The sequence below is a fragment of the Oceanicaulis sp. genome (genome assembly GCF_051859625.1).
Lineage (GTDB): Bacteria > Pseudomonadota > Alphaproteobacteria > Caulobacterales > Maricaulaceae > Oceanicaulis.
In genome coordinates this window covers 1-57,671 of sequence record NZ_JBHYFH010000001.1, presented here as the reverse complement: position 1 = coordinate 57,671, position 57,671 = coordinate 1, and the positions used below count along the sequence as shown (strand labels likewise).

43 protein-coding genes and 2 tRNA genes (1 of these 45 running past the window's edge) are annotated in these 57,671 nt (G+C 60.2%); 36 read left to right on the top strand and 9 right to left on the bottom strand.

The genetic code is table 11. From position 1 onward, the window contains the following. Nucleotides 1–9, top strand: the end of a protein-coding gene (locus ACTIGF_RS00225) for a phage tail assembly chaperone (protein WP_439636628.1). 246 nt of this gene lie to the left of the window's left edge; only the last 9 of its 255 coding nucleotides appear in the window; its start codon lies off the left edge, out of view; it ends in the stop codon at nucleotides 7–9. Here ACTIGF_RS00225 and ACTIGF_RS00220 read toward each other — a convergent pair. After that, nucleotides 6–230 (bottom strand): hypothetical protein, encoded by a 225-nt coding sequence (locus ACTIGF_RS00220; protein WP_439634956.1) that lies wholly within the window; start codon nucleotides 228–230, stop codon nucleotides 6–8. The two genes, ACTIGF_RS00225 and ACTIGF_RS00220, sit on opposite strands and share 4 nt — an antisense overlap. A gap of 91 nt (nucleotides 231–321) precedes the next feature. Here ACTIGF_RS00220 and ACTIGF_RS00215 point away from each other — a divergent pair, with 91 nt between their 5' ends. The 8 genes from ACTIGF_RS00215 to ACTIGF_RS00180 all read left to right on the top strand — a co-directional run bounded on the left by ACTIGF_RS00215 (nucleotide 322) and on the right by ACTIGF_RS00180 (nucleotide 11,314). Further along, nucleotides 322–5,448 carry a tape measure protein gene (locus ACTIGF_RS00215; protein WP_439634955.1) on the top strand — a complete coding sequence of 1,709 codons (5,127 nt, stop codon included), beginning with the start codon at nucleotides 322–324 and terminating at the stop codon, nucleotides 5,446–5,448. Nucleotides 5,449–5,774: 326 nt separating this feature from the next. Continuing rightward, nucleotides 5,775–7,472 carry a hypothetical protein gene (locus ACTIGF_RS00210; protein ID WP_439634954.1) on the top strand — a complete coding sequence of 566 codons (1,698 nt, stop codon included), beginning with the start codon at nucleotides 5,775–5,777 and terminating at the stop codon, nucleotides 7,470–7,472. After that, nucleotides 7,469–8,317: a hypothetical protein gene (locus ACTIGF_RS00205; RefSeq protein WP_439634953.1), complete on the top strand. Its 849-nt coding sequence runs from the start codon at nucleotides 7,469–7,471 to the stop codon at nucleotides 8,315–8,317. The genes ACTIGF_RS00210 and ACTIGF_RS00205 overlap by 4 nt, the downstream gene beginning before the upstream one ends. Next, nucleotides 8,317–9,357, top strand: a complete 1,041-nt coding sequence (locus ACTIGF_RS00200; RefSeq protein WP_439634952.1) for a LamG-like jellyroll fold domain-containing protein — start codon at nucleotides 8,317–8,319, stop codon at nucleotides 9,355–9,357. The genes ACTIGF_RS00205 and ACTIGF_RS00200 overlap by 1 nt, the downstream gene beginning before the upstream one ends. Before the next feature lie 9 nt (nucleotides 9,358–9,366). Further along, the gene (locus ACTIGF_RS00195; RefSeq protein WP_439634951.1) at nucleotides 9,367–9,729 is read left to right on the top strand and encodes a hypothetical protein; all 363 of its coding nucleotides are present in this window, start codon (nucleotides 9,367–9,369) and stop codon (nucleotides 9,727–9,729) included. After that, nucleotides 9,714–10,058, top strand: coding sequence for a hypothetical protein (locus tag ACTIGF_RS00190; protein WP_439634950.1), 345 nt, complete (start codon nucleotides 9,714–9,716; stop codon nucleotides 10,056–10,058). The genes ACTIGF_RS00195 and ACTIGF_RS00190 overlap by 16 nt, the downstream gene beginning before the upstream one ends. A 9-nt stretch (nucleotides 10,059–10,067) precedes the next feature. Continuing rightward, nucleotides 10,068–10,916, top strand: coding sequence for a hypothetical protein (locus ACTIGF_RS00185; protein WP_439634949.1), 849 nt, complete (start codon nucleotides 10,068–10,070; stop codon nucleotides 10,914–10,916). A gap of 8 nt (nucleotides 10,917–10,924) precedes the next feature. Continuing rightward, on the top strand, nucleotides 10,925–11,314 hold the full coding sequence (locus ACTIGF_RS00180) for a hypothetical protein (protein WP_439634948.1): 390 nt from the start codon (nucleotides 10,925–10,927) through the stop codon (nucleotides 11,312–11,314). Nucleotides 11,315–11,327: 13 nt separating this feature from the next. Here ACTIGF_RS00180 and ACTIGF_RS00175 read toward each other — a convergent pair whose 3' ends face one another. Together ACTIGF_RS00175 and ACTIGF_RS00170 are read right to left on the bottom strand one after the other, a co-directional pair. After that, nucleotides 11,328–11,564, bottom strand: coding sequence for a hypothetical protein (locus tag ACTIGF_RS00175; RefSeq protein WP_439634947.1), 237 nt, complete (start codon nucleotides 11,562–11,564; stop codon nucleotides 11,328–11,330). A gap of 79 nt (nucleotides 11,565–11,643) precedes the next feature. Then, on the bottom strand, nucleotides 11,644–11,913 hold the full coding sequence (locus ACTIGF_RS00170; protein ID WP_439634946.1) for a hypothetical protein: 270 nt from the start codon (nucleotides 11,911–11,913) through the stop codon (nucleotides 11,644–11,646). A gap of 99 nt (nucleotides 11,914–12,012) precedes the next feature. Between ACTIGF_RS00170 and ACTIGF_RS00165 the strand changes: the two genes are divergently transcribed. Genes ACTIGF_RS00165 through ACTIGF_RS00150 form a run of 4 tightly spaced genes read left to right on the top strand, consistent with a single transcriptional unit; the run spans nucleotide 12,013 to nucleotide 13,806 of the window. After that, nucleotides 12,013–12,342: a hypothetical protein gene (locus ACTIGF_RS00165; protein WP_439634945.1), complete on the top strand. Its 330-nt coding sequence runs from the start codon at nucleotides 12,013–12,015 to the stop codon at nucleotides 12,340–12,342. Continuing rightward, complete coding sequence (locus ACTIGF_RS00160) at nucleotides 12,339–12,845, top strand: glycoside hydrolase family 108 protein (RefSeq protein WP_439634944.1); 507 nt, start codon at nucleotides 12,339–12,341, stop codon at nucleotides 12,843–12,845. Before ACTIGF_RS00165 ends, ACTIGF_RS00160 begins: the two co-directional genes overlap by 4 nt. 29 nt (nucleotides 12,846–12,874) lie before the next feature. Beyond that, on the top strand, nucleotides 12,875–13,426 hold the full coding sequence (locus ACTIGF_RS00155; RefSeq protein WP_439634943.1) for a hypothetical protein: 552 nt from the start codon (nucleotides 12,875–12,877) through the stop codon (nucleotides 13,424–13,426). Then, complete coding sequence (locus tag ACTIGF_RS00150) at nucleotides 13,423–13,806, top strand: DUF1353 domain-containing protein (RefSeq protein ID WP_439634942.1); 384 nt, start codon at nucleotides 13,423–13,425, stop codon at nucleotides 13,804–13,806. The genes ACTIGF_RS00155 and ACTIGF_RS00150 overlap by 4 nt, the downstream gene beginning before the upstream one ends. A gap of 429 nt (nucleotides 13,807–14,235) precedes the next feature. Here the strand turns inward: ACTIGF_RS00150 and ACTIGF_RS00145 are convergent, their stop codons facing one another. Continuing rightward, nucleotides 14,236–14,532 (bottom strand): hypothetical protein, encoded by a 297-nt coding sequence (locus ACTIGF_RS00145; RefSeq protein WP_439634941.1) that lies wholly within the window; start codon nucleotides 14,530–14,532, stop codon nucleotides 14,236–14,238. A gap of 712 nt (nucleotides 14,533–15,244) precedes the next feature. On the opposite strand from ACTIGF_RS00145, the gene ACTIGF_RS00140 reads away from it, so the two are divergent. Then, nucleotides 15,245–16,396, top strand: coding sequence for a hypothetical protein (locus tag ACTIGF_RS00140; protein WP_439634940.1), 1,152 nt, complete (start codon nucleotides 15,245–15,247; stop codon nucleotides 16,394–16,396). Nucleotides 16,397–16,463: 67 nt separating this feature from the next. Here ACTIGF_RS00140 and ACTIGF_RS00135 read toward each other — a convergent pair whose 3' ends face one another. From ACTIGF_RS00135 to ACTIGF_RS00125, 3 genes are all read right to left on the bottom strand, one after another. Further along, nucleotides 16,464–17,444 carry a hypothetical protein gene (locus ACTIGF_RS00135; RefSeq protein ID WP_439634939.1) on the bottom strand — a complete coding sequence of 327 codons (981 nt, stop codon included), beginning with the start codon at nucleotides 17,442–17,444 and terminating at the stop codon, nucleotides 16,464–16,466. A gap of 645 nt (nucleotides 17,445–18,089) precedes the next feature. Beyond that, a complete protein-coding gene (locus tag ACTIGF_RS00130; RefSeq protein WP_439634938.1) occupies nucleotides 18,090–20,192 on the bottom strand; it encodes a S9 family peptidase in 2,103 nt (700 codons plus the stop codon). An 85-nt stretch (nucleotides 20,193–20,277) separates the two neighbouring features. Further along, the gene (locus ACTIGF_RS00125) at nucleotides 20,278–23,244 is read right to left on the bottom strand and encodes a TonB-dependent receptor plug domain-containing protein (RefSeq protein WP_439634937.1); all 2,967 of its coding nucleotides are present in this window, start codon (nucleotides 23,242–23,244) and stop codon (nucleotides 20,278–20,280) included. A gap of 241 nt (nucleotides 23,245–23,485) precedes the next feature. On the opposite strand from ACTIGF_RS00125, the gene ACTIGF_RS00120 reads away from it, so the two are divergent. The 4 genes from ACTIGF_RS00120 (at nucleotide 23,486) to ACTIGF_RS00105 (ending at nucleotide 27,241) form a co-directional block, all read left to right on the top strand. Continuing rightward, nucleotides 23,486–24,394: a LysR family transcriptional regulator gene (locus ACTIGF_RS00120; RefSeq protein WP_439634936.1), complete on the top strand. Its 909-nt coding sequence runs from the start codon at nucleotides 23,486–23,488 to the stop codon at nucleotides 24,392–24,394. Nucleotides 24,395–24,471: 77 nt separating this feature from the next. Continuing rightward, nucleotides 24,472–24,545 (top strand) — tRNA-Gly (locus ACTIGF_RS00115). A 129-nt stretch (nucleotides 24,546–24,674) separates the two neighbouring features. After that, entirely contained in the window at nucleotides 24,675–25,295 is a 621-nt protein-coding gene (locus ACTIGF_RS00110; protein WP_439634935.1) for an NAD(P)H-dependent oxidoreductase, read from the top strand. Then, nucleotides 25,295–27,241 (top strand): monovalent cation:proton antiporter-2 (CPA2) family protein, encoded by a 1,947-nt coding sequence (locus ACTIGF_RS00105; protein ID WP_439634934.1) that lies wholly within the window; start codon nucleotides 25,295–25,297, stop codon nucleotides 27,239–27,241. The genes ACTIGF_RS00110 and ACTIGF_RS00105 overlap by 1 nt, the downstream gene beginning before the upstream one ends. Nucleotides 27,242–27,243: 2 nt before the next feature. Here ACTIGF_RS00105 and ACTIGF_RS00100 read toward each other — a convergent pair whose 3' ends face one another. Next, nucleotides 27,244–27,888: an SDR family oxidoreductase gene (locus tag ACTIGF_RS00100; protein WP_439634933.1), complete on the bottom strand. Its 645-nt coding sequence runs from the start codon at nucleotides 27,886–27,888 to the stop codon at nucleotides 27,244–27,246. A 280-nt stretch (nucleotides 27,889–28,168) separates the two neighbouring features. On the opposite strand from ACTIGF_RS00100, the gene tuf reads away from it, so the two are divergent. From tuf to rpoC, 14 genes are all read left to right on the top strand, one after another. After that, on the top strand, nucleotides 28,169–29,344 hold the full coding sequence (tuf, locus tag ACTIGF_RS00095) for an elongation factor Tu (RefSeq protein WP_439634932.1): 1,176 nt from the start codon (nucleotides 28,169–28,171) through the stop codon (nucleotides 29,342–29,344). A 538-nt stretch (nucleotides 29,345–29,882) separates the two neighbouring features. Then, on the top strand, nucleotides 29,883–32,789 hold the full coding sequence (locus tag ACTIGF_RS00090; RefSeq protein WP_439634931.1) for a TonB-dependent receptor plug domain-containing protein: 2,907 nt from the start codon (nucleotides 29,883–29,885) through the stop codon (nucleotides 32,787–32,789). A gap of 133 nt (nucleotides 32,790–32,922) precedes the next feature. Beyond that, a complete protein-coding gene (locus tag ACTIGF_RS00085; protein WP_439634930.1) occupies nucleotides 32,923–34,710 on the top strand; it encodes a tetratricopeptide repeat protein in 1,788 nt (595 codons plus the stop codon). Beyond that, nucleotides 34,711–35,643: a methyltransferase domain-containing protein gene (locus ACTIGF_RS00080; RefSeq protein ID WP_439634929.1), complete on the top strand. Its 933-nt coding sequence runs from the start codon at nucleotides 34,711–34,713 to the stop codon at nucleotides 35,641–35,643. A gap of 585 nt (nucleotides 35,644–36,228) precedes the next feature. Further along, nucleotides 36,229–39,303 carry a TonB-dependent receptor domain-containing protein gene (locus ACTIGF_RS00075; protein ID WP_439634928.1) on the top strand — a complete coding sequence of 1,025 codons (3,075 nt, stop codon included), beginning with the start codon at nucleotides 36,229–36,231 and terminating at the stop codon, nucleotides 39,301–39,303. 190 nt (nucleotides 39,304–39,493) lie between these two features. Further along, a tRNA-Trp gene (locus ACTIGF_RS00070) sits at nucleotides 39,494–39,569 on the top strand. Nucleotides 39,570–39,619: 50 nt separating this feature from the next. Then, the gene (secE, locus tag ACTIGF_RS00065) at nucleotides 39,620–39,901 is read left to right on the top strand and encodes a preprotein translocase subunit SecE (RefSeq protein WP_439634927.1); all 282 of its coding nucleotides are present in this window, start codon (nucleotides 39,620–39,622) and stop codon (nucleotides 39,899–39,901) included. Nucleotides 39,902–39,906: 5 nt separating this feature from the next. Then, complete coding sequence (nusG, locus tag ACTIGF_RS00060; protein ID WP_022702243.1) at nucleotides 39,907–40,440, top strand: transcription termination/antitermination protein NusG; 534 nt, start codon at nucleotides 39,907–39,909, stop codon at nucleotides 40,438–40,440. 143 nt (nucleotides 40,441–40,583) lie between these two features. Then, nucleotides 40,584–41,015: a 50S ribosomal protein L11 gene (gene rplK / locus ACTIGF_RS00055; protein WP_439634926.1), complete on the top strand. Its 432-nt coding sequence runs from the start codon at nucleotides 40,584–40,586 to the stop codon at nucleotides 41,013–41,015. Between the two features lie 2 nt (nucleotides 41,016–41,017). Then, nucleotides 41,018–41,728: a 50S ribosomal protein L1 gene (rplA, locus tag ACTIGF_RS00050; RefSeq protein WP_133723077.1), complete on the top strand. Its 711-nt coding sequence runs from the start codon at nucleotides 41,018–41,020 to the stop codon at nucleotides 41,726–41,728. Between the two features lie 306 nt (nucleotides 41,729–42,034). Then, complete coding sequence (rplJ, locus tag ACTIGF_RS00045; RefSeq protein WP_439634925.1) at nucleotides 42,035–42,550, top strand: 50S ribosomal protein L10; 516 nt, start codon at nucleotides 42,035–42,037, stop codon at nucleotides 42,548–42,550. 50 nt (nucleotides 42,551–42,600) lie between these two features. Then, on the top strand, nucleotides 42,601–42,972 hold the full coding sequence (rplL, locus tag ACTIGF_RS00040) for a 50S ribosomal protein L7/L12 (RefSeq protein ID WP_022702238.1): 372 nt from the start codon (nucleotides 42,601–42,603) through the stop codon (nucleotides 42,970–42,972). Nucleotides 42,973–43,215: 243 nt separating this feature from the next. Then, complete coding sequence (gene rpoB, locus ACTIGF_RS00035; RefSeq protein WP_439634924.1) at nucleotides 43,216–47,298, top strand: DNA-directed RNA polymerase subunit beta; 4,083 nt, start codon at nucleotides 43,216–43,218, stop codon at nucleotides 47,296–47,298. 110 nt (nucleotides 47,299–47,408) lie between these two features. Then, on the top strand, nucleotides 47,409–51,623 hold the full coding sequence (gene rpoC, locus ACTIGF_RS00030; RefSeq protein WP_439634923.1) for a DNA-directed RNA polymerase subunit beta': 4,215 nt from the start codon (nucleotides 47,409–47,411) through the stop codon (nucleotides 51,621–51,623). A 57-nt stretch (nucleotides 51,624–51,680) separates the two neighbouring features. On the opposite strand, the gene ACTIGF_RS00025 is transcribed toward rpoC, so the two are convergent. Further along, complete coding sequence (locus tag ACTIGF_RS00025) at nucleotides 51,681–53,621, bottom strand: DUF3422 family protein (protein WP_439634922.1); 1,941 nt, start codon at nucleotides 53,619–53,621, stop codon at nucleotides 51,681–51,683. Nucleotides 53,622–53,986: 365 nt separating this feature from the next. Between ACTIGF_RS00025 and rpsL the strand changes: the two genes are divergently transcribed. The 4 genes from rpsL to ACTIGF_RS00005 all read left to right on the top strand — a co-directional run. After that, nucleotides 53,987–54,358, top strand: a complete 372-nt coding sequence (gene rpsL / locus ACTIGF_RS00020) for a 30S ribosomal protein S12 (RefSeq protein ID WP_009801142.1) — start codon at nucleotides 53,987–53,989, stop codon at nucleotides 54,356–54,358. A 12-nt stretch (nucleotides 54,359–54,370) separates the two neighbouring features. Then, nucleotides 54,371–54,841, top strand: a complete 471-nt coding sequence (gene rpsG, locus ACTIGF_RS00015; RefSeq protein WP_022702235.1) for a 30S ribosomal protein S7 — start codon at nucleotides 54,371–54,373, stop codon at nucleotides 54,839–54,841. A 42-nt stretch (nucleotides 54,842–54,883) separates the two neighbouring features. Further along, nucleotides 54,884–56,959 (top strand): elongation factor G, encoded by a 2,076-nt coding sequence (gene fusA / locus ACTIGF_RS00010; protein ID WP_439634921.1) that lies wholly within the window; start codon nucleotides 54,884–54,886, stop codon nucleotides 56,957–56,959. Between the two features lie 56 nt (nucleotides 56,960–57,015). Beyond that, nucleotides 57,016–57,671: GTP-binding protein (locus tag ACTIGF_RS00005; protein WP_439634920.1), on the top strand; the 656-nt coding region annotated here is incomplete at its 3' end.

Sequence of the window (57,671 nt, the reverse complement as noted above, 5' to 3'; positions counted from 1 at the left end):
TTCGCCTAGCTGTCGCCTCGGTCCCAGGGGCCGGGGCGAATGCTGGGTTTTGATGTGAGCTTGTCCATACGCATGAGCACGCCTCGCATAGCCAGAAGCATGAAGCCTCCGATAGCCATGAGAAAACCGAAGCCGAGCTGAATATCAGTTCCTCCGGTCAGGCCGATGAAGACCATGAACACGCTCAGAATGAACGTGAATATCGCAGCGATCCGCAGGGCCTTTTCCATCTGATTCTCCTTTTCAGACAGACGCGAGCCTATCGCGTCCCGCCTCGCGTGCAACGCGGATTCCTCAACCAAATGTCCGGAGGCCCATGTCATGACTGAGCTGGTCAAAGCTGGCATCCAATTCACGTCCAACGCCGTTGAGACGACGACGAGCCTCCGCCAGATGGGTGAGCAGAGCAAGCAGACCCAGAAGGCCACCGACGATTTGGGCGAGTCCGCCAAGCGTGCGGCCGAGAAGCAGCGTGAACAGGCGCGGGCTGCGCTGGAAGCTGAGCGCGCCGCTCGAAGTGAGGCTGAGGCAAAAGCGCGCGCGGAATCCGCTGACCGCGCTTTCGTCGCTCAACTCGGACAGAACACGCTCAGGCAGCGCGAACTCGTCGCCGCTCTTAATCAGGGTGGGGATGCTGTCGCGCGCTATGAGCGCCGCTGGCGTGTGATCGACGCCCAGATGGGGCTTTCCGAGCGCGCGACGGCTGAGCAGCGCCGAGAAGTTGAGCGCCTGACGCTGGAGATGTACGAGGCTGAACGTGCGGCCGACGCCTTCAATGACGAACAGCAACGCACCCAACGCCAGAGCCAGCTGCTGGCGACGGGCATGCGCTATGCGGCTGCAGCGGCCACAGGCTTCATTGTCGCGCTCGGTGGGCGGGAAGTCCTGCAGACTGCCGACAATATAGAGCGCCTTCGCGGTCGCATTGACCTCTACACCTCCTCGGCCATGGAAACGGTCATGGTCATGTCGGAGCTGTTTGACCGCTCCGTGGAGCTTGGGGCCGTGGTCACGGCTCTGGGCGAGACCTATGCGAGGCTGGCACCGGCTCAAGAAGCGCTGAATCTCTCAAACGAGAAAATGCTCGACGTCACCGAAGCTGTGGCGACTGCCTTCCTCGTTTCCGGGGCGAGCGCGCAAGAAGCCGAGAACGCGACCATCCAGCTTAGCCAGGGCCTCGCCTCTGGCGTCCTGCGTGGTGAGGAATACAATGCCGTCTCTGAACAAGGCGCGCGCCTGACGCAGGCTCTTGCTCGACAGCTGGGAGTGGCTACGGGCGAGCTGCGCGAAATGGCGGCTGCCGGCGAGCTGACCTCTGATGTGGTGGCGAACGCACTGCTCGCTGAGCTGCCGCGTCTGCGCGAAGAGGCCGAACGGCTTCCTGTGACAATCGGTCGTGGCTTCACCAGCCTGCGGTCTGCGATCTCCGAGAGCATTTCAATCGTCAACCAGATGACGGATGCGACCTCCACCATTGGAGAGAACTTTCAAATCTGGGCTGAAGCGATTTCTGAGTTCAATGACAGGCTCAATGAGACCCCGCTTGAGCGCCTTGAAAGGATCGGAGAAGAAGCGGGGCGTCGTCCTGTGTTTGAGTGGGATGGTCCACTTCAGGCTGCGGGAGACGCCTTCATGGGCTTTGCCGGAGGCGTCATCACGGGGGCGAACGATGTTGAGGACGCATTCCGCCAACTCCAGGTGCGTGCATCTGGTGGCGCGACCTTCTTCATGGCTCAGGAGCTGGTCGATTGGGAGGCGACAGCGGAAAGCGTTTCATTCGCTGCATCACAAGCCGCTATCGCAACTGAAGAATACGCTAGAGCTGCCCGGAATGCGGAAGCATACACCGCACGTTTCGGTGGTGAGGAAGCAGATGACCTCCTTAACGCCACTTCAGCTGTTCAAGACCTAGTCGACGCGCTCAATGAGGAGATTGAGGCGACGGGCCTTTCAGCCGAGGCGTTGGCGGTTCTACGAGCTGAGCGTGAACTCGGCCGGGATCTGACGGAGGCTGAAGCCGAAGCGATCCGTGACCGGGCGCGTGCTCTGGAAGAAGCCCGCCAGGCGGAACGCCGTCAGGCTGAAGCAGAGCGGCTTGCCGAGCGCAGCCGTGAGCGCAGTGAGGTGACCCTTCAGGAGATTGCTGACACTGAGCGCCTTCTGGATGCGGCCTATGATTCCGTGGCCGCTTACGACGCAGTTGCCGCCGCGATCGCGCGTGAAAATCAGGTGCGGCGCGAGGGTCTGGATCTGAACTCAGCAGCGGGTCTCGCTCGTCTGCAGGAGTTGGAAGACCTCGACCTCCTTGAGGACAAGCTCGAAGCTGTCAACGAGGAACGGGAGCGCGAGAGCGCCATTCTCCGCGAGACCAAGCAGGAACGTGAGCGCGCAGCGGAGGAGGCGCGGCGTGATCTTCAGCAGCTGGCCAGGGAAGTGGAGAAGACCTCCGATCAAATCGCGGGTCTGATCGGTGAGGGAATGATCAACGGGTTTGACGACGTGCTCCCGAAGATCGAACGCATGCTCATCCAATGGGCGGCGCGTCTGGTTCTCTCACCTGTCATCCAGCCGATAGTCAGCGGCTTCATGGGCGGTGGCGGGCTTGGCAGTGTCGCTCAGCTCGGCGGCTCCGGGTTCGGTCCTGGCGGTCTTGCAGGTGGCTTCTCCGGTGTGGGGAACGCCTGGCAAGGCTTCCTCGGGCTGGGTGGCGGCCTCGGTGAAACCGGAACAGTCCTCGGCAAAGGGCTTGGCGGCTTTCTCGGCTTTGGTGAGCAGTCTTTCGCCGGCATCGGTGGAGCTATTGGCCAAGCCTCCCCCTACGCCCTGATCGGCTCCGTACTCGGCGGCGCTCTGGGCCTCCAGGGTTCGGGGAATGCGCTTCTTGATGGCGGGCTCAACCTGGGCGGGGCTGTTGCTGGTCAAGCACTGGGCGGCTCTCTCAGCTTCCTCGGCGCCGCTGGCGGTCCTCTGGGGGCTGTGATCGGTTCTGTTCTCGGCCAGGCGCTTAGTGGTGTGTTTGCCGACAAGGACTATCCCTACGCCCGCTCTGACATCGCGATCCGCAATGGTCGTGCGGTCAGAACGGGTGGAGAAAGCCTTGACGGCGGATCTCTGAGTGGCGCCGAGAAAGCGGTGATTGAAGCGATCAATGCGGCCCTCGGCGCGTTGGGCGTGGCATCTGACTTCAGCGGCGGCGGCACTACCTTCGGGGTAGCGTCCGGGCGCTCTGGCGCCTTGGGTGACGGGTTCTTCGCGGGATCTGGCGGCGGCTTCGCAGGCGGCGCCACATTCACCGGCATTGATGACCCTGAAGAGGCGGCGAAACGCGCAGTGGCCTTCGCCATTTCGCAAGCCGTCGAGAACGGGGCGCTCGGCTTTGAGGCCTTCGGCTCCAATCCGTTCGACCGGGCGATGGGCGTTTTCGAACAGAACGACTTCGATATTGACGCCTCGGTTGCCGACCTGAACTTCATGAAGGACTTCGAGGCCACGCTGTTGAGCCTTGAAGGATCGACGGAAGCGTTCGGGGATAGCATCCGGGCGAATGTCAAAGCCCAGATCGACTCCACCCTGGGCCCGCTGCGCGAGTTCCGGGACCGGGCGGAAGAGCTGGGCCTGTCGTCTGAGCGTTCAGACGCGGCCATCCAGAGCTTTGTCGAGGGCCTGCTGGGCTTGCGGGAGACCGAGAGCCTGAACAGTGCCGAGGCGGCGATTGAAGCGCTCAACGCCAAGTTCGACGAACTGGCGGAAGTAGCGACCGAGTTCGGCATCACGCTCGATCAGGTCGAAGAGGGGCGCGCTGCTGAATTGCAGGCGCTTCGCGACAGCTTCACAGGCGGAATTGAAGACCAGATCCGCGCCTTGACCGCGAGCCCGATCGAGACGCAGATCAACGAGATCATCAGCCAGTTCACCGAGGGGCTTGAGCTATCCGATAGCCTCGATGTTGAGCCACTGATGGTCTACAGGCGCGGCCTCGTGCAGCTGCAAAAGGCTGTCGAAGCCGCCACGCCTGAAGACTTCGATGATCTGGCCGCTGCACTGGACCAGCTCCCTGAAGAGCTGGCGCCTGCAGCGGATGCTGTTCGCGCATGGATGGCGGAAGTCCAGGAGGCGACGGCCGACCAACAAGCGGCGGTCGCCATCCTCGGAAGTCTGCGGGACCAGATCGCCGCAGATCGTGAAGCCGAACGCCTTCAGGCCGAACTCCTGGAGGCCAACGCCAACCTGATTGATGCGGTTTACAGCGCGGAGGCATCCCGGCTCCGCGATATCGCGTCTCTTCAGGAGGACGCCGACCGCCAGCGCATCGCCCAGCTCAACACCGAGGCGCGTCTTTTCAAGAGCGCCGCGGCCGAGCTGGATCGCATGCTCAGCGGCTTGTCGTTCTCGTCGGTCTCGCCCCTGTCAGTGATGGAGCAGTTCGATGAGGCTCAGGCCTCATATGACGACACATTGGCGGCGGCGCGCGGCGGTGACGCCGAAGCGGCGGCGCGCCTGGCGTCGGAGGCACAACGGCTCCTGGAGCTGAACGCACAGGTGAACCGGTCGGGAGTGGCCGGGTCTGATCTATTCGACCAGATCCGCTCTGACCTTGAGGGCGTCCAGGCTTCCGCTGAAACGCGGGGCCAATCCCTCGGAGCTTATGAGGCGCGCACCGCGTCAGCGGTTGAGCGTCAGCTGGACGAGCTGCGAGACCTTCTCGGTGTCAATGATGACGGGTTCGAGAACGTCCGGTCATCATTGGAGGATGCGGCCCGCGCCGCTGCCGCTCAGGGACAGACACTTCAGGAGTTCCTGTCGTCCAATTCGGCGGCCCTGGACGTGCTCGCCAGTGGTGGGTTCGCTGACGCCGGCGAGTTCGCACGCAACGCCTTCGAGGCGGCGCTTGAACAGCTCAACCTCGAAGAGGAACGGCGGGCGGCTCTTGAAGAGGCCGAAAGGCTCGCTGAGGCCGCCACTGACGCGCTCGAGCAGCTGCTTGAGGGTGAAGGGTTGTCCAGCCGCTTTGAAGCCATTCTCGGCAGCATGGACGACTTCCGAAGTGGATTTGATGACGAGGTCGGGGAGATCGTTGGCGCGCTCGGCAATGCCGCTGATCGTATCGACGCTGCGATCTCTGAAGGGGTCACCCGCGTCGGTCGTGAGGCAGAGGAGGTCATCTCCAGCTTTGACGATCAGGTGGGCGACATAATACGCGGCCTGGATGCCCGGATCGCGGATCTGGTCAGGCCGCTTCCATCTACGACACCGGTCATAACCACGGGGCCAGGGACAGGTGGAAACGATCGCGAACTCGTCGAAGAGGTCCGGCGTCTGCGTGAGGATTTGGTGAGCAGCACCGAGACGGGGAACCGGCTCAGTGCTGCGCAGCTTGATCAGCTCGCAGAGCTTGGCGTCACCCAGCCTCAATTCCTGCAATCGAACCTATCGAGGATCAGCGCATGACCCGCTTTCATACTGAGCCCCAATATCTCATCGAGCTGGAAGCGCACGATGGGGTGACATACGGCTTCGCAACCGGACGGGGGTTCGCCCCCACGGATCCGGCTGCGGCGCTGTATCGGGGCCAGTATGACGGGCGCGTCAGCTCTGAGGCCCGGCTTACCGTTCGTCGTCAGACGGATGGGGCCGGGTCTTCCTCGGGAGCGGCGGGGCAGGATTTCGGGGCGATCATACTCGATAACTCTGATGGCGCGCTCGACGCCCTCGGTGAGAAGGGCTTCGACGGGCGGGCTCTCCGCATCCTCTTCGCGCCAGCAGGCGCGCGGGCGATGACGGAATGCGAGCCCGTTTATCGAGGCACCGTCACCGAGCTTCAGGTTCAGCGCTTGAAGGTCACGATCACGCTCAGGGACCGGCTCGAAGAGCTGAACACGCCAATCGGCTCGACCGTCGATGCGGCGGAGTGGCCGGAGGCGGACGGCGAACGCATGCCGGTGATCGCCGGGGCGGCTGTCTCGGTTCCCCTGTTCTGGCTTGACCGGGTTCTGCTGATCGCCGCGGTTCATGATGGGGCGGCGACGGTCAGCGGCGTGTTCGATCTCGGCGTGGCCCTGACGGCGGGCTCAGATTATGCCGACATGGCGGCGATGAAATCCACGGCGCCGGCCAGTGGGCAGTACCGGGTTCTCTCGACCGCTTCCGGCACCTTCGTCCGCCTCGGCTCTCGTCCTCAGGATCACGACAAGATGGCGGCTGACGTGGCGACCGCCACCAGTGCCGGATCATCACAGCTCCGGCAGATTGCACAACGCGCTCAAACGATGACGCCGATCATCCGTCAGAACCTGATTGACTACAGTGACGATCTCTCGATGACGAGCGCCTCATCGACCATCGGGACATATGGCGGAGGCGCGTCAGTAATCGACAGTAAAACCATACAGCTGAACTCGAACAGTGGCGTTTTCAGAGCCATGCTTTCCGGTTTCGACGCTCAGAGTGATTACGCGTTCCAATGTGAGGTCAAAGCAGCGCGGTCTGAAGACGTAGGCAAGGTTCTACAATTCTTCGCAAATTGGAATGGAAACCCCGGAGCAACGCCAGTCGTAACCGTCACACTCACAGAGACATGGCAGGCTTTGGTAAGTGCCGGAACCTCCATCGCGTCTTTCAACTCTGTTCGATTGACCTTTACCGGGCCTGTCGAACAGGGCGCCTTTCAGATCAATGTTCGAGGCTTGCAGGGTGAGCCAGGACTTACAGCATCGCCTTTGATCAAAACGTTCGGCCAATCGGCCTCTATAGACGATCAGATCGGCTATACAGACTATGAACTTCCTACAAGGCGAACTGATCTTGAAGCGCTTGAACGTGATTGGCCCATAGGCGGCTGGTGGCCAGGTGAAGCAACCATCCTTGATGCTGTTTCAGAGGTCGCACGGAGCCTCGGCGCCGTGATCTTCTTCGACCGGCTCGGAAAGCTCTCCGCCGCACGCCTGACGCCAGAAGTCGGCGCTGGTGTCATCGGCGTCTACGGGCCGCAGGTGCGGTCGCCAGGGGGCGGCGCTCGCCGGGCGACGGAGCTTGACCGGGTTCGCCTCGGAAAACCCGCGAAAGAGATCAGCGTCGGCTATGCGAAGTCTCATGCAGTCTTCTCTGATCTAGGCGCTCTCTGGGACACGGCCCCTGCGCGGGCAGAGCGGATCAGCCGTGATTTTGCGCGCTCAGTCGTCGAGGGCGCGGGCGTCGCATCAAAGCACCTTCTTGCGTCCTCGATGCGTCTCGACACGATCCTGAACGACAAAACGCAAGCTGAAACTGTGGCGGAAGAGCTTCGAGCCGCACAAGGCGCTTGGTTTCATAGCGTGATCATCCCTGCTGATGAGGCGGCGTTTGAAGCGCTCGATCTCGGCGCGCGGGTCGATATTCATGAAAGTCGCTGGTCCGGCGCAGTGATCAGCACGGTGGTGCGCGAGATCGCCCACGACCTGACGGCCGGAACCATCACGCTCGGAGTTCGAGAATGACCCAGAAGAACGTCACCATCGGCTTTCCGCTCCATAACGCCACGCTCAGCGGGGGTGACTGGTCAACGGCCCGTCCTCTGGATCGAGCGCTGAGCCCGGTCCTCTCCGATCCGGCCCGTTCGGCGGGGTTGGCGACCGCGGACACGCAATTCGTCGCCACCTTCGACAGCACGCTTCCGACCGGCTGCGTGGCGCTCTGCGACCACAATCTCAGCCTTCAGGCTCAGGTTCGCGTCGAGCTTTTGAACTCGGCTGACGGGGTGCTGGCCGATAGCGGTTGGAAAGACGCCTGGCCGGAGGTCTATGGCGCGTTTTCCCTCGCGTGGGGGGACCCATCATTTATGAGCCTTCGACCTGACGCTCGCGAGCTAGAGCAGGAGATCGGGACGTTCGTTCAACTCTTCGATCAGAACCGGCTCGCCTCAAAGGTTCGGGTCAGCATCGACGACACCGCCAACCCTGACGGGTTCGTGGATCTTGGTTTCGTCGCCTTCGCGACCGCTAACGAGCTGACGGTCAATCCTCAGTATGGCGCGACGGAGGGCTTCGAGGCCCGTTCGAAGCGCCAGACGAGCGCGGGCGGCGTCGACACCTATGAGCGGCGGAACAAGCCTCGCATCTTTCAGGGCGAGTTGATCATGCCCCGGACAGAGCGCCGAAGTCTTGTCGATCGCATGCATCGAGAGCTGGATTTAGATGGGGTCTTCATCTTCGTCCAAGAGCCCTCTGAGGCGCTTTTCAAGCCTCTGACCCAATGGGCGGCGCGGCTCGCTGAGCTGACCCCGAGCCAGCGCGCCATGCCTGATCATGACCGCGTTCCGATCCGCTTCAAACAGGTGCTTTGATGAGCCGATATAATACTATTGTTCGAAATCTAGCGCCGCGCTTCCGCTGTTTGTTTGATGGCGATATCGCTGAGGAAATTCATTCGCTACCGACTTATACTGAAGCTGGCGATCAGATTTCCTTCGCGTCATCAATAATCCCGACGATGACCTCACAATCAATAGCCCTGGCTACTGCGGGTGCGGGGGTTAGGCTTGGCAATAGTTGGTATGTGAACGACGGCGCTGCTCCAGATAAGCCTGAAGATGAAGTCTACTCTTTCATTCGGCGCTCTGTGTCGCTGTGGTTCATCATCGACCAAATGAACGCCTTGCAGTGTCTATGGGAAGAGGGCGGCGGCACGAACTCTTGGGCGGCCTTCGTTGAAGGTGGTGAGGTCAAGATCGTTATGGCCGAAGGGGGCGCCGTAACAAGTGTCGCTTCATCTTCCGGGTTCGGGATATCTGAAGGTCAGCTCTGCCACCTCCTTATGACTTGCAATACGTCAAATGACATTCAGACGCTCTACCTCAACGGAAGACTTGCTGCGTCAAGCTCCTGCGGTGTAGGTGAGCAACTTTCTGGACATGGCGGAGATTGGGTCGTTGGTGGAAACAGTGATGCACGCAACCCAGATGATAGCGTGGCAAACGGCGGTTTCATTGGCCGGGCCCAAGACTATCTGTACTGGCATGAAGTCGAGCTAGGCCAGGCTGATGCACTCGCCCTCTATCGTGCGGGAATAGGCGATGATGAGGGCTTGCTCTCTAGCGTGAACCTCTACCCCTTCGACGTCTCCTCGAACCCCGGTGGCCTCGCCGCTGGCGGGTATCTCGTCGAAGAGGGTGGGGTCTCGCTCGTTGGGCGCACGGTTAGAGCGATGGCTGGCGCAACAGCCTCTATACAGACCTTGCCCACTCTCGATGTTAGCGCCGTAGAAAATGACGCTGACGCGATAACGGCCCTGGTCGCGCCGGCATCCGCCCACGCCACCGCAGTCGCCTCCGCCGCAAGCTCTGCGCGCGCTGCTGTCCCGCCCTTCGATTTCACCCTGCTCTAAGGGGCTCTCATGACCTATCCAACGGATGCGGTCTCGCGCCTTCAGGCGTGGGACACGACAGGTTTTGACCTGCTCACACAGACCGCGATCATCGAGCAGTTCAGCGTCGTCTCGCAGGATTACTCGGCGGTGATCACCTTTGCGCTCGATGCGGTCGCACAGGCTCAGGCCGACACGTCAGCGATCAGCGAAGCCCGGACGCAAGCTGAGACGGATGCTCAAGCTGTCGAGGACGCGCGCACCTCCGCCGAGGCCTCAGAGCTTTCAGCGACACAATCAGCGGCGCTCGCCGCATCCCGCGCCGCCGCGCTGAAGCCCGCGGCCCGCGCCTTCCTCTTTGCAAATGGAGACGACCAATGGCCGGTTCTTTGAAAACAAACATCGCCCTGACATCGGCTGGAAGCTGGTTGAAGGTCATGGGGCAGGGCGTCCGGAGCCTGACGGCGAATGACGAATACACCGCCTCGATCCAGCTTCAGAACCGAGGATCATCGAAGGCGACGGCGCTGATCGCTCTCGTTCACGGTGACGCTGAGCCAGCCTCCGATGACGTTGCCGGCGTCATGCGCCCCGTCGAGATCGACAAGGACGCCATCCAGCCGATTGACCGGATCGCCTGCGAGGCGGGCGTCACTGTCTGGGTGAAGGCCGACCAGATCATGAACGTCTGGGCCTTCGCCCACTTCGACGCGACGCAATAGGAGGCTCACATGGGGTTTCAATCTCAATATCCGGGCGGTGGCGCGGCTGATGTAACGATTGGCGAGCTTGCTATCGTTCAGGCGATCAATGCGAATTCCATCCAGTATGGCTGGAAGCTTATCAATCAGGCAGCGGCCTTGGCCGGGTCTCTGGATCGTCTCTTTGGGCTCACAGTCTCTAGCGGAACCGTGGACGAGCTAGTCGCGTCAGGTGCGGACTTTCAGGCAGTTCTCAGCGATGAAAACGCCTTAGTGTCACTGAGCACTGACCCTTTTTTCAGGGCTGAGGTTGTTGGGTCGAGCGCAGCTATGGCCCTGATAGCCGGGTCAGAAGCGAACCTCCGCGCCGTGTTCGAGGCCCCACTTCTGTTCGGTTCCATTATGGCTGATGCGACCGCGCGCGGAACCTTCACGGCGTCAACGGAACTCACGGCGGCAACGATCCCAAACCACAGCACTGGCGCGGATACAAGCGGGGTCGGTGAGATCATGGCCTCTTCCAGTCAATCAGGTGCAGCAGGGCCGTCATATGCAGTAAATGCCTCAACGGCGGATTGGTGGATACCGGATACTCAACCGGCATGGCTTGAATATGAGTTCGATGACGAATGCGTAATCCATACGGCTCAATGGAACCGAGGGACGTTCGCTTCGAACAAGCCAGAGACAGGTCGGTTTCAGGCTTTTGTTGGCGGTGTGTGGGTTGATGTGGTGGACATGCCGGTTTCCGGGTCAGGCAACGAAACGGTTTATTGTCCGGCACCTTATTCAAGCACGCGATGGCGTATCAACAATATCTCGACCAGCGGCTCCAGCCCGCTCGTTTCCGATTTCCGCCTGTTCGGCTTTTACGTCTAGGAGCGACCATGAGCACCCTCGAAGATAAAATTACGGCTCTGGAAACCCGGATCGCCGCACTCGAAACGCCCGGCATTGACCAGGGCCAGTTCCGTCTCCTCTTCACCTTCGAAGAGCGGCAGGCCGAAGAGGTTTTCCGCCAGAAGGCACAGGATACGGTGAAGGGGGAGACGCCAGAGCCGGTCGATCCACTGGCGCCGACGCCGACAGAGACGGAAGAGCTGAATGCTTGGCTCTCGGCTCGGCTCTACCTGACCATGCGGGCTGACTTTGATCAGGCCGCGTATATCGACCTTGAGGATCCAGCCGTCAGTGCGGCCCTCGACTTCTACATCGCGTGGGGGCTGCTCGCCCCTGAGCGTAAAGCCGAAGTGCTTGCCGGGACCAGGCTCGCCTGATCCCAGCTGAGTTTTAGCGCTCGAGGATAGCCTGTTGTTCCTCAATAGCTTCTAGGGCAGCTTCAAGAGCTGCATGGCAAGCTGACAAAGCTCGGCTCTCAAGTTCCTTGGTGGTGAACTCACCTGAGCCATCATATGGGATATCCTGCAACACGATTCCCGGATGCACGTTCTGAGTAGGCGTAATGCTTACGAACACGGTTTGCTTCGTGATGTTTGGAGTAACTGAGCGAATTTTCCAGCCCGCCATTCTGCGTTCCTTTCATGGTTAAGGCGTCATGCGATAAGGGAAGCGGCGACGTGGAAATCAACCTTGAGCTTGCATCTTTTTAGGGCATCCCGCCCTGGAACGCCTCTGCCTGATCCTCGTCAACATTGAGGATGACCATGCGCCGTCTACAGTTCCGGCAGGTCAGGCGCGCCTCGACTTCATCGAGATAGAGCTGCTGAGGCTCCTCGACGCCGCGCGCCGCGAACTTGCGGATCACCTCTTCGACTGTCGGCTTGGCGGCGCTTCCGCATCCGCCCGGCTCGCAGTTGAACTCGATCCTCAGACCGGGGTCGAGATCGAGCAGCTGACGCTCGGACTTCCAGCCCATTTCCCGTCTCCTTCGATAAGGGGCGGGGAGTGAACATCACGAGAACAAACTGATCAACCCGCCCGGCCCTGTGCCGGGCTTTTTCATGAGGAGGGAGCGGTGTCGGAAGAGACTGCCGAACCTATGCAGGCGCGTCCGTCTGCTCTTGAGCGCCACGCACAGACGGCGCTGTCAGCCGTTGTCGTCGCACTTGTGCTTTGGATCGGTCAGGCCGTGAGCCAGCAGGGGCAAACCATCGTCCGTCTGGAGACGCAGGTCACATCGCTTCAGCAAGTGATCTCGTCTGACAACAGGAACCGCTACAGCGCTGATCGGGCGCATGCGGAGCTGGCGTTGAGGGACAACCGCCTCGGCCAGCTGGAGCGGCGTCTGGATGCGGCAGAGGCTGAGATCCGATCCCTTCGAGAAGAACGGAGAGAGCGACCATGAGCGCCTTTGAAACCTGCCTTCAGCACGTCCTCAAGCACGAGGGCGGCTATGTCGATCACCCGGTTGATCCGGGCGGGGCCACGAACATGGGCATCACTCGGAAAACCCTGGCCGCATGGCGAGGCTGCCCCGTCACCAAAGACGAGGTGCAATCTCTCACGGTCGATGAGGCCTCGCGCATCTACCGGGCCAAATACTGGAACCTGGTCCGGGGCGATGATCTTCCCCCACCTCTCGCACTCGTCGCTTTCGACTGCGCGGTGAACCAAGGCCCGGCGCGGGCGAAGCGTTGGCTTCAGGAGAGCGTCGGTGCGGTCGCTGACGGCGTGATCGGCCCGAATACGGTCGCCAAGGCGAACGCCGTTGATACGGCGCGCGCGGTGATCGAACTGAGTGCCCGGCGCATGTGGCACTACACCGGCCTTTCGATCTGGCCGACCTTCCGCAAGGGCTGGACGCGCCGCCTCCTTGCGATTCTCTGGGCTGCGGCCCGCCTGGCCTGAGGCCACCAATCCCTGAAATGGAGACGACTATGAACCTGCTCAAAGCAGCGGGCGCGCTTCTGTGCGCGCTCACCCTGACGGCCTGCGCTAGTCTTGATCGTGTGGATCTGATCGAGCGGACGGCTCACGACATCAACGCGCCCCGCGATGAGGCGGGCGCGCTCACCTCGGACGGCGCCGCGGTGGCGGCAGCGTGTGAGCTTGCGAAGACCGCCCAGGCCGCCAAATACATCCAGCTTTCGGATGTGGATCGTACGGCTCTGAACTCGCGTCTGTCCTCTGCGGCCGATGCGCTGGACCGGATCGTGGCCGGCGAGGCGGTCTTCTATGAAGCTGACGCCCTCGACGTTCAAATGACGATTGAAGACGTGATGGGCTCCGGTGTGCTGCGATTCCTCGGAGATGTGGCTGCCGGCATCCCTCGGATCGGCGCCGCGCGCGAGGCCCAGGCGGCGGTGAGGGGGCGTCAAGCCATCGAGGCGGGGTGCGCGCGGCTGGTCCGTGAAGTCATTGCGGGCGAGCGATCGCGCGACGAGGTGATCACCGCCTTCCGCGATCAGATCCGGGCGGCGTTGGAATGACGCTGCCCGCTTTTCTGAACCCACTCCGTGTCGAGCTGACGGGCCGTCTCAAACAGGGGCGGCCCGTTTGGCTATTGCTGGAGCCTTTGACGCTCCGGTGCGAGGTCGAGGGGATCGTCTACGCTCGGACGGCGCCCAGGGGCTTTGAGACGGATTTTGCCAGCGTCCCCCGCGCTTGCTGGCGGTTCGCTCCCCCCGGTGGCCTCTATGCCGGGGCCGCGGTCATCCACGATTGGCTCTACATCAACCGCATCGACAGCCGGTTCCTGGCTGACCGGACCTTCCTCGAAGGGATGAAGGCTGCCGGCGTCAGCGCCCTCCAGCGTTCGCTGCTCTTCCGTGCTGTGCGACTGGGCGGCGCTAAGGGTTGGGGGCGGTAAAGGCCTCGTCAGCCATGTGGTGAAACCCGCGCCCATCATGGCGCCGAGCCAAGTGATCAGGGCGATGATGCAAAGATCATGAATGCGTTCTTGTCGAGCAATTTCAGTCTTTCTGGTGAGCACATATTCCTGAAGGAGCGACTGATATACTTCGATTTGAATGTCAGGAGCTCTTTTGATGAAAAACCTACCAGGCTCCATGGCTTTGGTGGCAAGGTGTTCAAGCCCCAAAGCATCTTCAGCTCGTCGAAGACGCTCATACTTTTCGCGATCTGTTTTTCGCAGGCTCATGGGGTCTCACCTCGTCAGTTCAGCATTTCCGCGGCCGACCATAGAGAAAGCGCTTCGAGAGTGCAGCAATCAAAGCCCCGCCACGGTTCACACCGGGCGGGACTTTTTTTGTGCCTGCATTTTTCAGCTGTATCCAACTCAATCACCCAAGCGCCGTCGCGCCTCGATTTTGAATTGTTCGATTAGCTCGCGGTCGAGTTGTTCCATATCCTGAGGAAGCCGCAAACCCGTCAATGCCTCATAGATTTCGTCTGTAATGGCGAGAGCATAGAGCATGTTCGGTTGACCTCTTCCTGCCCTCAGAAAAGCTGCAAGGACTTCAATCCGTGTTGCTGCGCTTTGGTTGGCCTCGATCAATAATCTCAAGGCTGCAGCGCGCGGCTGAGCCTCACGAGCCATCAGACGTTCTTCGCCTGTAAGAGCAAGAGATGACATGTGTTCCCCCGTTTATTCACAGTTGTGAATAAACCATGACGCGAATGTGGATTCCCGTCTAGAGGGAATCGTGAGCGCGCGACTAGGATTTTCGTCTCAGGCCCGGAACACCCTTCGAGGGACCTTTTGCGATCCGCCCGTTCTCATCCGCATAGACCGCCTCGACGGTCACGGGCTCCCGGCATCGCGGGCAACGTCGCGCTCGCGCCTGCGCTTCCACAGTTGCTGCGTTCCCGCCACCCGGGCCGGCATCAAACCATCGCGGCTTGATGCAGCCCTGGGCGCAGGTCAGGCGAAAGCCTGCAATATGGTGCTGCGGCGTGGTCATGAGGGAAAGTTAGCAGGATAGTGTGACCGCGTACTTTCAAACTGAGCGGGTGTTACGACGACGGCGTCATCCCAAATGCGGACATTTCGGGACGCATATTCAGATTGAATTTCATGCATCTGCTAGCCTCTGGCGAATTGCTGCTATCGCGTCCCAGAAACGTTCCTTTTCGGGACCACGCAATTCAACTCCACCTGCGCCAGCTAAGCGCGCAACCGCACTCGACTTAATCGCGAGTTCAGGCTGAGCATGCCCCATGATAAAACTGGAATCAGACCGTAGGCGACGATGAAATTAGTAGGAGAAGGAAATATGCGAGGCAGTTCAACCAGATACCTATTCTCAGAACACGACGGCTCTCAGGTATTTCGAAATCAGATCGATGTGGCGAAGCAGGAAGTTGAGTCGCTTACGGAAGAGCGTGTGCTCAACACAGATATCGAGCAACTAGTTGCTTACTTCGTAGAGAAATTCGGTGTTGAGGTGCCGGAACTCGACTTCGAGAATGCAACCGCCACAGAGCACGAACGCAACATCGAGGTTCATGACCGCTGGGATGACCGTTGGGTATCCGTAAAGGGAATGGCAATTGACTTCGAAATCCCATTCTCCGGCGAAGCCGATGTATTCAAGATGCGCCCAGACACATGGGACACGAACCCACCAAACGCGACGATAAAGGGCCAATCCGTTTGTTTTTCGGTCGCTGCCCGAGAGTTATCCGAAGAGCAGGTGACGCAGAGTTTCGAGCGCATTAAAGCATCGCTAATCCAATACCTCGGGTGGCACGAAACGCTCTGGAAAGGCCTCCCAGGTCAACTCGCCGCCGCTGCTCGTGGGCAAATCGAGCATCGCAGAGAGCGCCTCCTGAAGCAGAAGAAAGTAGCATCGAGCCTTTCGACTATAGGCGTAAAACTGAAGGAGAAGCCCGGTGATGCGAAGACCTTCACCCCTCCGGCAGTGAAGCAGAAAATCTCTCCTAAGCTCCCTCCGATGAAAAAGGCCCGCAATCCGGAACCAACACTCGATGCTGCACAGTACACGACCATCATTGGCCTACTTTCGGGTTCGATTGAGAGCATCGAACAAAGCTCGCGACGCATGCGAGAGTTAGACGAAGAATCCCTTCGAGATATCCTGCTTGTGCCCCTGAACTCGCACTTCGAAAGCGCCAAAGGCGAGGCGTTCAACTTCTCAGGGAAAACAGATATTCTTATCCAACATGAAGGGTCGAACCTCTTCGTCGCTGAATGCAAGTTCTGGAAGGGCGAGAAGCAACTGCTTGAGGCGATCGACCAATTGCTCGGCTATTTGACGTGGAGAGACACCAAAACCGCACTTATTGTATTTAACAGGAACCGAGATTTCTCTCAGGTTCGCAAGCAGCTCGAAACAGCCCCGCAGAAACACCCCAATTACGCGTCCGGACCGACCTCAATCCACGAGGCGGCAAACCAATTTAAATTTACGCTGCCAAAAGACGAAGAGCGAGAGATACTCGTATCTATCATCGGTGCCGATTTAGGCTCGACATAATCGCGATGCCGACGGAATGTACGACGCCACACCAACTAAAAGTGAAATAGATAATCACAACTAGATGTTAATCTTGCCACCCTCCGAAAGTGAGAATGTCGTCGTGCGGCTCAACGTCCACCCGCTCGAATTTTGAGAACTTCTCGCGCCAATGAGCTTCACGATCTCCGGCTTCACCGGACCACTCGATTACGCGGATCGGCTTGTTTGGCGGCAGATGATTTTGAATGGTACGAATAAGGTGTTCGTCCTGCGCACTCAAACCGAAGAATATCAATCCGGTGATATCAGGCTGCCGGAGTGTCCAAGCGAACCAGCGCCAATACGACGCCAGCAGTGACGATTGCTCGATCACCAAAGTCTTGTGCTGCACATTCGTGAGAACAAGGTGCCTACCAACGGCTTCATCGCCAGTTTCGTAGTGAAGGTCAGCCTTCGCGTGCTTGTAAATTCCTTCGCCGCGCTCAAACACCAATGGGGAACCATGAAGGTGTAGATATAGCCCGAAATTATTATTACCGAGGGCTTTGAGGTTTTGGTGGCGGTATCCGGCGTTCGTCAGTCCATCGATGAGTTCACCGGCATATCCACGAAAGATGTCTCGGCTGATTAAAGCGTCATAGAGGAGCTGGTCATAGTTCAACGTCGCGATATGCGACTTCGATGCCCGTAGGAAATCCGCGAGCGAGTTTGCAAACTCATCCGGCAACGAATGTTCAGCAAGAGATAACTTCGTCGCGACGTTATGAACGAAACGCCCAAAAATGCCGGGCAGCGCAATACCGTTCTGGGTCAGAATTTCTTCGTCGCCCCTCGCGCTACTCGCTAGAAAATCACAAGCGAATATCGCCCGGTGCAGATCATCGAGATCAACCTCTTCTATCCCCTCGGCAGGCTCTTTGCGTAGGAATTCGCGCATCAAGTTTAGATGCTCAAGCGTAATCAGTTCGTGGTCATTACACGTCCGCTGAATTGCCGCCGGAAGGCTATAATCATCATTGGACAGGGCTCGCCCGAGTCCATTCCCAAAAACCAAGACTTTGCGCATAAAACCCAGCTAGTTATTGCAGCCTTGTTCAAGGCACCAAAAATGCAACTACTGCGTAGAGAATAAGAGCCGACTCTTATCACTGATCGTTGCTCTCACTATGAGCTGTTGGCGATTCAGCGGACACTCTTTCGCAATGTCTATCGCGCCCCGCACCAGTCATGCCGGCGTCCTTCCCAGGGCACGGTATAACCTTCCCAGATGAGCAGTTCAATTACTGGTTAGGCGTCAAATATATTCTCCGCATAGGTATAGCCTTGAAGATCAACGTCGTGGCGAGTTGATCCAGTGTTGGTGAAAGCCTCAGGTGCTCTGAGATAAAAAGGCAAAATAAACCGAGCACTATTCCGAACCGCCGTTTTAAGCCCTTGTATCTCTATGCCGTGAACGGAACGGGAAAGTTCGGAATGGGCGCTGAAAACAAAGGGTATCTTCCAGACTGTAAATCTGCCCGTTTCGGCGTACGCTGGTTCGAATCCAGCCCCCTCCACCACTTATTCCCGTGAGTTCATCAGCAGGCCCTGCGACCCAAGTATCGGCAGCAGCCAAAGCCCTGTGATGAAACAGAACCCGAAATATTTGAGGCGCCCCGTTTGCACAGGGCGCCCCTAAAGACTGTCAGTTGGTGCCGCCGTGACACGCGCCCTAGAAGGGTGACGCGGCGGCGCGGTCTTCCACGCCCTCGTCTGACGCTTCCTCATTGTCTGCGCCCGCATGCTCCATAGAGGCTTGCTCCGGTAGCACAGGGCGGTACTCAGGCAGATCGGCATGCTCGGCGAACCAGCTGAGCTCGGTATTGATCTTGAAAAGCTGATAGCTCAGTCGCCGGTAATTGTGCGGCTGGTCCGGCGCTACATAGAGCCTGGTGTCGACGCCCGCCGCCTGGACGCCGCGATGCATCATGATCGACTGGGTGGGCGGCACGCGCTCATCGCTCTCACCCACAAAAAACAGCGTCGGCGTGGTGACTTTCCACGCGTTCCAGAGTGGTGAGTGCGCCTGGTAAACGCTGGGGTCCGCACCCTCCTGCCAAGGCGCGGCGCTGAACCAGGGCGTGCGGTTAAACCGTGTGTCGCTTTCGCCGTACATGGACACCCAGTCAGACGCCCCGGCGCCGGATGACGCGGCGATGAAGCGGTCCGTCACCGTGATCAGGCGATTGGTCATATGTCCTCCGGCGCTCCACCCCATGATGATCAGGCGCTCCGGGTCGGCCAGCCCGCGTACGACCATGGCGTCGACGCCCGCGAGCACATCGGTGTCCGCATGGGTGAAATAGCCGCCCACCATGTCGCGCATGAACGCGTCGCCATAGCCTGTGCCGCCGCGATGGTTGGGCAGCAACACGCCATATCCCTGGCCGGTCAGCACCGGAATGGCGCGAGAGGTGTTCCAGGCGCCGAACTGGGAGGACGAGCGCGGGCCGCCATGAACGATGGTGATCAACGGGAACACATCGCCGGTTTCATAGCCCACAGGGCGGACCAGCAGGCCTTCTATGCGCTGTCCGTCTTCTGCGCTCCAGCTGACGGCTTGTTGCGCAGGCAGCGCAAAACGCTCGCCCAGACCGCCATGCCAACGGGTGACAGGTTGAAAGCCGGTTTCCGTCGTGCCCAGGTACATTTCGCCCGGCGTTGACGCGTCGGTGCGGATGAAGCTGTGAAGACCGGTGTCGGGATCAAAAGACCAATCGGAGATGACATGGTCGCCACTCGTCAGAGCGTTCAGCCGCCGGCTGGACAGGTCATAATGATAGAGCTGGGTCCGCAGCCCCGTATTGCCGAGAATGAACACCCCCGTCGACGTGGCGTCCCAGGCGAAATCCGCCACCTCCATCGCGAGGTCGGGCAGGATGAGTTCAGCCTGTCGGGCGCCGACTCGCTGAACGAACAGATTGTCCTCGTAATACGGCTCGCCTGCGGCGTTGACCGTGGCGATATACGCGAAACGTGCGCCATCGGGAGAAAGCTGGGCGCTTGATTCAGAATGGGTGTTCCAGGTCAGCTGGCTGAAATTGCGTTCGGCGAGATCATACCGCCACAACTCGCCCGCCTGGCGGTCGTCAATCAGCGGCCCGGGCGCGGAGCTGATGAGCAGGGATTGTCCGTCAGCTGAAATCGACAGGCCGCGCACATAGCCGTCTGGCGCTGCGAGGACGGGCTGGACCTCTCCGGTCTCAAGGCTGACGGACCAGACGAGATCGGGCTCGTCAACATCATAGGCGGTGAGCACCCAGCGTTTCCGACGCAGCCAGGACTCGGTTTCGCTCAGAGGCTCTTCAGCGCGAAAATAGATCGTTTCCCCGTCGGGCGCCCAGACTGGGGAGGATATCGAGGCGCCATGATCTGTCAGGCGTCTGAACTCGCCGGTGGCCACGGTGTAAAGGTAGAGCTGTTCCCGATCATCATCCTCCAGCTCCATTTCCGTGACGAAGGCGTCGCCGCGCGGCGACCACACGGCGTTGTCGACCGGGTCGTCCTCGCCTTCAGGCAGGGTGATGGTGATGTCTGAATTGTCGGTGAGGCGGCGGATATGAAGCGCGGTGTCGCGGCGGTTCTTGCCCCAGTCCGCCGTGCTGACTTCAAAGCTGTAATAGCGCCCGCCCGGCGCCGCCTGAGGCTCGCTGAGCTTTTCCAGGCTCAGGAAGTCGATGGCGTTCATCGGGGGCGGGGTGGTCTGCGCCATGGCGGACGCTGACACGCAGGCGCATGACAGGATCAGGGCAAGGCGAAAGGCGGACAAGGACATCTGGGAAAGCTCTGTGTCTGGGCTTGGAAGAAAAAGGGGCGCGCCTTGCGACGCGCCCCTGAAGCATCAGGCGTCGATCGCCTGCCTAGAAGGACGCACGCAGACCCACATAGAACTCGCGTCCCGTCGGATCGTTGAGCGATTCGACAATGTTCAGGCTGCTGCCGTTATCAAGACCTGACGGCAGGAGCGGGCCCAGATTGTCGAAGATGTTGTTGACGCCGCCATAGACACGATACTGGTCATCATCGCCAAAGGTGTAGCTGGCGTAGACGCGGTGGAAGTATTCATCCCCCACGCTGAAATACCGGTCATCGCCCGGATTGGGGTTGTTCAGCAGATCGTCCACACCGCCCTCGGCATAGGTGATGGTGTAGCTCGTCCGGAACGGACCATTGCTATAGCCCATCCGCAAGCGTGCTTCATTCTCAGGCGTGTTGATTTCGCCCAGCGAAGTAGAGGTCAGTACGGTGCCCGCAATGCCTTCAAACTCCACCTCGTCGGTGATGTAGTGGCTAAAGCGGAAGTCCATATCGAACCGGCCCGGAACCTTGGGCAGCTCGAAGCGATAATCGATAGAGAGATCAATGCCCTCAACCGTCTCGCTGTTGAGGTTTTCTTGGTAGTTGATCACCTCGACCACTTCACCGGAGGTGGGGCTGCGGGTGATCACGTCACAGAACTTGTTATTCGGATAATCCGCTGCGGAATAGCAAAGGTCCACAGTGTCCTGGGTCGAGATCGATGTGATCGCGTCATTAATCTCGATAGAGTAATAGTCCACGATCAGGGTGAAATTATCGATCCAGCGCGGCTGGAAGATAGCGCCCACCGTGAAGGTGTCAGCGGTTTCTTCCTTGACGTTCGGGTTGCCCGAGTTCGGACCCTGAACCGAGCTGCTCGGATCGAATTCGTAATACAATCCAGTGTCGGGATCGATATTGTCCACGTCACTGAAATACGCCTGGATGCCAGGGTCAGCCAGGCAGTTCGCCGTCACGATGGCCAGATCTGCGTTTTGGCCGCCTGAGCCTTCAGGTTGATCCAGACCCGAGCCATCCTGCAGCAAGCCTTCGCATGGATCGGACAGGCTGTCAGAATCGGGACGGGGCGGGGAGAACAGCTCGGTGATGTTCGGCGCACGTTGGGAGCGCGAGTACTGCGCCCGCAGACCGAAATCATCAATCGGACGCCAGACGATGCCGGCATTGTAGCTGAAGATCGTTCCAATCGTGTCGTAGTCCGCGACGCGGGCCGCCGCCTGGAAGTTCAGCTGGTCCGCGATCAGCGGCACATCGATCTCGGCATAGCCTTCGACCACATTATAGCTGGCGCTCATGGACGGGAAGGTGGACAGCGAGGTGCGTTCGCGGTCCTCGGTCGTGGGATCGCCGTCGAGACCGCCGACCAGGTCGCCATCTGGGTCGCCGGTAGTGGTTTGCTCTTCGCGGCGGAATTCAACGCCTGCTGCGGTCTTGACCGAGCCAGCCCAGATGTCGAACAGGTCGCCTGTGATGTAACCGCCCGCGGTGTATTGGGTGCGAGACTGGGTCGCGAAGCCGTTATAGCGGATATAGTCCGCAGCTGCTTCTGAGATCGAGCCTTCGCCAAAGAGGTTCAGCGGGACGCAGCCATCGGCCCGTGCGGCCGCATCAGAACACTGATAGCCGCCATTGCCGTCGCTTTCGATGTCGAGGGCCTGCTGGGCGTTGTAATAGTTCACCTCATTGGGATTTTGCTGATCCTGGGTGAAGTGGCCGTAGGTGGCGAACATGGTCCAGTCGAAACGATCATTGAGCTGACCATCCAGGTCCGCCATGAGGCGGAGGGTGGTGCGCTCATTGATGCGGGCTTGTTCGCCCAATTCTACAAGCCGGCGGGTGAATGATACGGAGCCGGATCGCGTTTCCTCCACCTCTGCCGGGATGAAGGGATGGCTGGACGACATATTGCCGACCGAGAAGGCTTCCTGAACACCGAAATCGCTTGAGCTGCCGAGGGTCTGGTAGCCGCCGGCCGTGCGCGATTCGATGTCGGAATAGAGCGCCGTAACCGAGCCTGTCATCGTTGGCGTGAACTCATAGGACGAGGTCAGGCCGATATTGAGCAGCTCACGCGCGCCAAGCAGCGTGCGGCCCGGGCGGTAGTTATAGCCATCCACATCCGAGAAGAAGTCCGACGAGCCTGAGCGATCACTCGGCTGCAAGGACTTGTCATTGAACCACTGACCGTCGACGAACCAGGCGTCGCCGCCTTCGAAAACGCCGCCGGGCGTATAACTGGAATTGCTGCCGAGAAAGCAGTGGCGCTCAGTAAAGACGGTCGAACAACCCGGTGCGTTCAGCTGGTCTGCGAACGCGTCATTGGAGGATGTTGAAGGATCGTCAAAGCTGATCGCCGCGATGGATTCCGGACGCGTGTCGTCGGCGCGGATCATCTCCAGATCGCGATAGCTGACGCCGAACAGCACATAGCCGCGGTCGTCCTGAAAGCGGGAGCCCCAGAGCACGTTGGCGCGATACTCGTCGCCGCCGCTGGCTTCAGGCGTGGTGTAGCGAGCGTCCACGCTCAGGCCTTCGAAATCGTCTTCGAGCATGAAGTTCGCCACGCCGGCGATGGCGTCAGAACCATAGATCGCCGAGGCGCCGCCCGTAGTGACTTCGGTGCGTTCGACAAAACCGACGGGCAGGGTGCTCAGGCTGACGCGATCTGAATTGCCCGAGTTGGATACGGCGCGCATGCCGTTGATCAGAACCAGGGTGCGGTCATCGCCCAGCCGGCGCAGGCTGATCGTCGACAGGCCGCTGGTCTGGATGAGGTTGTTAGAGTTTTTCGGGGAAATGCTGGGTGAGACGCCCGGCAGTTCAACCAGAGCTTCAGCCAGATCGGTGGTGCCCGATTCCTGCAGATCTTCCGCACTAAAGACCTGAAGCGGGACCGCGGACTCTGCGTTGCTGGCGCGTTGAATGCGAGATCCTGTAACCGTAATTACATCCTCTGCGGGCGCCGCAGCATTTTGACTCTCGTTTGTTGCATTTTGTGCAACAGCCATGGGCGCGGTGATTGCATAGAGCGCGATTAAGCAGCTGGCATTAAGCAATTGTTTTTTATGACTCATTGTTTCCCCGATGATGCTGTGTTGCGTTTGGGCGCCATGTTCGGGACCACCCCGGATTATGGGTCTCGAACTGGAGTTCAATCAGCAGGCTCAGAGAAATAAGGGTTCAACATCAAATGCGTATCCCTCATAATGCATTGCGTAAAACGCAATAGGCTGAAAAGGCTCGGGTTTAATGGACCTCATCTGGCTTGAGGATTTGTTGAGTGTGGCGGAAAAGGGACACTTTGCGCGGGCGGCTGAGGCGCGGAACGTGTCCCAGTCTGCGTTGACTCGAAGAATTCAGTCCCTTGAGCGCTGGGCGGGCGAAGCGTTGCTGGATCGCAGCACGCACCCTATAGCGCTCACGCCAGCCGGGAAGATGTTCAGCGCGCGTGCGCGCGATATCGTAGGTCGCGCTGCGCTGGCCCGTGCGGAAATACGCGAGCAGGCGAAAACGCATCAAGATAGCGTCAATATCGCCTGTCTTCACACGCTCGCGCTTCAATATGTGCCTGAACTCGTTGCTCGAATCCAAAGTCAGACTGGATCTTTTCAGGCGACGATCGTGGCCGAGACCCGAACCATCAACCAGTATCTGGACGACCTCACCAACCACCAGACGGACCTGTTCATCTGTTTCAGTTATCCGCAAGTGCCACTGGGGATCACGCTTGAGGGGGTTCCCCAGCTCAATCTGGGTCAGGAAAGTTTCGCCCCCTATCAGGCCGTGGACGCCGCTCCGGTGGATCTGGGAGACCCTGAAGGACCGCCTATCGCTTATCTGGAATACGGGGCCACAGCGTTTCTTTCCAGGATCGCCGAGCGCATGACGTCGGGCGCACCTTTCGAAAACCGTCTGCAGCCTGTCTACCGCGCGACCCTGGCGGAGAGCCTGGCGAGCGCCGCATGTCAGAATATGGGCGTCGCCTGGTTGCCGGGCAGCATCGCCGCGCCCCTGGTGGACGCAGGGCGCTTGGCGGCCGTGCCGGGGCCTTGGCGCGCGCAAATGTCAATCATGGCGATTCGATCAGCCGCCAGCCGCTCATCCCTGTTTGAAGAGATATGGCGGCGCTTGCGGGAGATATCCGAAGCGCGGGACTGAACCACCCCCATCTGCATTCGGACCGCTTCTCCCGTCTCGACAATGGGGTGAGGGACACGCTATCTAGTTCGTCCGGCGCGGGTATAGCACAATGGTAGTGCAGCAGCCTTCCAAGCTGAGGATGCCGGTTCGATCCCGGCTACCCGCTCCATTTCCCTTCTTATCCTGAAAACGAACATGGGCAGGCCCGACAGGGCGATTGCGCGGCGAGGGCGAACCACGTCACACTTCGAGCCTGGCTTGCTCCCGAGGCGGGGCGTGGTGACAGGGTGGAGGAAGCATGGCGCGCGTACTGGTTTACTTCGCTCACCCCGGTCGGCGCTATTCGCGCGCCAACCTGAGCATGGCGGAAGCCGTTGATCATCTGGCGGGCGTCACTTTCATCGATCTTTATGAGCTGTATCCCCGTCACGATATCGAGATCGAAGACGAGCAGGCCCGGCTCATCGAGCATGATGTCATCATCTTCCAGTTTCCGCTGTTCTGGTACTCCACGCCCTCGCTTCTGAAGGAGTGGATGGATCTGGTTCTGGAGCATGGATTCGCTTATGGCGCAGGCGGGGAGGCGCTGAAGGACAAGATCTTCATGTGCGCCGTCACCGCGTCGTCTCCAGAGCAGGCGTATAGCCCGGAGGGCTTCCAGCATTATCCCTTGCGCACTTTCCTGACGCCGCTGGAGCAGACTGCAAGGCTCTGTCAGATGCGCGGCCTGCCTCCCTATGTCTTGTATGAATCGCTGGTCGCGTCCGAGGACGAGCGTCTGCCCGATCACGTGAAAGGCTATAAGCGACTGATCATGGGGCTTCGTGAGGAGCGCTATGATTGCGAGCAGGCTGGCGCCTATGACGTGATCCAGGCTGAAGACCTCAAGGCCCTGCTGAGAGATGAGGAGACGGCCTGATGGGCGATTTTTTGCTTATGGCGACCTTGTTTCTGACCGCGGGCGTCATCGCCGTGCCTCTGGCGTCTCGCCTGGGGCTGGGCTCGGTGCTGGGCTATTTGTTGGCCGGGATTGTTCTGAGCCCGATCCTTGGCCTGTTGCATGTGGACGTGATCGCCATCCAGCATTTCGCCGAATTTGGCGTGGTGATGATGCTGTTCATCGTCGGGCTGGAGCTTGAACCGCGACGCTTGTGGGACATGCGCACCCGGCTGGTTGGGCTGGGTGGTTTGCAGGTCGGGCTGACAGCTGTCGTGGTCGTCGCCGTCTGCATGATGCTGGACATGCCCTGGCGACAGGGCGTGGCGATCGGCTTCATCCTTGCGCTGTCCTCCACCGCCATCGTCATTCAGACCCTGAACGAGCGCGGGCTGATGAATTCTGACGGCGGTCGCAGCAGCTTCTCCGTGCTGTTGTTTCAAGACATCGCCGTCATCTTCATGTTGGCGCTGTTTCCGCTGCTCTCTTCGCCCGACATTCTGGCGGAGACCGCCGGGCATGCAGCCGGGGCTGTCTCAGACCATGGCGGCGAAAGCGCGGAGCTGGCGCCCTTTGCCGGCTTGCCGGGCTGGGCCCGCGGACTGATCAGCCTCGCCGCCATAGCGCTGGTCGTGGGGATTGGCAGCTATCTCACTCGTCCATTGTTCCGGTTCATCGCCATGGCGCGTCTGCGCGAGTTGTTCACCGCGGCGGCGTTGATGCTGGTGGTGGGGATCGCGCTGCTGATGACGCTGGCGGGATTGTCGCCGGCGCTGGGCGCGTTCCTGGCGGGCGTGGTTCTGGCCAACTCCGAATACCGGCACGAGCTTGAAAGCCATATTGATCCGTTCCGCGGGCTCTTGCTGGGCCTGTTCTTCATCACGGTCGGGGCGGCGGTGGATTTCACCCTGCTGGCGGACCAGCTCTGGGTGACGCTGGGCCTGACGCTTGGCCTAATCGTGATCAAGGCGGTGATCTTGTGGGGGCTCAGCCTGGCTTTCCGGATTGGCGGGGCGGATCGTTGGCTGTTCACGCTGGGTCTGGCGCAAGCGGGTGAGTTCGGTTTCGTGCTTTTGACCCTGACCGTGTCCGAAGCGATCTTGCCGCCGGCGGTCGCCAGTCAGCTTTTGCTGGTTGTGGCGCTGTCCATGCTGATCACTCCGGGCCTGTTCCTGCTCAATGACAAGATCAGCGCGATGATGGCGAGAGCGCGGACGCCCCAGGATGCGGACGAGATTGACTCCAAGGCCAAGATCATCGTCGCCGGACATGGCCGCGTGGGCGGCATCGTCAACCGCATGCTGCGCGCCTACGGCCATGACACGACGGTTCTGGATTATTCCTCCAGCCAGCTTGAAATGCTGCGCGCGTTCGGGATCAAGGTGTTCTTCGGTGATGCGACCCGGCCTGACCTGCTGCACGCCGCCGGAATTGAGCAAGCCGAGTTGTTGGTGGTCGCCATCGACAATCGCGATCAGATCACAGAGCTGGTTCGCCATGTGCGTCGGCATCACCCCCATGTCCATGTGATCGCCCGGGCGGTCTCACGTGAGCATGTCTATGATCTATATGCTGTGGGGTGCCGGGATATGATCCGGGAAACCTTTGATTCAAGCGTCCGAATCGGGCGCAGCGCTTTTGAGGCTCTGGGCGCGCACCCGTTTGACGCCGAACAGATGTGCCGGGCCTATGTGCATGAGGACCGCAAGATCCTGCGCGAGATGGCCGAAGTGTATGACCCCGAGATTCCCAATCACAAGAATCCGCCCTTTGTCGCCAGAGCCAGGGAAGCGCGCGAGCGTCAACAAAACGAGCTGAGCGGCGGCGGGCGCGTGTTGGGCGCCATGAATGACCGGCGCTGGTCGCCGCCGACGCCCAAGGACGTCCGGGTCGAACGCGATCAGGCGCGATCGGACCCGGACGAATGATGTCAGGCGGCGCGGTTGATATGGCCCATCGCGTCGCTAATGCTTTCATCGCCTCTGGACAGCTCGAACACGGCGCCGGAGGCCTCAGGCACGCTGACGCAGCGCTCGAGCACTTCCGCCACGTCTTCACGTGAAATGGTCTCCCCGCTCACATGGTCCGTAGAGACCTCGATCCGGCCTGACCCGTCTTCGTCGGTCAGCGAGACCGGGCGGACGATTGTGAAGTCCACGCCGGCGGTCTTCAGATGTGCATCGGCGTCATGCTTGGCCTTGAGATAGTGTTGCAGTCCCTCTGGCCCCTTTTCGGGAGCGTCAGCGCCCACCGAGCTCAGCATCACGAAGCGTTGAACGCCGGCTTTCTTGGCGTTCTCGATCAGCGAGATTGCGCCGTTACGGTCGATGGCGTCGGTCAGGGATTCAGGCGTATCCCCGCCTGAGCCGGCGGCGAAGATCACCGCATCCACGCCTTCAGCCACGTCGTCGGGCAAAGCGGTCAGGTCCGCCGTGCGAGTCTCGACGCCGTCCGGCAACACTGAAAGGTCCGAGCTTTCCCGCACCAGCGCCACAGGCGTACGCCCTGACTGCTGTATCTTGCGGGTGAGGGCGCGGCCGGTAAGCCCTGTGGCCCCTGCAATGAGAATACGCATCGTCTTCTCCAGTTCTGCTTCGGATGCTGGCGGACGCCAGCGTCCATGAGCAACGGGGGGCAGGCCCTTTTGTTCCTTTTCCTTCGCATGAAGGACAGGGAAGGGAGGGCTTTCACGACGCTTTATCTGCAGAAGCCTGCGATGAAGATGCTTTCTTTCTTGCCAGAGCGTGGATCGGGCGCTATGCCCCGCGCAATCGCCCTGGCGCATCGTTCAGCAGTCGGACCGTCGGCTGATGCAAGCGCCGCAAATCCATGTTCCAGCTTGAGGGTCCACGACAATGGCCAAGGAAAAGTTTGAGCGTACGAAACCGCATGCCAATATTGGCACGATTGGTCACGTTGACCACGGCAAGACGACGCTGACCGCCGCGATCACCAAATACTTTGGTGACTTCCGCGCGTATGACCAGATTGACGGAGCGCCTGAAGAGAAGGCGCGCGGCATCACGATTTCGACGGCACACGTTGAGTATGAGACGGAGAACCGTCACTACGCGCACGTGGATTGCCCGGGCCACGCCGACTATGTGAAGAACATGATCACGGGCGCTGCGCAGATGGACGGCGGCATCCTGGTTGTGAACGCCGCTGACGGCCCGATGCCGCAGACGCGCGAGCACATTCTTCTGGCGCGCCAGGTTGGCGTTCCGGCTCTGGTTGTGTTCCTGAACAAGGTTGACCAGGTCGACGACGAAGAGCTTCTGGAGCTTGTTGAGATGGAAGTTCGCGAACTTCTGTCCTCTTACGACTTCCCGGGCGACGACATTCCGATCATCGCGGGCTCTGCGCTTGCGGCGATGGAAGGGCGTGATCCCGAGATCGGCGAGAACAAGATCCGCGAACTGATGGCGGCTGTGGATGAGTACATCCCGACCCCTGAGCGTCCGATCGACCAGGCGTTCCTGATGCCGATCGAGGACGTGTTCTCGATTTCGGGCCGCGGCACGGTTGTGACCGGCCGTATCGAGCGCGGCGTGATTCACGTGGGCGACGAGATCGAGATCATCGGTCTGCGCGACACTGTGAAGACGACGTGTACGGGCGTTGAGATGTTCCGCAAGCTGCTCGACCAGGGCGAAGCGGGCGACAATGTGGGCCTTCTGCTGCGCGGCATCGACCGTGAGGGCGTTGAGCGCGGCCAGGTTCTGGCCAAGCCGGGTTCGATCACGCCGCACGCGAAGTTCGAAGCCGAGGCGTACATCCTGACGAAGGAAGAGGGTGGCCGTCACACGCCGTTCTTCTCCAACTATCGTCCGCAGTTCTACTTCCGCACGACGGACGTGACCGGTGTTGTGACCTTGAAAGAGGGCACGGAGATGGTCATGCCGGGCGACAATGTTGAAGTGTCTGTCGAGCTGATCACCCCGATCGCGATGGAAGAGAAGCTGCGCTTCGCCATCCGCGAAGGCGGCCGCACCGTGGGCGCTGGCGTGGTGTCCAAGATCACCGACTAAGCGCACGCGCTGTTCGCAGCGCACCGCACAGATCAACGCCCCGGAGCCAAGCTCCGGGGCGTTTTTCGTGCGCGCGACACAGCCAGCCCCCGAATAGCCGGTTTCTGCCCTGGGGCTGAATCAGTCCGGGCTGGGCAGGGCTCTGTAATGTTTGGCGCTTGCGAGCGTCAGAATGGGGCTCTGAATCACCACCCATGGGTGCGTGACGATTCGCCGGCGCATCCCGTGAGGGGAAATGTGTCCATGCCACAACGGCAAGTCGACCTAATGGGCTTCATGGTCGCAATCCTAAGTCACAAATGTGATCTTTCTGTCACGTTTCCAAGTTCATCTCCTGTCCATGTTCAGCAGCGTGTTGACCCATCTCGGTTCAACGCCATAGGGTTCTGTTATGTCCGCATAATTCATTTGTGCGGGCGCCATCGTACGGGTCGCTCGCACCTAAAAAGGGGAGGTGCAGCGGCTTTTTGGAATTTGAAGCGGGGAGATATTTATGCTTCGAGATAGAGCACTGGCACGTAAGCTGTTGTGCGCAACAATGCTTACTGGTGTAGCCACGCTGTCGGCTGCGCCGATTGCGATGGCGCAGGAAGACGCTGCGTCGCAAGACGTGATTCAGGTCACGGGTTCGCGCATTCAGCGTCCGGACGTTACGGCTCCGAGCCCGGTCACTTCAATCAGTGAAGCGACCCTCGAGTTCAACAACACCATCAACCTGGAAGACACGCTGAACGATCTGCCTCAGCTGGTTCCGGCGTTTGACGCATCCTCCAACAACCCGGGCAACGGTACGGCGACCCTGTCGCTGCGCGGCCTTGGCGCCTCTCGGACGCTGATTCTGGTCGACGGTCGTCGCATGGTGGGTGAAGGCGCTGGCGGCGTCGTCAACATCAACTCCATCCCGTCCGCTCTTGTTGAGCGCGTCGACATCGTCACCGGCGGCGCGTCCGCTGTGTACGGTTCTGACGCTGTGGCCGGCGTTGTGAACTTCATCATCAAGGACGACTTTGAAGGCGTTGAGTTCGACGTGTCTTCGCGTTGGACCGAAGATGGCGGCGCAGGCAACTTCAACACCTCGCTGACCATGGGCGGCAATTTTGACGGCGGACGCGGTAACGCAGTGCTGTCGATGTCCTACAATGACCGTGAAGAGCTGTTCCAGGGCGACCGCGACTTCTCTCGCGACACCCTGATCGACAACGGTTCGGGCTCGTTCGGCACCACCGGCTCCATCAACATTCCGAACACGCTGCTGCTGGCGCCTGATTTCTCCAACTTTGACCCGAGCGTGGCTCCGGGCCTTCAGGCGAACATCAATGACCGGTGTTCCAACCTGGGCGGCGCTGGCGCTGACACATGCTGGGGCTTCGGTGTCTTTGTTGACGACAGCGGCGCGCTTCAGCCGTTCCGTACGGCCGGCCCGAACAATGACCGCTTCAACTACGCACCGGCCAACTACCTGCAACTGCCGCAGGAGCGCTATAACTTCGCCTCGTTCGTCACCTATGAGATCAACGAGAACGTCGAAGTTTACGGTCGCGCTTTCTACACCAACTCAATCGTTGACTCCCAGCTGGCGCCGACCCCGGGCGGCACCCAGTTCGATTTCACGATTGACGAGAACAACCCGTTCCTGACGGGCGAGCTTCGTGCGCTGTTTGATGCGAACTCCTCGATCAATGTCGGCGACATTGATGGTGACGGCGTGAACGAATACCAGTTCACCACCGGTCGTCGTTATGAAGAGATCGGCAATCGGAACAGCCTGCGTGACACCCATACGTATCAGATTGGCGGCGGCCTGCGTGGCTCCATCAACGCCAACTGGGACTATGACGTGTATGCTCAGTACGCCAAGTCGCGTGCTGACCAGATCCAGACCGGCAACGTGTCCATCTCCGCTGTTCAGGCGATCGTGGAAGAAGGCCGCTGGAACATCTTTGGCGGCGCTGGCTCCCTGACGCCGGAACTGGCCGAAGAAATCTCCCGTACGGGCGCTATCTTCAGCACCAACGAGCAAGTCTCGGCCGTTGCTTCTGTGAGCGGCGAAATCGAGCAGTTCCAGTCGCCTTGGTCCTCCACCCCGCTGGCGATCGCCACCGGTCTTGAGTACCGCGAAGAGTACGTGCGTCGTCAGCCTGACTCCGTGCTGGGTCCGGACGTGATGGGCTTTAACCAGTCCACCTTCATCGAAGGCAGCTATGACGTTTATGAGTTCTTCGGCGAAGCCAACCTGCCGCTGATCGAGGGCGCTGAGTTCGCTGAGTACCTCGCTCTGAACGCTGGTTATCGTTACTCCGATTACTCGTCTGTCGGCACCGTGGAATCCTACTTCGTGGGTGCTGAGTGGTTGCCGATCGACAGCGTGCGTTTCCGTACGCAGTTCCAGCGCGCTGTGCGTGCACCGTCTGTGTCCGACCTCTTCCAGTCTGACTCCAACGGCTTCCCGGGCGTTCAGGATCCGTGCTCGACTTCGTCGTCTGGCGCATTCAACCTGCTGTCTCCTGAGCAGCAAACTGCTGTTCGCGACAACTGTATCAACCTGGAAGGCATCGACGCCGCCACGTTTGATGCAGGCGTGCCGCAGGCCAACAGCCAAGTGGAATCCATCTTCCGCGGCGCCAGCAACCTGGAAGCTGAAGAAGCTGACACCTTCACCATTGGTGTTCAGTGGTCTCCGGAATTCGTTCCGGGCCTGGACCTGTCGGTTGATTACTATGACATCGAAATCGCCAACGCACTGGGCGGCGCAACCGCTCAGCAGGTGATCAACGATTGCGTGATCAACGGCAACGCGAATGCTTGCGTTATCACCAACCGTCAGGGCAATGGCGCTCTGGACTCCTTTGGTGACCGTGCGGGTGAAGACCCGAATGGCGACGGCATCGCTCAAGCGTTGACCACCGAGAACCAGACCGGCCTGTTCGTGAAAGGTTTCGACTACAGCGCGACCTACACCTTCAGCCCGAACTGGGACTTCGGTTCCCTCGCGCTTGGCATCAACGGCACCATTCTTGACACGAACTCCTTCCAGCCGACCGCGTCCCTGGGCGTGATCGAATGTAAGGGCTTCTACGGTGCTGACTGTGGTGAACCGACCCCGGAGAACAAGTTCCTGGCGTTCGGCACCTGGATGTACGGCCCGCTGGACCTGACCCTGCGTTGGAGCCACATCGGTGAGATGACTGACGTGCAGACCCAGTTCTACGGCGCTTACGCCGAAGGCCTGGACGTTACGTCCATCGATGCGTTCAACTACTGGGATATCAATGCGAACTACCAGCTGACGGACGCTATCCGCGTCTATGGCGGTATCCGCAATATCTTCGAGCAAGAGCCGCCGCGTCTTGGCGACGGCCCGCAGTCTGAACAGGCCAACACCTGGCCGGCCACTTACGATCCGTATGGCCGTCAGTTCTTCCTGGGTCTGACCGCGACCTACTAAGCTCTGAACTCACGAGTTCCATCTTGGGGCGGCCCTTTGGGCCGCCCCTTTTTTTGGCGCCTATGCGTAGGTCGCCATCTGGACAGACCGCATGCCCGGCTTGTTAACTTGGCTCTTGAAGGAGAGGACAGGCATGGATTTGCACGCCCAGCTGAGCGCCGCGCTCACCGACATCAAGGCCGGGCGATTTCAGCAGGCGCTGTCCGCGCTGGCGATCTTGCAGGACTCGCGTCCGAAGACGCCGGATGTCTGGCGATTGTCAGCCATGGCGGCTCGCAAAACCGGTGCGTACGCGCAAGCGGAACGCTGGCTGGAGACCGCCCTCTCACTGGAAGCTGACAATCCTGAAAGCTGGAATGCACTGGGGCTGACCCAGGATGCGCTGAACCGACCAGAGGCGGCTGTCGCCAGTTTCCAGATGGCCTTGCACAAAGCGCCGCAATTTGTGCCGGCCGCCATTAATCTGGCGCGACTGCATCTCAGATCTGGCGCTGCGCAGCAGGCTCTGGCGGTGATGAAGCCTTTCGCACAGCAGCCTCAGGCTCAATTGGTGCTGGCCCAAGCCTACCAGCGAAGCGGCCAGCCTCAGACGGCGCTTGAACTCTATGCGGGGCTGGTGCGCCGAGAACCTCAGAATGTTCATGCGCACTATGGCCTTGCGGTCTGCCTGATTGAACTGGGTGAGCCCGCACGCGCCATGCCGACGCTTGATGCGCTCAGCCAGGCCGGGTTCGGCCCTGCACATTATCCGCGCTTCACCGCGCTGGCGCGTCTGGGCCGTCATGAGGAGGCGCTGCAAGCCGTGAACGCAGCGTTGCATGAAACCCCAACTGATCCGTCTGCGCTGCACGGTATGGCGCAATTGTACTGGATGATGGGGCGCGCGAGCGATATTGCGCCTCGCTTTGAGGCTTGTCTGACTGAAAGTCAGGGGGCGGTCGCCGTCTATGCGGCCTATCTGGATGTTCTGATCCAGATGGAGTGTTTTGAAGACGCGCGCGCTCTGGCGGATCGTGCGGGCGCCATGCACGGTGTGAACACTTGGCTGAAAGCGCGCCGACTTTCCATCGAGATTGAATCCGGTGCGGCGGATACCGCCTGCGATCTTGCCCTGGCCGTGTTGGAGGAGGGGGCACCAGCGTCTCAGCTGCGCGGCAATCTCGCGCGAGCCCTGCTTATGGGGGGCGCATTCGACCAGTCGCGTCCGTTGATCGAGGAGGCCATGGCGGCGGCGCCGGGTGACCGGTTCTGGGTTGCGATGCAGGCGACGCAGGCGCGCGCGGATGGGGACCGGTCAAGCTATGAGGCGCTCGTCAATCTTGATGAGTTCACGATGACCGCGCCGCTGAAGACGCCAGACGGGTATCGCGATCTGGCGCATTTCAACGCGGATCTGGCGAAGGTGTTGCGTCAGATGCATGACTTTACCGCTGCGCCGCTTGATCAATCCCTGCGCGCAGGCAGCCAGACACCGACAGATCTGCGCCACAGTAAAGAGCCCGTCATCCAGGCGTTCTTCGCCATGGTGGAGCAGGCTTTCAACACCTACCGCGATCGGCTGAGCCCGCAAGCCGGGCACCCCTTGTTGGGGGCTGTTCCCGACCATTTTGAGCTCGCCGGCGCCTGGTCCGTCAGACTTCAGGCGGATGGCCGTCACGTGAACCATGTCCACCCTGAAGGCTGGATCAGCTCGGTCTATTATGTCGACGTCCCGCCACAAGTGGCCGGCTCGCCAGACCATGAAGGATGGCTGAAATTTGCTGAGCCGCCGTTTGATGTGGCCGGTCTGGGACCTGAACGGTATGTGGAGCCCAGGGCAGGGGAGTTGACCTTGTTTCCCAGCTATCTGTGGCATGGAACGGTTCCCATTCAGTCCGGGGAACGATTGACCATTGCTTTTGACATCAAGCCGCGCGGGTAAATGACGATGACAGGTGAGCAGCCTTGGGCTGAATTCTGGCAAGGAGAGGCGGACGAGGCTTCTGTTGCAAGTCGGCGCGCCAGTGCGGCCTTTGCGTCGTTATGGCGTGAGTGGAGCACCAAGCTTTTTGAGCGGCGGTCTGACCCTGTGATTCTGGACGTGGCCTGTGGTGCAGGCTCTGTCAGTAGTGAAGTGATGGCGGCGGCGCAGCAGGCGGCGCCGGTGATTGTGAGTGTGGATATTGCTCATTCGGCTCTCAGAAAGCTGCAAGATGCGCCCGTTCTGAGAGCGACGGCGGACGCTGCGGCGCTTCCGTTTGCTGAAGGCAGCTTTGACGCCATCGCCAGTCAGTACGGCGTTGAGTATGCCGGAGAGGACGCTTTGGAAGCGTTGCCGACCTTGTTGGCTCCGCATGGACGGATACGGATCCTTGCTCACATGACGGACGGAGCTGTCGCCCAAGAATGTAGTGACAACCTGACTGTCCTGAACAGTCTGCGTGAGAATGAGCTCATCGGGCGTGTGAGTGAACTGTTTCAGGCGCTGAAGGGGCTGCGGCCCGATCTGGCATCCCGTGACGCCGCTTTCCGGCTCGTCGCGCAGGCGTGCGGTCGCGAAGTTCAGGCTCACGCCTGTCCAGCGTCGACCTATGCGCAGCGTCTGTTTCAGGATTGTTCAACAGTTCTTCAGCGCAACCAGGCCTATGACCCAAAGGATATGCAGGTCTGGTTTGAGGGGCAGGCGCAGTCCATTGATGCGTATGCCGCACGCATGTCTGCGATGCTTTCCGCTGCACTCGACAGATCGCAAATTGAGACGGTCCTGCGTGTCTGGGAGCATCACGGTATGGCGGATTGCACCTTCATGCCTGTTTACGCCGCAGCTGACGACACGCCTGCGGCCTGGCGTCTGGACGCTGTTCGGCGCAGCTGATCTCACAAAATCGGCTCTGATTTCCTGCTCAAACCGAAACCAAGCTCTGCCACTGCCCTTGGGGCGGTGAAGGGCGGTGTGTCATATGCGTCAAAGGTGTGCGCGTAAATGCAACCTTTCTTGAAAATTAAATTGTTGATAGTTTTAGGTATATTCCAGCGCCTCAATCAAGGTGTGCGTTTGGGGTGACAAGTGCGCCCGTTTTTTTCTCATCCGTCATGATTTCAGCCAGGAAATTGGCTGATTCCAACTCAACGAAACGGATATCAACCAAAGATCGTGGGTGTCAGAGGTTGAAATTCATTGCTGGAATGTAATAGTTGCGATCACGCAACATTGATAATTTGTCATCTAAATAAGCTTTTTTTGGCCACAATAACCGCATTTGGAGAATTTTATGCGTCTAAGGGTTTTCTAAATTGCAATTTTGCAACACCGGAATTGCAACGGCACGTCACCCTGAAAAGTTCACTTTTAAGGCGAATGAAGCGGCGCCTAGTTTGCGCCATCCACTCGAACACGAGTGCGAGCTTGTTCTCGGCCTGTCGCCTACGGGCCTTGCCTCTGAATTACGGGGAGACGTGAATGTCCTATAAGAATTTTAAAACCTGGGCCCTGGCGTCCAGCCTGCTCGCCGGTCTCGGCGCAGCAAGCGCGCCTGCTCTGGCTCAGGAAGAGAGCGCAGACGCTCAACAAGACGTCATCCAGGTCACTGGTACGCGCATCCAGCGTGGCAACATGACGGAAGCGACGCCGGTCAACACTTTCAACGCCGAGCAATTCGAGCTGTCCGGCGCTGTGAACACCGCTGAACTGCTGCGCACCCTGCCGGCCGTCGGCGTGTCGTCTCTGACCTCGACCAACTCCAACTTCACGGTTGCTTCGTCCGGTGTGAACACCATCGAGCTGCGCAACCTGACTGAAGACCGCACCCTGGTGCTGATGAACGGCCGCCGCTTCGTCGCAGGCCTGCCGGGCACGAACAATGTCGACTTCAACTCGATCCCGACCGAGCTGATCGAGCGCGTTGACGTCGTCACCGGCGGCGCATCCGCCGTTTATGGTTCCGACGCCCTGGCCGGTGTTGTGAACGTCATCTTGAAAGACGACTTTGAAGGCATCGTCGCTTCGACCCAGGCTGGCATTTCCGATGAAGGTGATGACGAGACCTACCGCGCATCCCTGACCATGGGTTCGCTGTTCGATCAGGGCCGCGGTTCTGCCGTGGTCTCGAGCACCTGGTCGCGTGAAAACGGCGTTTACGCCCGTGATCGCGAAGGTCTGGACCGCGACGGTCTCTCCCGCGCCTTTTTCGACCCGACCGTCGAGAATTGGCAAGAGGACGTGGTCCCGTTCTACTCGTCTTTCTCCGAGCGTGGCCGCATTCGCATTCCGGGTCTCTCCGCCAATGGCAACCCGACCGACGCTGCAAACCTCGTGTTTGATGAAACCACCGGTCAGGTGCGTCCGTTCACGTCTGCGAACGCCGACGGTTCTCCGCTCGACGGCTTTAACCGTCAGGCGTACCGCGCCATTGCTGTGCCGACTGAACGCTTCACCTTCTCCTCGCTCGTGAATTACGAAGTGAACGAGAAGATGAACTTCTTCTTTGAAGGCACCTATGCGTCCACCGAGACCCAGTCTTCTCTGGAGCCGTTCGCTCTGTCCTCAGAAGACGTCTATGGCGACAACCTGGCGCAGTTTGTTGATGAAGATAATGACGGCGTTTTCGAGCGCTCGCGTTACGGCATCTCCATCCTGAACCCGTACGTGCCGCTCGCCATGCGCGACGCCGCTCGCGCCGCTGCTGATTTCAACAATGACGGCATCCAGGACATCGCGGATGAAGATCTGGTCGTCGGCTTTGTGCGCCGTATGACCGAAGTGGGTCAGCGCTCGTCTCAGAACACCCGTCAGACCGCACGCATCGTCGTCGGCCTGGAAGGCGATCTGACCGACAACTGGTCTTATGAAGTCAGCGCCAATGTGGGCCGCACCACGCAGTCGCAGCGCTCGACCGGTCAGGTCAACGTTCTGAACCTGCGTCAGGCGCTCAACGCGACCGAGGTCAACGGCCAGATCGTCTGCGCCGACGACATCGCCCGCGCTCAAGGCTGCGTGCCGGTCAACGTGTTCGGCATGGGCTCTATTTCCCCGGAAGCGGCGGCTTACATCAACGCGCCGTCTTCGCGTCAGGCTGAAATCACCCAGCAAGTCTATTCGGGCTTCCTGACCGGTGACTTGGGCTTTGCGTCTCCGTTTGCTGACGACTCTGTCAACGTCGTCGTCGGTGCGGAATACCGCTCCGAGGAATCCGAGAGCGTTCCGGACGCGCTGAGCCAGTCCGGCCAGAATGGCGGCAACGTTTCCCCGGCAGTCTTTGGCGACTTCCAGGTGGCTGAGATCTTCGCCGAAGCGGACATTCCGCTGGTGCAAGGCCGTCAGTACGTCGAGGACCTGCGTCTGAACCTGTCCGCGCGCGCCTCTGACTACACCACCGTGGGTCAGACCTTCGCCTGGGCCGCCAACCTGCAGTACACCCCGGTCGACATGCTGCGTTTCCGGGCTCAGTACTCTGAATCCGTGCGGGCGCCGAACATTGGTGAGCTGTTCCAGCCGCCGTCAGAAACCTTTGAGGGTGGCGATGACGTTTGCGCCGGCCTGACCCTGTCGGGTTCTGATCCGGCCTTCTTCAACAGCGCTGACGACGCCACCTCCGGCGTTGATGCGGGCACTGTGAACTCGTCCATCGCCCAAGCGTGTATCGCGGATCCGGCTGTGGCCGCTCGCGTGAGCCGTGACGGCTTCTACATTCCGACCCAGGGTGAGATTCAGGGCATCGCCGGCTTTAACGGCGGCAACCCGAATCTTGGCGAAGAAACCGCCACCTCCATCACGGTGGGTGCGGTCTTTGCTCCTGACTTCGGCAACATGTGGATCGACAACTTCGCGCTGTCTGTTGACTACTTCAACATTGAGATCGAAGACGCGATTTCCGGCATTGCTCGCCAGACCTCGATCAACCAGTGCTATGACAACGGCACCGGCGTTTATGACGCCAGCTCCGTGTTCTGCTCGAACATCGTGCGTTTCAACTCCGGCCCGTCTGTCGGCGCCATCAATGAGCTGAACGCCCTGCAGCAGAACCTGGCGACCATCGAGACCGCCGGCGTGGACGTGCAGGCCAGCTACTTCCTGGGCCTGAACGATGTCTTCACCACCACCGACTGGGCTCTGGGTGATCTGAACTTCACCCTGACCTACGGTTACCTGGAAAAGTGGGAGCAGGAATCGTTCCCGGGCGCTGAGGTGATCGACTATGCCGACACCGCCGGCCTGTTCGAGCACGAAGTCCTGTTCTCCACCGTCTACCGCAACGGTCCGCTGACCGTCGCCTATGACATGAACTGGATGCCGGAAACCCGTCTGGAAGCCACCGGCGATCTGGCTGAAGCCATCGTCCCGTCTGCGACCTTCCAGGATGTTCAGGTGCGTTGGGCGTTCGAAAATCAGCTCGAGCTGGTGTTCGGCGTGGACAACATCACCGACGAGTTCATCAAGTATGGTCAAGGCTTTGACTCTACGGGTACGGGCACGGACGGCGCCATCTACGACGCCATTGGCCGTCGCTGGTATGTGGGTGCGCGTAAGACGTTCTAAGTCTTAAGCGTTCCATTGCTCAAAGAGGCGGCGGGTCTGATGCAGGCCCGCCGCTTTTTTGTGGGAAAAGGGCTTTTCTTTCGGGCTCAGGCTGGTTACAAGACCGGCTTCCGAATAACGGCCCGCTACGTTTGTGCGCACATGATCCTATATAGGGTGGTGTGAGCACGCGCCGCGGGCCGCTGGGTCTAGGGGTGTAGCTCAGCTGGTAGAGCGACGGTCTCCAAAACCGTAGGTCGGGGGTTCGAACCCCTCCGCCCCTGCCAGGCCCGCAACACGTGATCGGTGACGTGCCGAAGGGAAGATGACGAACGCTATGGCGCGAGACACGAAAAACCGTCAGTCTGCGAACGCTGGCTCCTCCGGCAAGTCCGGATCGACCCCGCCTGCCGCGCCTGCACGCAAGCCGGTGAACCCGCTGAAGTTCTTCAGCGAGGTGCGTCAGGAGGGCCGTAAGGTCACCTGGACGTCGCGCAACGAGACTTTTGTCTCCACCATCATGGTGCTGGTCATGGCGTCGTTCGCCGCGCTGTTCTTTCTGGGCGTCGATACGGTGATCGGCTTTATTGTGAACTTCCTTCTGGGTCTGGGAGCTTAATCGGAATGGCTGCGAAGTGGTATATCGTCCACGCCTATTCCAACTTCGAAAAGAAGGTGGCTGAGGCGATCCGCGCCGAGGCTGCGCTCCAGGGGCTTGAGGACAAGTTCGAAGAAGTGCTGGTGCCGACCGAAGACGTTGTTGAAGTGCGCCGCGGTCGCAAGGTGAACGCAGAGCGCAAATACTTCCCCGGCTACGTGCTGGTGAAAATGGACATGACCGACGAGGCCTATCACCTCGTCAAAGACACCCCGCGCGTCACGGGTTTCCTGGGTTCGGGCCGTCGCCCGACTCCGGTGCCGGAAGGTGAAGTGCGCCGTATCATGGGGCAGATGGAAGAGGACGCCGAGCGTCCGCGTCCGACTGTCTCTTACGAAGTGGGTGAGACCGTGCGCGTCACTGACGGCCACTTCCAGAGCTTTAATGGTCTGGTTGAGGAAGTGGATGACGAAAAGGGCGTGCTCAAGGTCGCCATCAATATTTTCGGCCGGGCGACCCCGGTCGAACTGGAATACGCTCAGGTGGAAAAAACCGCCTGATCGTAGACAGGTGCGGGAGGTCGCGGCGAAAGACCATGCCGGGACCGCACCGCGCCGCCCATTGAGAAGAGCCGCGCTTTCCGAGCGCGGCTTATTGTGCAATCCCCAGGTGTCGCTTGCGGCGCGAATTGGAGGACAGGGACATGGCGAAGAAGATCGCGGGTTATATCAACCTGCAAGTTCCCGCTGGCGCAGCCAACCCGTCGCCGCCCATCGGGCCGGCGCTGGGTCAGCGCGGCGTGAACATCATGGAATTCTGTAAGGCGTTCAACGCCAAGACCCAAGAGATGGAAAAAGGGATGCCGATCCCGACCACCATCACGGTCTATCAGGACAAGTCGTTCACCTTCGTGATCAAGACCGCTCCGGCGAGCTTCTTCCTGAAGAAAGCGGCGAAAGTTCAAAAAGGGTCCGGCGAAGCGGGTAAGGCTGCGCCGATCGCCAGCGTGACTTCGGCCCAGTGCCGTGAGATCGCGGAAGCGAAAATGAAAGACCTGAATGCAAACGACCTGGATGCCGCGACGAAGATCATTGAAGGATCTGCGCGCTCCATGGGTTTTGAGGTGGTGGGGTAAGCATGGCCAAGATTGCTAAGCGTATCGCCGCCGGCCGCGAAGGTCTGGACCGCGAGAAAATGCACACCGTCGCCGAAGCTGTGAAGCTGGTGAAGGATCGTGCGACCGCCAAGTTTGATGAAACCATTGAAGTGGCCGTCAATCTGGGCGTCGACCCGCGTCACGCTGACCAGATGGTCCGCGGCGTCGCCAACCTGCCCAACGGCACCGGCCGCTCCATGCGCGTCGCTGTGTTCGCGCGTGGCCCCAAGGCTGATGAAGCCAAGGCCGCAGGCGCTGAAGTTGTGGGTGCGGAAGACCTGGTCGAGCAGATCCAGGGCGGCGAGATCAACTTTGATAAAGTGATCGCCACTCCGGACATGATGCCGCTCGTCGGTCGCCTGGGCAAAGTCCTGGGTCCGCGCGGCATGATGCCGAACCCGAAAGTGGGCACCGTCACCATGGACGTGACCAAAGCGGTCGAAGCCTCCAAGGGCGGCGCCGTTGAGTTTCGTGCAGAAAAAGCGGGCATCATCCACTGCGGCGTGGGCAAGGCGTCCTTCTCTGAAGACGCCCTGACCGAGAATGTGCGCTCTTTGCTCGAGGCTCTGGTGAAAGCCAAGCCGACCGGCGCCAAGGGTCAGTACGTCAAAGCCATCGCGCTGAGCTCCACCATGGGCCCGGGCGTGAAAGTGGACGTGTCTGAAGCGTCTGCACCGGCTGAAAACGCGTAAGCGTTTCAGCTGACCGAGTTTCCTGAAGGGCGGCCTCGCTGCTCTTCAGGATGTCCGGATCGGGAAGGGGGCTTCGGCCCGGTTTCCGGTCCACCTGTCCGAGACCTTGGGGGAGGCCTTGCGCCTCTTAATCCAACCGGCCCCGGGTGAGACAGAGCGACAATCGATACTCCCAGCCTGGTGCTGGAAGGGTCGGTTCGAGCCCTGGGACAGGCCAACGCCGCAGGGCGCCTGATCTTGATCAGGCATTCCGGCGGCGGCTTGAGCGAGCCGTCCATAGGGGACGGCTCAAAAAGGGAGACCGCAATGGATCGTACGACCAAAGAAGCGGCGGTCGAGGAGCTTTCGGAAATCTTCGGAAGCGCCGGATCCGTCGTTCTGACCCGTTATTCGGGTCTTACCGTTGCGGAAATGACCAAGCTGCGCAGTGATCTGCGTGAGGTGGGCGGCAAACTCAAAGTTGTCCGTAACCGTCTCGCCAAGATCGCGCTGAAGGATCAGAAAGGCGAGGCCGCCTCCGACATGTTCGAAGGCCCGGTCGCAATCGCTTATTCTGAGGACTTCACGGCTGCGCCGAAAGTTGTCGTGGAATTCGCCAAATCGAACGACAAGTTCGATCTGGTGGGCGGCTTTATGGAAGAGGAAATCTTCGACGCCAAAGGTGTCGTGGAACTCTCCAAACTGCCGTCTCGCGAAGAGCTTATCGGCGCCATCGCGGGTCGTCTCCTGGGCCAAGCTGGCGAAATCGTCTCGCGCATCACTGCGCCGGGCAACACGCTGGCCGCTCAGATCGAGACCATCCAGGAAAAAGCCGAAGCCTAGTCGTCTCTGCACATCGAACCGATACCCTTATTACCGCAAGGAACTGAACCATGGCTGATATCGCCAAACTCTGTGATGAACTGCTGGCCCTGACCATTCTGGAAGCCAAAGAACTCAACGACCTTCTCGAAGAAAAAGGCATCAAGCCGGCCGCCGCTGCTGTGGCTGTTGCTGGCCCGGCCGCCGGTGGCGAAGCTGCTGCTGAAGAGAAAGACGAGTTCGACGTCGTCCTGATGGAAGCCGGCGACAAGAAAATCAACGTGATCAAAGAAGTCCGCGCCATCACCGGCCTGGGCCTCAAAGAAGCCAAGGAACTGGTGGAAGCCGGCGGCAAAGCCGTCAAAGAAGGCGCCTCCAAGGCCGAAGCCGAAGAGATCAAGAAGAAGCTCGAAGACGCTGGCGCGAAAGTCGAGCTCAAGTAAGGCGTTTCGGGCCGGGCTTGGTTCTGGTCCGAATGCGTTATACGACGTACGGGCGCGCGGGGATTCCTGCGCGCCCGTCACGCCGTTAAAGTTTCCTCTGCAGGTTGTTCCGGTCTGGGGCCTGCAGATTGACCGCGACGGGGGCACCCCTCGTTCCTGGCGCGGCACACCAGATCGGGTCTTGGGGGACCTTAGGGTCCTAACGCAAGCGCCAGGCTGATTGAGCCTGCGAAGGGAGCGGAAATGGGTCTGTCGTTTACCGGCAAGAAGCGCATTCGCAAATCGTTCGGACGTATTCCAGGTGCGGTCGAAATGCCGAACCTCATTGAGGTTCAGAAGCATTCTTACGAACAGTTCCTGATGAAGGACACCGCCATCGCGGACCGTCTGGATGAAGGCATGCAGGCGGTGTTCAAGTCCGTTTTCCCGGTGAAGGACTTCTCAGAGCGCGCTCTGCTCGAGTTCGTCTCCTACGAATTCGAACCCCCCAAATACGACGTTGAGGAATGTGTCCAGCGCGACATGACCTACGCAGCTCCGCTGAAGGTCAAGATGCGCCTGATCGTCTTTGATGTGGACGAGGAAACCGGCTCCAAGTCCGTCAAGGACATCAAGGAGCAGGACGTTTACATGGGCGATATTCCGCTCATGACCGACAAGGGCACCTTTGTCGTCAACGGCACCGAGCGTGTGATCGTCTCCCAGATGCACCGTAGCCCGGGCGTGTTCTTTGACCACGACCGCGGCAAGACTCACGCATCGGGCAAATTCCTGTTCGCAGCGCGGATCATTCCCTATCGCGGCTCCTGGTTGGACTTCGAGTTCGACGCCAAGGACATCCTGCACGTGCGCATCGACCGCCGCCGCAAACTGCCGGCGACCACCCTGCTGTACGCTCTGGGTCTCGATAAAGAAGAAATCCTGTCCACTTTCTATGGTCGCGTGACCTATAAGGCGGGCAAGGACGGCTGGACGATGCCGTTCGTGAAGGAACGCTGGCGCGGCCTGAAGCCGTCGCGCGACCTGATCGACGCCAAGACCGGCGAAGTCGTTGCAGCCGCCGGCAAGAAAATCTCTGCTCGCGCCGCCAACAAGATGGCGGAAGAGGGCGTTGAAAGCCTGCTTGTCTCGTCAGAAGAGCTGATGGGCAAGTTCGCCGCTGAAGACCTTGTGAACGCTGAGACCGGTGAAATCTTCGCGGAAGCCGGCGACGAGCTGACCGAAGAAGTGATCGCAGCGATCACCGAAGCCGGCGTGGACAGCCTGGACATCCTGGATGTCGACGGCCTGTCCATCGGCGGCCATATGCGCACCACGCTGGCGGCGGACAAGAACGACACCCGTGAGCAGGCGCTGATCGACATCTATCGCGTCATGCGTCCGGGTGAGCCGCCGACGCCGGAAACCGCTGAAGCGCTGTTCGCCGGCCTGTTCTTTGATCCGGAACGTTACGACCTGTCACCGGTCGGCCGGGTGAAGATGAACATGCGTCTGGACCTTGAGTGTCCGGATGATGTGCGCGTGCTGCGCGCCGAGGACATCATTGAAGTTCTGCGCGTCCTTCTGGACCTGCGTGACGGCAAGGGTGAAATCGACGACATCGACAATCTGGGCAACCGTCGCGTCCGCTCCGTGGGCGAGCTGATGGAAAACCAGTATCGCGTCGGCCTGCTGCGCATGGAACGCGCCATCAAGGAGCGCATGGGGTCGGTTGATATCGAAACCGTCATGCCGCACGACCTGGTGAACGCCAAGCCGGCTGCGGCCGCCGTGCGTGAATTCTTCGGCTCCTCGCAGCTGTCGCAGTTCATGGACCAGACCAACCCGCTGTCGGAAGTCACCCACAAGCGCCGTATGTCGGCGCTTGGCCCGGGCGGTCTCACCCGTGAGCGCGCCGGCTTTGAAGTGCGCGACGTGCACCCGACCCACTATGGCCGGATCTGCCCGATTGAGACGCCTGAAGGCCCGAACATCGGTCTGATCAACTCGCTGTCGACCTATGCGCGCGTCAACAAGTACGGCTTCATCGAGAGCCCGTATCGCAAGGTTGAGGACGGCAAGCTCACCGATCAGGTCGATTACCTGTCGGCGATGCAGGAAGCGCGTTTCACCATCGCTCAGGCGAACGCCACCGTGGACGCCGAAACCGGCATGCTGGCGAACGAGTTCGTCAACTGCCGCGTGGGCCCGGGCCGTGACGCGACGCTGATCCCGCGTGAAGACGTGGACTATATCGACGTGTCGCCCAAGCAGGTGGTGTCGGTTGCGGCTTCGCTCATTCCGTTCCTGGAAAATGACGACGCCAACCGCGCTCTGATGGGCTCGAACATGCAACGCCAGGCCGTGCCGCTCGTCAAAGCGGAAGCTCCGCTTGTGGGCACCGGCATGGAATCTGTTGTGGCGCGTGATTCCGGCGCGGCCATCGCCGCCCGCCGTGAGGGCGTGGTGGAGCAGGTGGACGCCCAGCGGATCGTGATCCGTGCGGCGGGTGTTGTCGGCGCGGCTGAGTCCGGCGTCGACATCTATCGCCTGTCCAAGTTCCAGCGTTCCAACCAGTCCACGGCCATCAACCAGCGCCCGATCGTGCGCGTGGGCGATGTTGTTCGCGCAGGCGACATCATCGCAGACGGTCCGTCCACGGATCTGGGCGATCTCGCCCTGGGCCGCAACGTGCTCGTCGCGTTCATGCCCTGGAACGGCTACAACTTCGAGGACTCCATCCTCATCTCCGAGCGTATCGTGCGTGACGACGTGTTCACCTCGATCCACCTGGAAGAGTTCGAGGTCATGGCCCGCGACACCAAGCTGGGCCCGGAAGAGATCACCCGCGATATTCCCAATGTCGGCGAGGAAGCCCTGCGCAACCTTGACGAAGCGGGCATCGTGGCGATCGGCGCCGAAGTGGAATCCGGCGATATTCTTGTGGGCAAGGTGACGCCGAAGGGCGAAAGCCCGATGACGCCGGAAGAAAAGCTTCTGCGCGCCATCTTCGGCGAGAAGGCGTCTGACGTTCGCGACACCTCGCTGCGTCTGCCGCCGGGCACCACCGGCACCATCGTGGAAGTCCGCGTCTTCAACCGTCACGGTGTGGACAAGGATGAACGCGCCATCGCCATCGAGCGTGAAGAGATCGAACGTCTGGGTGAAGACCGGGACGATGAGCTCACCATTCTCGAGCGCGATATCTTCGGTCGTCTGCAGGAAATCCTGATCGGCAAATCCGCCGTCTCGGGGCCGAAAGGCTTCAAGAAGGGCGAAGTCACCGGCGAGGCGCTTGAAGAGGTGCCGACCAGCCAGTGGTGGAAGATCGGCCTGGAAGACGAAGAGGCCATGGGTCGCGTCGAAGCGCTGAAAAAGCAATACGATGAGTCCAAGGCGCGTCTGGACCGCCGCTTCGAAGACAAGGTCGAGAAGCTGCAGCGTGGCGACGAGATGCCCCCGGGCGTGATGAAAATGGTCAAGGTGTTCGTGGCGGTGAAGCGCAAGCTTCAGCCGGGCGACAAGATGGCCGGTCGTCACGGCAACAAGGGTGTGATCTCCAAGATCAACCCGATCGAGGACATGCCGTTCCTGGCGGATGGCACCTCGGTGGACATCGTGCTGAACCCGCTCGGCGTGCCGTCGCGGATGAATGTCGGCCAGATTCTGGAAACCCATCTGGGCTGGGCCTGTAAGGGCCTGGGCCGTCAGATCGGCGAGGCGTATGAAGCCTACAAGCGCACCGGCGATCAGGGCGATCTGAACAAGATGCTGATCAAGGCCTATGGCGAAGATCAGGAGCTGCCGGAAGGCGAAGAGGCGCGGGCCGAACTGGGCCGCAACCTCGCCAACGGCGTTCCGATCGCCACGCCGGTCTTTGACGGCGCCCGGGAAGACGACATTGTTGATCACCTGCAGCGTGCAGGCTTCGACAAGTCCGGCCAGTCCATCTTGCATGATGGCCGTACCGGCGATCAGTTCAAGCGTCCGGTCACCGTGGGCATCAAGTACCTGCTCAAACTGCACCACCTGGTGGATGACAAGATCCACGCCCGCTCCATCGGCCCGTACTCGCTGGTCACCCAGCAGCCGCTGGGCGGTAAGGCGCAGTTCGGCGGTCAGCGCTTCGGCGAGATGGAAGTGTGGGCGCTCCAGGCATACGGCGCCGCCTACACCTTGCAGGAAATGCTGACGGTGAAGTCGGATGACGTGGCGGGCCGCACCAAGGTCTATGAGGCCATCGTGCGGGGCGACAATGCGTTTGAAGCCGGCATCCCGGAAAGCTTCAACGTGCTGGTCAAGGAAATGCGTTCGCTTGGTCTGAATGTGGAGCTGCTCAACCAATAGGTCGAGCCAGCCAGAACAAGAGAGCGAGCGATCGCGTAGCGGATATCAGACGGCGGGCCCGGACCCCTCACAAACCGGCCCCGCCGTCGCCACCGTCAAGGAGACGGACCATGAACCAAGAGGTCATGAACATCTTCAATCCCTCCGCCGAAGGCCCGTCCTTCGACCGGATCCGGATTTCGCTGGCCAGCCCGGAGAAAATTCTCTCCTGGTCTTTCGGCGAGGTGAAGAAGCCTGAGACGATCAACTACCGGACGTTCAAACCTGAACGCGACGGTTTGTTCTGCGCCCGGATTTTCGGCCCGATCAAGGACTATGAGTGCCTGTGCGGCAAGTACAAGCGCATCAAGTACAAGGGCATTATCTGCGAGAAGTGCGGCGTTGAAGTCACCCTGGCGCGCGTGCGCCGTGAGCGCATGGGCCATATCGAGCTCGCTGCGCCGGTGGCTCACATCTGGTTCCTGAAATCACTGCCGTCCCGGATCTCGCTGTTCCTGGACATGGCCCTCAAGGATGTGGAGCGCGTGCTCTACTTTGAAGGCTATGTGGTGATCGAGCCGGGCCTGACCCCGCTTCAGAAGCAACAAATCCTCACCGAGGAAGAGTATTACGAAGCCGTCGACGAGTACGGCGAGGACGCTTTCACCGCCGGCATCGGCGCGGAAGCTATCCGTGAAATCCTCTCCACGATGGATCTTGAAAAAGAAGTGGAGAAGATGCGTGAGGAGATGGGTGAAACTGGCTCCGAGCTGAAGCTGAAAAAGCTCGCCAAGCGCACCAAGCTCATCGAATCCTTCATGTTCTCCGGCAACAAGCCGGAGTGGATGATCCTGACCATCGTGCCGGTCATTCCGCCGGAACTGCGCCCGCTCGTCCCGCTGGACGGCGGCCGGTTCGCCACGTCGGACCTCAATGACCTGTATCGCCGCGTCATCAACCGGAACAACCGCCTCAAGCGCCTGATCGAGCTGCGCGCGCCGGACATCATCATCCGTAACGAAAAGCGGATGCTGCAAGAGTCCGTCGACGCCCTGTTCGACAATGGCCGTCGTGGCCGCGTGATCACCGGCGCCAACAAGCGTCCGCTGAAATCGCTGTCCGACATGCTCAAGGGCAAGCAGGGCCGGTTCCGTCAGAACCTGCTCGGCAAGCGCGTGGACTATTCCGGTCGTTCCGTGATCGTGGTGGGGCCTGAGCTGAAACTGCACGAATGCGGCCTGCCCAAGAAGATGGCGCTCGAGCTGTTCAAGCCGTTCATCTATGCGCGTCTTGACGCCAAGGGTCTGTCAGGCACCGTCAAGCAGTCCAAGAAGATGGTGGAAAAAGAGCGTCCGGAAGTCTGGGACGTTCTGGACGAGGTCATCCGCGAACACCCGGTCATGCTGAACCGGGCGCCGACCCTGCACCGTCTGGGCATCCAGGCGTTTGAACCCAAGCTGATCGAGGGCAAGGCCATCCAGCTGCACCCGCTGGTCTGCGCCGCGTTCAACGCCGACTTTGACGGCGACCTGATGGCCGTGCACGTACCGCTGAGCCTTGAGGCCCAGCTGGAAGCGCGCGTCCTGATGATGTCCACGAACAACATCCTGTCGCCCGCCAACGGCAAGCCGATCATCGTGCCGTCCCAGGATATCGTGCTGGGTCTGTACTATCTGTCGATCGTCAAGGACAAAGAGCCGGGCGAAGGCATGGTCTTCGGCACCATGGGCGAGCTTGAAGCCGCTCTGGATTCCGGCGTCGTGACCCTGCACGCCAAGATCAAGGCACGCTATTCCGGCGTTGATCCGGAAGGCAATGAATACACCAAGGTGATCGACACCACGCCGGGCCGGATGAAGCTCCTGGAGCACCTGCCCAAGCACCCTGAAGTGCAGCCGGACGTGCTTGATGGTCTTCTGACCAAGAAGGCCGTCGGCGGCCTGATCGACATCGTCTATCGCCACACCGGCCAGAAGGCGACCGTGATCTTCTGCGACAAGATCATGGCCCTGGGCTTCAAGGAAGCGGCGCGCGCCGGCATTTCCTTTGGCAAGGACGACATGCTGATCCCGGACGCCAAGAAGGACCTGGTGGGCGAAACCCGCGCGCTGGTCGGCGATTACGAGCAGCAATATGTGGACGGCCTGATCACCAAGGGTGAGAAGTACAACAAGGTCGTCGACGCCTGGGCGAAGTGCACCGACAAGGTGGCGGACGCCATGTATGACGAGATCTCCAAGCCTGTCATCGCCGAAGACGGCCGTGACGGGGAGGTGAACTCGGTCTACATGATGGCCCACTCTGGCGCCCGGGGTTCCAAGAACCAGATGAAACAGCTCGCCGGCATGCGTGGCCTGATGGCCCGTCCGGACGGCTCGATCATCGAAACGCCGATCATCTCGAACTTCAAAGAGGGCCTGACGGTTCTGGAGTACTTCAACTCCACCCACGGCGCTCGTAAGGGTCTGGCTGACACCGCGTTGAAAACGGCGAACTCGGGTTATCTGACCCGTCGTCTCGTCGACGTGGCGCAGGACTGCATCGTCACCGAGTTTGATTGCGGCACCTCTCAGGGCATCACCCTGGGCGCCGTGGTCAATGGCGGCGACATCGTCGAGCCGCTCAGCCAGCGCATTCTGGGCCGGAACACCGCGGAAGCGGTCAAGGATCCGTCCACGGGCGAGGTTCTCGCTCCGGCCGACACCTACATTGATGAAGAGCTGTCCCTGGCGCTCGAGGCGTCCGGCGTCAGCACCATCAAGGTGCGTTCGCCGCTGACATGTGAAACCCGCGTCGGCGTCTGCGCCACCTGTTACGGGCGTGATCTGGCGCGCGGCACCAAGGTGAATATGGGCGAAGCGATCGGCGTGATCGCGGCTCAGTCCATCGGCGAGCCGGGCACCCAGCTGACCATGCGGACCTTCCACATCGGCGGTACAGCGCAGGTGTCCGAGCAGTCCTTCATCGAAGCCACCCATGAAGGCAAGGTCGCCTTTGTGGAACGCAATACGGTGCAGGCCTCTGACGGCTCCTTTATCGTGCTCAGCCGGAACATGCAGGTCCAGATCACCGATCAGGACGGCAATCCGCTCGAGACCTACAAGCTGCAATACGGCGCCAAGTTGCGCGTTGATGCGGGCGAGAAGGTCAAGCGCGGCGCGCGTCTGGCCGAATGGGACCCGTACACCATGCCGATCGTCACCGCGGCGGGCGGCAAGGTGAAGCTGATCGACATCATCGACGGTCTGTCGGTGAAGGAAGACACCGACGAAGCCACCGGCATCGCCTCGAAAGTGGTGGTCGACTGGCGCGGCACCGGCACCAAGTCGGCGTCGATCCAGCCCGCCATGGTGATCGAGGACGCCAATGGCGAGCCGGTCAAGCTGGCCGACAAGACCGCCAACTACATGCTGTCCGTGGGCGCCATTCTCTCGGTCAATGACGGCGACACGGTTCAGCCTGGCGACGTGCTGGCCCGTATCCCGACCGAGGGCGCCAAGACCCGCGACATCACCGGTGGTCTGCCGCGTGTGGCCGAGCTGTTCGAAGCGCGTCGTCCGAAGGATCACGCCGTCATCGCCGAGATGACGGGCCGTGTGGAATTCGGTCGTGACTACAAGAACAAGCGCCGCATCTCCATCACGCCGGAAGGCGATGATGCGGAGGCTGTCGAATACCTGGTGCCGAAGGGCAAACACCTCACGGTGCAGGAAGGCGACATCATCCAGCGCGGCGAATATCTGCTCGACGGCAACCCGGCGCCGCATGATATCTTGCGGATCCTGGGCGTCGAGGCGCTGGCCGATTACCTGATCAACGAGATCCAGGAAGTCTATCGCCTGCAGGGCGTGCCGATTAACGACAAGCACATCGAAGTGATTGTCCGGCAGATGCTGCAGAAGATGGAAATCACCCATCCGGGCGATTCCGGCTATCTCAACGGCGAGCATGTCGACAAGATCGAGTGGCTTGAAACCAACGAGAAGCTGGAAGCGGAAGGCAAGCGTCCGTCTGTGGCGGACCCGGTTCTGCTGGGCATCACCAAGGCGTCGCTGCAGACCCGCTCCTTCATCTCGGCTGCGTCCTTCCAGGAGACCACCCGCGTGCTCACCGAGGCTTCGGTGCAGGGCAAGGTGGACACCCTTGAAGGCCTGAAAGAGAACGTGATCGTGGGCCGTCTGATCCCGGCCGGCACCGGCTCGATGATGCGTGAGTATCAAGTCGAGGCCGATGCGCGTGACGAAGCGCGGATCGCGGAGCAGAAGAAAGCCGTGAAGAGCGGCGATGAGGCCCTGCCGGCCGAAATCGCTGAAGCAGCGGCCGAAGAAGCTCGTAGCGAAGACTGATCATTCGATCTGATCTGAACGGAAAGCCCGCTGGCGCACGCCAGCGGGCTTTTTGCATTAGGGCGTTTCTTGCTGGCGCTCCGCCTCTTCGTGGGAAGGCCGTTCGCCGCCAAGATCAGTGAGCGCTATGACGAGGCTCGCTGCCGTCACGGCAAGTGACAGGCCTGTGATGACAAGCACTCTGCGGGTCATCTTGGTCATGGCGGATGTCATCTTGGACATCTTGTTGGTGCGGACCCGGTCTGTTTCCGCCCGTGCGAGCGCAATCAGTTCCGCCAGCCGCGTGCGCGCCATTTCGTATTGTTCGGCGATCCGGATGACATTGCGGGCGGAGCCTTCAAACCGGCGCAGGTATTCGCCCACGGTCTGATAGCCTGGCATGCGCGCTTCTCGCAGGCTTTCAATACGTTCCTGAGCAAGGGTGAGATAGGTTTCCGTGCTCTTGGCGGACGGCGTGATGCCGTCTGCGATGAAGAAATTGAGTGAGGAAAGCCGGGCGTCCAGCTGCAGGAGTTGTTGGACATGCTCTTGCAGGCTCTTTTCGTAGCTGTGTTCATCCTTGCTCTCAGTTTCGGCCAGCTTGGACAGATCGCCGGAAAGCTTGTCGAGCTCGATGTTCACCCCGTCCGTGACGGTTTGAGCGCAAAAGAAGTACGAGTAATCGCGCAGGCCCAGCATGCGATATGTCGCAATATCGTAGATACGCTTGAGCAATCGCCCGCGTTGTTCGTCGTTCATGCCAAAGTCGATCACCACGACCCGGCTGGCGCGTTCCGCGTTATGGTGCTTGCGGCTGTGCTGTTGCAAGTCGGCGAGCAGAAAGGCGCGGTCCCCCACCACGCGGCTCATGATGAAATCATCCCGCGTCCAGTCGGCGCGGGTTGGATCTTGCGTGGCGAAAAAGGGTTTTGCAAAGCGCACTAACAGGGTCTGCAAGCGTTCAAACTCATCAGAGTTCAGTCCGGCGTCCAGCACTCCTGGATGACTTCTGACTTTCCAGAGAAGGGCCTGGTCAGGCGCTGTGACATGGGAGTTGTCCCACATCAGCAGTTTCTCGATCGGCAGCATCCAGACATGGGAGACCGAAAGCAGGTCGCCACACCATCTGAAGGCTTGCGCCGTTTCAGGACTGAGCGCGCGCAGCCGCTGTTCAAAACCATCAATCGCAGTCCGGGCTGTATTGATGCTCTCCACGTCGTCAAAGAAGGCGTCCTCGCTCCCATCCGTCAGGGGAGGGAGGTGACCTTCATCATAGTCTTCGATGACGGTGAAGTTCTGATTGAGGCCATAGAGTTCCCAGTTCAGCCTCAAATCTTCTCTGTTATCGACAGCGGGGACCTGTCGAGAATCGGCCGAGCGTTTCCAGAAATTGAACCAGCGCTTCCGGCTGGCGCCGCCGGTGCGGTAGGGCTCAAGGGGGCGGGCGCCGAAGCGACCGTCCGCGGGCAGGGGCATGAGATCTTCGGGGAGGTGGAGAGGGCCCCCGGGTTTGTAAAGCTCTTCAAGCCGTCTGATTTCGCGCCGAGCCAGGGTGGTGTAATCCGGACGCTCCGCCCGTTTGCTCATGAAGTCCTTGTAGACCTCTGCGAGCATGTTAGAGGCGTCTGAGGGCTGAATCTGGTGTTTGGGCGTATAGGTGGGCGACAGGCCGCGGATATACGCCTTGACCGCATTGCGTCTTTCATAAAGCAAGACTTCGCGCGTTTGCAGGAACTGCTTGGCCAGCTTCTCATCAAGCTGGACGGCTTCCGGCGCCTTGTTGGCGAGCAGCTGTTCGGTCGTGAAGGGAGCGCCTGGCGCTTGCTCGGGAGTCAGCTCTGGCTTCTTGGCGACGATATGTTCGCGCACACGATCAGCGAGGCTGGGAAAGATTCGCACCATGAGCGTGGCGCGCACATAGGGACGGAGCGGGAAGGGTTGCCGCTTGTGTATTTCATGGATCAGGGGTTCACGATCCATATAGGCGCTCTCGCGCCAGTTTTCGTGGTTATGGTCCATGTCTTCCCCCTTTAGGCAGGACATTGACCACGTTAAGGATGCATTAATCACGCGGCAAGCGTGTATTGGGGGCTAAAAGCGTCTAAAATCGGGGGCTTCGGGCCCCTGCAAATTTCCCGTGAAGGTGAGCTTGACGGAATGGCCTGCTCTGAGTAGGTTCCGCGCTCGATTTCGGGGGTGAGCCGTAATCCGTCCTGAGTCCGTCATGGATGACTGGAATGGGTTAGACGTCGCCCGGAACAGACACATACAAGCTTCAACACCGTCCGCGGACGAACGGCTCCAGTCGTCGCGCCCCGGTCGGGTTTTCGCGTCTTGGTGCGCCTTCAGACGGGAAAACAGGAACAGGAACGGATAGAGGCCTGATGCCTACAGTTAACCAGCTCATCCGCAAACCGCGGAAAGACAAGCCGAAGCGGAACAAGGTTCCCGCGCTTCAGGCGTGCCCGCAACGCCGTGGCGTTTGCACGCGCGTTTACACCACGACCCCGAAGAAGCCGAACTCGGCGCTTCGTAAAGTCGCCAAGGTTCGCCTGACGAACGGCTACGAAGTCGTGAGCTACATTCCGGGCGAAGGTCACAACCTGCAAGAACACTCAGTCGTGCTGATCCGCGGCGGCCGTGTGAAAGACTTGCCGGGCGTGCGTTACCACATCCTGCGCGGCGTTCTGGATACCCAGGGCGTTAAAGACCGTCGTCAGCGTCGTTCGAAATACGGCGCCAAGCGTCCGAAATAAGGAGAGGCGTTCATGTCTCGTCGTCACCGCGCAGAGAAGCGCGAGATTCTTCCCGACCCGAAATTCGGCGATCGCGATCTCACCAAGTTCATGAACTACATCATGGTCGATGGTAAGAAATCCGCCGCTGAAGCCATCATCTACGGCGCCCTCGACATCGTTGAGGAAAAAGTGAAGCGCGAACCCGTTCGCGTCTTCCACGAAGCCCTGGACAATGTGGCTCCGGAAATCGAAGTGCGCTCCCGCCGGGTCGGCGGCGCCACCTATCAGGTTCCGGTCGAGGTTCGCCCCGAGCGCCGCAAGGCTCTGGCCATTCGCTGGCTGGCGGCTGCAGCGCGCAACCGTAACGAAAACACCATGCGCGAGCGGCTCGCCGCTGAGCTCATGGACGCCGCTTCCAACCGCGGCTCTTCGGTCAAAAAGCGTGAAGACACGCACAAGATGGCCGAAGCCAACCGCGCGTTCGCGCATTACCGCTGGTAATTTCCAGCCTGACGCTTGCCTCCTGATCTAAGGACCCTCCCCATGGCCCGCGACTACAAAATCGAGGACTACCGCAACTTCGGCATCATGGCGCACATTGATGCCGGCAAGACCACCACGACCGAGCGGATCCTCTTCTACACCGGCAAATCGCACAAAATCGGCGAAGTGCACGATGGCGCCGCCACCATGGATTGGATGGAGCAGGAGCAGGAGCGTGGCATCACGATCACGTCTGCTGCGACGACCTGTTTCTGGAAGGACAAGCGTCTGAACATCATCGACACCCCCGGCCACGTGGACTTCACCATTGAAGTCGAACGTTCGCTGCGGGTGCTTGATGGCGCAGTGTGCTGCCTGGACGCCAACGCCGGCGTCGAGCCGCAAACCGAAACGGTTTGGCGTCAGGCCGACAAGTACCAAGTCCCGCGGATGATCTTCATCAACAAGATGGACAAGCTTGGCGCGGACTTCTTCAACTGCGTCGACATGATCAAGGATCGCCTGGGCGCCAACCCGCTTTGCGTTCAGCTGCCGATCGGCTCTGAGAGCGAGTTTGAAGGTCTGATCGATCTGGTCGCGATGAAAGAACTGGTCTGGCTGGGTGAAAACCTCGGCGCGACCTGGGAAGTGCGCGACATTCGTCCGGAGCTGGCTGACAAGGCCGCTGAATACCGCGAAGCGCTGGTCGAGACCGCCGTCGAGCAGGACGAAGCGGCGATGGAAGCCTATCTGGAAGGCGAAGAGCCCTCTGAAGAGCTTCTGAAGACTCTGATCCGCAAGGGCACCATCTCTCTGGCGTTCAACCCGATCCTGTGCGGCACCGCATTCAAGAACAAAGGCGTTCAGCCTCTGCTTGACGGCGTTGTGGACTTCCTGCCGTCTCCGGTGGAAGTGGCCTCGATCAAGGGCATCGACGCCAAGACCGAAGAGCCGACCACCCGCAAGCCGTCTGACGATGAGCCGCTGGGCCTGCTGGCGTTCAAGATCATGAACGACCCGTTTGTGGGCTCGCTCACCTTCTGCCGTATCTATTCCGGCACGCTGTCCACCGGGCAGACGGTGCTGAACACGGTGAAAGAGAAGAAAGAACGCGTTGGCCGCATGCTGCTGATGCACTCCAATTCTCGTGAAGACATCAAGGACGCATACGCAGGCGACATCGTCGCTATCGCGGGTCTGAAGGACACCACCACGGGCGACACCCTGTGTGACCCGGCGCATCCGGTGATCCTGGAGCGCATGGAGTTCCCGGATCCGGTGATCGAGATCGCCATCGAGCCCAAGTCCAAGGGCGACCAGGAAAAGCTCGGCGTGGCTCTGGCCCGCCTGGCGGCTGAAGATCCGTCTTTCCGCGTTTTCTCTGATGAGGAATCCGGCCAGACCATCATCGCCGGCATGGGCGAGCTGCACCTGGACATCCTGGTCGACCGCATGCGCCGCGAATTCAAGGTGGAAGCGAATGTGGGCCAGCCCCAGGTGGCTTATCGCGAAACCGTCGGCGTGGCGCACGAGATCGACTACACCCACAAGAAACAGTCGGGTGGTTCGGGTCAGTTCGCGCGCATCAAGCTGCAGATCGAGCCGGTCGAGCCGGGCGAGGGCTTCTCGTTTGACTCCAAGATCGTCGGCGGCTCCGTGCCCAAGGAATACATTCCGGGCGTGGAAAAAGGCCTGAACTCGGTGCGTGAAACCGGCCTTCTGGCAGGCTTCCCGATGATCGACTTCAAGGTGACCCTGGTTGACGGCGCCTATCACGACGTCGACTCCAGCGTCATGGCCTTTGAAATCGCCGCCCGCGCCGCGCTTCGTGAAGCGAAGTCTTCTTTGAAGATGAAGCTGCTCGAGCCGATCATGAAAGTCGAAGTGGTGACCCCGGACGAGTATACCGGTTCGGTCATCGGCGACCTGAACTCCCGCCGCGGTCAGATCCGCGACCAGGAAATGCGCGGCAACGCCACGGTGGTGAACGCCTTCGTGCCGCTGGCGAACATGTTCGGGTACGTGAACAACCTGCGTTCGGCCACTCAGGGCCGCGCCCAGTTCACCATGCAGTTCGACCACTACGAGCCGGTGCCGCAAGCTGTCGCCGACGAAGTGATCTCCAAAATCGCGTAATTCGGATCTTCACCGATCCACTGAAAAGACGCCTGTCCGAAGAGTAGGAAGAGACAATGGCCAAGGAAAAGTTTGAGCGTACGAAACCGCATGCCAATATTGGCACGATTGGTCACGTTGACCACGGCAAGACGACGCTGACCGCCGCGATCACCAAATACTTTGGTGACTTCCGCGCGTACGACCAGATTGACGGAGCGCCTGAAGAGAAGGCGCGCGGCATCACGATTTCGACGGCTCACGTTGAGTATGAGACGGAGAACCGTCACTACGCGCACGTGGATTGCCCGGGGCACGCCGACTATGTGAAGAACATGATCACGGGCGCCGCGCAGATGGACGGCGGCATTCTGGTTGTGAACGCGGCTGACGGCCCGATGCCGCAGACGCGCGAGCACATTCTTCTGGCGCGCCAGGTTGGCGTTCCGGCTCTGGTTGTGTTCCTGAACAAGGTTGACCAGGTCGACGACGAAGAGCTTCTGGAGCTTGTTGAGATGGAAGTTCGCGAACTTCTGTCCTCTTACGACTTCCCGGGCGACGACATTCCGATCATCGCGGGCTCTGCGCTTGCGGCGATGGAAGGGCGTGATCCCGAGATCGGCGAGAACAAGATCCGCGAACTGATGGCGGCTGTGGATGAGTACATCCCGACCCCTGAGCGTCCGATCGACCAGGCGTTCCTGATGCCGATCGAGGACGTGTTCTCGATTTC

What these genes read in the sequence shown, in the direction of transcription:
- ACTIGF_RS00025 (WP_439634922.1), bottom strand. Translation starts at nt 53,621, where the DNA reads ATGGACCATAACCACGAAAACTGGCGCGAGAGCGCCTATATGGATCGT.
- fusA (WP_439634921.1), top strand. Translation starts at nt 54,884, where the DNA reads ATGGCCCGCGACTACAAAATCGAGGACTACCGCAACTTCGGCATCATG.
- ACTIGF_RS00145 (WP_439634941.1), bottom strand. Translation starts at nt 14,532, where the DNA reads ATGTCATCTCTTGCTCTTACAGGCGAAGAACGTCTGATGGCTCGTGAG.
- ACTIGF_RS00185 (WP_439634949.1), top strand. Translation starts at nt 10,068, where the DNA reads ATGGGGTTTCAATCTCAATATCCGGGCGGTGGCGCGGCTGATGTAACG.
- ACTIGF_RS00105 (WP_439634934.1), top strand. Translation starts at nt 25,295, where the DNA reads ATGGGCGATTTTTTGCTTATGGCGACCTTGTTTCTGACCGCGGGCGTC.
- rpoC (WP_439634923.1), top strand. Translation starts at nt 47,409, where the DNA reads ATGAACCAAGAGGTCATGAACATCTTCAATCCCTCCGCCGAAGGCCCG.
- ACTIGF_RS00195 (WP_439634951.1), top strand. Translation starts at nt 9,367, where the DNA reads ATGACCTATCCAACGGATGCGGTCTCGCGCCTTCAGGCGTGGGACACG.
- ACTIGF_RS00215 (WP_439634955.1), top strand. Translation starts at nt 322, where the DNA reads ATGACTGAGCTGGTCAAAGCTGGCATCCAATTCACGTCCAACGCCGTT.
- rpsG (WP_022702235.1), top strand. Translation starts at nt 54,371, where the DNA reads ATGTCTCGTCGTCACCGCGCAGAGAAGCGCGAGATTCTTCCCGACCCG.
- ACTIGF_RS00120 (WP_439634936.1), top strand. Translation starts at nt 23,486, where the DNA reads ATGGACCTCATCTGGCTTGAGGATTTGTTGAGTGTGGCGGAAAAGGGA.
- rplA (WP_133723077.1), top strand. Translation starts at nt 41,018, where the DNA reads ATGGCCAAGATTGCTAAGCGTATCGCCGCCGGCCGCGAAGGTCTGGAC.
- rplL (WP_022702238.1), top strand. Translation starts at nt 42,601, where the DNA reads ATGGCTGATATCGCCAAACTCTGTGATGAACTGCTGGCCCTGACCATT.
- ACTIGF_RS00130 (WP_439634938.1), bottom strand. Translation starts at nt 20,192, where the DNA reads ATGTCCTTGTCCGCCTTTCGCCTTGCCCTGATCCTGTCATGCGCCTGC.
- ACTIGF_RS00100 (WP_439634933.1), bottom strand. Translation starts at nt 27,888, where the DNA reads ATGCGTATTCTCATTGCAGGGGCCACAGGGCTTACCGGCCGCGCCCTC.
- ACTIGF_RS00155 (WP_439634943.1), top strand. Translation starts at nt 12,875, where the DNA reads ATGAACCTGCTCAAAGCAGCGGGCGCGCTTCTGTGCGCGCTCACCCTG.
- ACTIGF_RS00175 (WP_439634947.1), bottom strand. Translation starts at nt 11,564, where the DNA reads ATGGCGGGCTGGAAAATTCGCTCAGTTACTCCAAACATCACGAAGCAA.
- rplJ (WP_439634925.1), top strand. Translation starts at nt 42,035, where the DNA reads ATGGATCGTACGACCAAAGAAGCGGCGGTCGAGGAGCTTTCGGAAATC.
- ACTIGF_RS00160 (WP_439634944.1), top strand. Translation starts at nt 12,339, where the DNA reads ATGAGCGCCTTTGAAACCTGCCTTCAGCACGTCCTCAAGCACGAGGGC.
- rplK (WP_439634926.1), top strand. Translation starts at nt 40,584, where the DNA reads ATGGCGAAGAAGATCGCGGGTTATATCAACCTGCAAGTTCCCGCTGGC.
- ACTIGF_RS00180 (WP_439634948.1), top strand. Translation starts at nt 10,925, where the DNA reads ATGAGCACCCTCGAAGATAAAATTACGGCTCTGGAAACCCGGATCGCC.
- tuf (WP_439634932.1), top strand. Translation starts at nt 28,169, where the DNA reads ATGGCCAAGGAAAAGTTTGAGCGTACGAAACCGCATGCCAATATTGGC.
- secE (WP_439634927.1), top strand. Translation starts at nt 39,620, where the DNA reads ATGGCGCGAGACACGAAAAACCGTCAGTCTGCGAACGCTGGCTCCTCC.
- ACTIGF_RS00150 (WP_439634942.1), top strand. Translation starts at nt 13,423, where the DNA reads ATGACGCTGCCCGCTTTTCTGAACCCACTCCGTGTCGAGCTGACGGGC.
- ACTIGF_RS00135 (WP_439634939.1), bottom strand. Translation starts at nt 17,444, where the DNA reads ATGCGCAAAGTCTTGGTTTTTGGGAATGGACTCGGGCGAGCCCTGTCC.
- ACTIGF_RS00205 (WP_439634953.1), top strand. Translation starts at nt 7,469, where the DNA reads ATGACCCAGAAGAACGTCACCATCGGCTTTCCGCTCCATAACGCCACG.
- ACTIGF_RS00220 (WP_439634956.1), bottom strand. Translation starts at nt 230, where the DNA reads ATGGAAAAGGCCCTGCGGATCGCTGCGATATTCACGTTCATTCTGAGC.
- ACTIGF_RS00085 (WP_439634930.1), top strand. Translation starts at nt 32,923, where the DNA reads ATGGATTTGCACGCCCAGCTGAGCGCCGCGCTCACCGACATCAAGGCC.
- rpoB (WP_439634924.1), top strand. Translation starts at nt 43,216, where the DNA reads ATGGGTCTGTCGTTTACCGGCAAGAAGCGCATTCGCAAATCGTTCGGA.
- ACTIGF_RS00075 (WP_439634928.1), top strand. Translation starts at nt 36,229, where the DNA reads ATGTCCTATAAGAATTTTAAAACCTGGGCCCTGGCGTCCAGCCTGCTC.
- rpsL (WP_009801142.1), top strand. Translation starts at nt 53,987, where the DNA reads ATGCCTACAGTTAACCAGCTCATCCGCAAACCGCGGAAAGACAAGCCG.
- ACTIGF_RS00200 (WP_439634952.1), top strand. Translation starts at nt 8,317, where the DNA reads ATGAGCCGATATAATACTATTGTTCGAAATCTAGCGCCGCGCTTCCGC.
- ACTIGF_RS00110 (WP_439634935.1), top strand. Translation starts at nt 24,675, where the DNA reads ATGGCGCGCGTACTGGTTTACTTCGCTCACCCCGGTCGGCGCTATTCG.
- ACTIGF_RS00190 (WP_439634950.1), top strand. Translation starts at nt 9,714, where the DNA reads ATGGCCGGTTCTTTGAAAACAAACATCGCCCTGACATCGGCTGGAAGC.
- ACTIGF_RS00125 (WP_439634937.1), bottom strand. Translation starts at nt 23,244, where the DNA reads ATGGCTGTTGCACAAAATGCAACAAACGAGAGTCAAAATGCTGCGGCG.
- nusG (WP_022702243.1), top strand. Translation starts at nt 39,907, where the DNA reads ATGGCTGCGAAGTGGTATATCGTCCACGCCTATTCCAACTTCGAAAAG.
- ACTIGF_RS00210 (WP_439634954.1), top strand. Translation starts at nt 5,775, where the DNA reads ATGACGGAATGCGAGCCCGTTTATCGAGGCACCGTCACCGAGCTTCAG.
- ACTIGF_RS00170 (WP_439634946.1), bottom strand. Translation starts at nt 11,913, where the DNA reads ATGGGCTGGAAGTCCGAGCGTCAGCTGCTCGATCTCGACCCCGGTCTG.
- ACTIGF_RS00090 (WP_439634931.1), top strand. Translation starts at nt 29,883, where the DNA reads ATGCTTACTGGTGTAGCCACGCTGTCGGCTGCGCCGATTGCGATGGCG.
- ACTIGF_RS00080 (WP_439634929.1), top strand. Translation starts at nt 34,711, where the DNA reads ATGACGATGACAGGTGAGCAGCCTTGGGCTGAATTCTGGCAAGGAGAG.